This is a genomic window from Burkholderia arboris, assembly GCF_038723655.1.
Taxonomy (GTDB): domain Bacteria; phylum Pseudomonadota; class Gammaproteobacteria; order Burkholderiales; family Burkholderiaceae; genus Burkholderia; species Burkholderia arboris.
Window position 1 is genome coordinate 1,090,840 of record NZ_CP109823.1, and the last position, 56,097, is coordinate 1,146,936.

A 56,097-nucleotide genomic window follows, 5' to 3' on the forward strand; every position below is an offset into this window, starting at 1 on the left:
TGTTCAGACCGCCGCTCGACATCCGCGTGATGTTGCCGCCCGGGCCCGACGAAATCAGGTGCTCGATGTTCAGGTCCATGTAACCCGACAGCCAGATGCGCGACTGCGCATGCGCACCGGCGCAGGCGAGCAGCATGACACTGGACGCGATCAGCTTCTTTTTCATTCGGTCTCCAAATAGTCGTCGTTGTTTTCCGGGGCGAAGCGGCTTGCGCCGGACGGGCATCGTGCGAGGCGATCCCGCGGGCGGCGGCCGGTTCGCATGACGCGAGCGGGACGCGGGCCGTGCCGGTTCATGAATCGCGTTTGTGTATACATGAACTGAGAAAAATTATACGCACGGACGTTGTTGAATCCGAAGCACTTCTTTTTTATACAAAACAGCGGTTTGGTTATAGCGGGTAGACCCGGATACGCGATGCGCGCGGCATCAGAACAGGTGCCGGATGCCGAGCGCCCAGGTCGCGGCGGCGCCGCTGCCGCCGAGGCGGTCGTACACGGCGAGCGCATAGACGTCGGTGCGCCGCGACAGCGTGTAGTCGAGCCCGGCCGCGCCGGTGTTGCGCGATACGGCCGTCCGTAACGCGGTGCGGCGCGTGTATGCCCATTCGGCGAGTGCGGCCAGCCGCGACGTGACGGGCACCGACAGGCCGGCCTCGAACGTGTGCGAACCCGTGTCGGTTGCAGACGTCCGCGTGCCCTGTAGCGCGCCGTACAGCGTGATGCGCGGGAATGCGTACGCGAAACCGGCGAGGTACGCGTTCTGCGTCGGCGCGGCCGCGCCCGCGACGATCCGCGTGCGCTGTGCGGTCGCGACGGCCGTGAGCGGGCCGCTCGCATAGCGCAGCGACAGGCCCGCGTTGGCCGCGCCGCTGGCACCCGCGAGCCCGCCGGGCGCGAAGACGGCGCTCGCGGTCAGCCCGCCGGCGGTCGGGCTCGTGTACTGGATCGCGTTGTTCCAGACCGTGTCGCCTGCGATCGCGCCGCCGTATGATGCGACGAAGGTCTGCATCACCAGCGGCGAAAACAGGATCGAAGCGCGAAACGGATTGACGGCCTGTTCGGCGAGATAGAGCAGGTTGGTCTGCCGCCCCAGCGTCACGGTGCCGAACGGGCCCTCGATGCCCGCATACGCGTTGCGCCCCCAGTACGGGTCGGCCGACGTGCGGCCGATGCCGCCGTTGACGGGCTGGAAGAAGCTTTCGAGCACGGCGAGCGCGCGGTAGCCGCCGCCGAGATCCTCGGCCACGCGCAGCCCCCAGTAGGGTGCGGTGAGCCCGGGGCTCTGCATCGCGATCGCGGCCGGCGGGCCGCCGCTGCGCTTTGCGCTGGCGACGTCGAGCCCGATCAGGCCGTACAGCGTCGCGGACGATTGCGCGTGGGAGGAACGGCCGGCCAGCAGGCCGGCGGCCGCGCAGTACAGCGCGGCGAGGCACAACGATCGGACCTTCATGGTGGCGATCTCCGGGGCGGCGCGCGGGGCGCGCGGGGCGTGCGGCGAGCGAAACGGCGCGGGTACGCGCCGCTCGCGCCTACGCGGCGCGTACCGCGAATTCGACGGGCAGGCGGGAGAAGTGCTGCGCGAGACTCGCGAGCAGCGCGTCGCGCTGGGCGAGCCATGCGGCGGGCGAGCGGCCCGCGACATGCGGCGTGACGAGTACGTCGGGATGGTCGAACAGCGCGGCCGGCACGTCGGGTTCGTGCTCGAGGACGTCGAGCCCGGCGCCCGCGAGCTCGCCCGCGTCGAGTGCGTCGAGCAGCGCGGCCGTGTCGAGCACCGAGCCGCGCGCGACGTTGACGACGTAGCCGTAGGGCCCGAGCGCGAGCAGCACCGCGCGATCCACCAGGTGCCGGGTGGCCGGGCCGCCGTGGCACGCGATCACGAGAAAGTCGCTGTCGGCCGCGAGCTGCACGAGGTCGGCGTAGTAACGGCCGGGCGCGTCGTCGTGCGGGCCGCGCGCGTGATAGCCGAGCGTCATGTCGAAGCCCTGCGCGCGCGCGGCGATCAGCCGGCCGATGCGGCCCATCCCGATCACGCCGAGCGCGGCGCCGGTGAGCGTGGGCCGGGCGGCGCGCGACGCGTGCCAGCGGCCGGCCCGCACCGCGCCGGTGAGCGGCGCGTAGCCGCGCGCGAGCGCGAGCAGCATGCCGAGCGCGTGGTCGGCGACGGTCGCCGCATTGGCGCCGGGTGCATGCGTGACGACGATGCCGCGCCGCGCGGCGGCCGCGACGTCGACGTTCTCGTAGCCGGCGCCGAATGCGCAGACGATTTCGAGCGCGGGCAGGCGCGCCATGCGCGCGTCGTCGAGCCCGCAGGTGCCGTTGGTCACGACCGCGCGGATCGCGCCGGCGTCGGCCAGGTCGGCCGGCATCCCGTCCGGGTGGTAATGCACCACGTAGTCGCGCCGCAGCGCATCGAGCGTCGTGTCCGGCAACGGCACCAGCGCGAGCACCGCCAGCCGCGCGGTCACGGTTGCGTGCCCGCTGCACCGGCCGGCACGACTTCCTTCACCGCGCCTTTCCAGCCGTTCGACGTGATGTCGAACACGGTGCCGTCGGGCATCCGGTATTTCACTTCATAGAACACGTTCGGGTCCTGCTCGTGCCGGCCGGTCAGGTAGGTGCCGCCGGCCGCGACGACGCGCTCGGCCGTCGCGTCGACGTTGTCCACCCACATCCCGAAGTGGATCACGCCGCGCACGTCCTTCAGCCCCGCATAACCGGGCACCGTCTCGTCCTTGAAATTCAGCAGCGCGACGTTGATCGTGCCGTCCGTCATGTAGATCCCGCGCATCGCGTTGCCCGCGCGACGCATGCCGAATGCGCGCTCGAAGAATTGCGCGGCCGCTTCCGGGTCGTCGACCGAAAGCGCGATGTGGCGAAGCTTGTCCATGGGTGTCCTTGAAGAATGTCGGCGTGCGACGGATGAATGCATGGGCGTGACTGTCGCGCAAAAATGCCTCGATTCTCATTGGGTATACTACGTAGTGATTGTGTATACACAAAACTAGATTTATATACCAGAATGGTCCCCGTCGCCGTTCGAACGGCGGAACACCGGCACGCGCCGGCCGCTAGCCGTCATGCAGGGAGGCAGGGGATGCACGCTTGGCAGGAACCGCTGGGTAATCTGTCGGAAGCGCTGAGGGCGCGCTTCGCGGAGATCGGCGCCGTCTGGGCGCAGGACATCGATGCGCACCGCGACTGGGTGATCGACACGTACACGCCGCTCGTCGCCGCGCGCGCGGCGACGGATCTCGGCTGCGAGATCGAGCGCGACATTCCGTACGGGCCCGATGCGCGCCAGCGTCTCGACGTGTTCGTGCAGCACGCGACCCTCCAGGGTGCGCCGGCCGACGTCGTGCTGTTCGTGCACGGCGGCGCGTTCGTGCGCGGCCGCAAGAGCATCAACGGGTTGATCTACGACAACGTGCCGCGCTGGTTCGCGCGTCACGGCCATGTCGCGGTCAACGTCGAATACCGGCTGGCGCCCGACGCGCCGTATCCGGCCGGCGCGCAGGACATCGCGGCGGCGCTCGACTGGACCCGCGCGCATATCGCGTCCTACGGCGGCCACCCGGGGCGGATTTTCATCGTCGGGCATTCGGCGGGCGGCGCGCATGTCGCGACGTATCTCGGCGATCCGCTGCTCGATGCGCGGCGCGGCGAACGCGTCGCGGGCGCGGTGCTGATCAGCGCGCGGCTCGCGGCCGACACGCTGCCCGACAACCCGAACGCGGCCGGCGTGCGTGCGTATTTCGGCGACGATCCGTCGCGCCATGCCGCGCGCTCGCCGCTCGCCCATGCGGCGCGCATCGACGCGCCGCTGATGATCGTCGTCGCCGAATACGAGAACCCTTACCTCGACGCGTACGGCGCGGCGTTCTTCGAGCGCGTCGCGAGCGCGCGGCAGCGCGAACGCCGTCCGGGGCGCGCGCCGCGTTTCATGCAGATGCCGCGCCACAACCATACGTCGGTGGTCGCCCATTTCGATTCGGGCGAAACGCTGCTGGGCGACGCGATGCTGGATTTCTTCAGCGCATGCGCATGACTGCCCGCCGATCGGCTCATCCAACCGGAGACTCCCGCATGTCCGCCTTTGCCGCGCCGCGCGTGTTCGCGCCCGTCCTCACGCCGTTTCGCGCCGACCTGTCGATCGACGCGCCGCGCTTCGTCGCGTTCTGCCGCTGGCTCGTCGGGCAGGGCGCGGGCCTCGCACCGTTCGGCACGAACAGCGAGGCGAACTCGTTGAGCGTTGCGGAGCGCTGCACGCTGCTCGACGAGATCGCGGCCGCCGACATCGATCCCGCGCAAGTGCTGCCCGGCACGGGCGCGTGCGCGCTGCCGGACGCGATCGCGCTGACGCGCCATGCGGTGGCGACCGGCTGCGCGGGCGTGCTGATGCTGCCGCCGTTCTTCTACCAGGGCGTGAGCGATGAAGGCTTGTTCGCCTACTACGCGGGCGTGATCGACGCGGTCGGCTCGGAGCGGCTGCGCGTGCTGCTGTATCACATCCCGCAGCTGACGGGCGTGCCGATCACGCACACGCTGATCGAGCGGCTGGTCGCCGCGTATCCGCGCACGGTGGTCGGCATCAAGGACAGTTCGGGCGACTGGGCGAACACGGTGACGATGCTCGAACGCTTTCCGGGTTTCGCGGTGTTCCCGGCGTCGGAGGCGCTGCTCGGCCGCGCGCTGCCGCTCGGCGCGGCCGGCTGCATCTCGGCGACTGCGAACCTGCAGCCGCACGCGATCGCGCAACTGCTTGCGGCGCCGACGGCCGTCGCACGCGCGACGTGGGAAGGGCGCGTGTCGACCGTGCGCACCGCGCTGCAATCGCCGTCGATGATTCCCGCGTTGAAGGCCGTGGTCGCGCATTTCACGCGGCACGGCGACTGGGCGCGCGTGCGCGCGCCGCTTGCGTCGCATGCAGCGGCCGATACGCGCGCGCTGCTCGCGCAGCTCGACGCGCTCGGCTTCACGATGCCGTCGATCGACGAGGCGCGCGCATGACGCGGCTCAACGCGCCGCGCGGCCGCGCCGGCTTGCCGTCAGATCGATTCGCGCTCGTTGCGCTGGCGCTTGAGCCGGCCGAGCACGACGATCGACAGGCGCGCGGTGTGGTCGCGCATCGCGTTGTACGCGCGTTCGGGCTCGGCGGCGAGGATCGCGTCGACGATCTCGCGGTGCTCGTCGGTGGCCGCCTCGAAGCGCTTCGGCGACGCGGGCTGGGCCGCGCGAAAGCCCGCGAGACGCTGCCGCTGCACCGCGATGATCGACGCGAGCGACTTGCTTTGCGCGCCCTTGCAGATCAGTTCGTGGAATTCGCGGTTGAGCTGGAAGTAGTCGGCCTCGTCGCCGCGCGCGATCGCCTCGTTCATCTCGATCTGCAGCTCCTCGAGCTGCTTCTTCTCGACGACGCTCATCCGCTGCGCGCTGAGCCGGCAGCACAGCGCCTCGAGTTCGCACATCGCTTCGAGCATGTCGGCGAGTTCGTCGAGGCTGAACTGCGCGACGACCACGCCCTTGCGCGGCGTCAGCTCGACCATCCCGCGCGCGGCCAGCTCGCGCAGCGCTTCGCGAATCGGCGTGCGCGACGCGTTGAACCGCTCGGCAAGCGCGATTTCCTCGAGCTTCTGGCCCGGTTCGAGCGTGCCGTCGATGATCTCGTCGAACAGCAGGCGATAGATCTTGGAAGAGAGCGTGGTCATCGTGTCGTGTGTGGTGTGGACATCGCCGTCGGCAGCCCCTGCCGGCCGGAACCCGCGCGGGACGCCTCGGCCGTCGGGCCGGCCCATTATGCGCCCGCCGCCGGAGCCGCTCAATTTGCGGCGCGCGGCGCCGGACCGGACCCGCCGCGCAGTGTACGCGGAATTCGTTTCCGACCCGATAGGAGTATACGAGAAATATCAAATGAATACACGAGTGATCTATTGTATACGCGTCACTCGTCCCCTCCTGACGACGACAAAAGAGGACAACCGTGATCTGGTTCGGTATCGCAACGTATGAACTGAATGGCCGCGTCGCGGCGGGGCTCGCGATGGAAGGCGCGCTGTACGACGCGCAGGCCGTGCTGCAGCGGGCGGGCGGAGGCGACGCGCCGCTCGACGTCGACACGCTGGTCGCGAACTGGCCGCTGCGCGGCGCGCAGACCGTCGCGCGCCTCGAGGCGGCCGCGCGCGAGATCGCCGCCGGCCGGCTCGACGCGCAGCCGCTGGCAGGCTACCGGCTGCACGTGCCGTATGCGCCGCGGCGGATTTTCGCGGCTGCGTCGAACTACTACGAGCATGCGCGCGAGATGGGCACCGAGCTTGCCCCGCGCGAGGAAAGCTCGCCGTACATGTTCATGAAGGCCGAGACGAGCGTGGTGCCGACGCTCGCCGACGTCGTGATGCCGCCGCAGGCCGAGCGCGTCGACTGGGAGGTCGAGCTGGCCGTCGTGATCGGCCGGCCGGGCCGCCACATCGCGCTGGAAGACGCGTTCGACTACGTCGCGGGCTACACGATCCTGAACGACGTGAGCGCACGCGACCTGAATCGCCGCACCGACTATCCGTTCAAGCACGACTGGTTTCGCGGCAAGAGTTTCGATACCTTCGGTCCGCTCGGGCCCTGGCTCGTGCCGCGCGCGTGCATCGCCGAACCGCAGAACCTGCGGATGCGGCTGGCCGTGAACGGCGAAACGATGCAGGACGGCAATACCGGCGAGATGATCTTCAGTATTGCGGAGCAGATCCATTACCTGTCGTCGATCCTGACGCTGCAGCCCGGCGACCTGATCGCGACCGGCACGCCGACGGGCGTCGGCATGGGGCGTGGCATCTATCTGCAGCCGGGCGACGTGATGGTCGCATCGATCGACGGCATCGGCTCGATCGAAAACCCGCTGGTGCGCGGGTAAGCCGCGCGTGCCGCGCCGGCCCGGCCCCGAACTCGACAAGACAGGAGGAGGACATGTTTGAGCGCATCCAAGCGCTGGCGCGCGGCGCGGTGCTGGCCGCGGGCCTGTGGGCCGCGGCCCCGGCCGCGCAGGCGGCCGACGCGGTACGCGTCAATCTCGCGTGGCTGCCGCAGGGCAGCACCGGCGGGATCCTGGTCGCGCAGGCGAAGGGCTTCTACCAGGACGCCGGCCTCGCCGTGACGGTGCAGCGCGGCTACGGCGGCCAGCGGACCGTCAATGAAGTCGACGAAGGGCTGTTCGAGTTTGGCTACGGCGACCCGGTCAGCGTGATCCTGAATCGCGCGCACGGCGGCCATGCGGTGCTGGTCGGCGCGATCAACACGCGCTGGCCGGGCGCGATGTGCTATCTCGAGCGGCCCGGCTTCAAGCCTTCGTCGCTGAAGGATCTCGCGGGGCTGTCGCTCGGCGGCGGCAATGCGTCGGCGGTGCAGAACATCGTCCCGGCGTGGCTGAAGCAGAACGGGATGGCGCCCGACGCGATCCGCCTCGTGCGGCTCGATCCGGCCGTGATCAATACCGCGCTGCTGCAGAAGCGCATCGACCTGTCGGAATGCTGGGAAGGCGCGAGCCTGCCGGTGCAGGCCGCGTTCGCGCGGCGCGCGGGGCAGACGCTTGGCAAGGTCACGTATCGCGACCTCGGCCTCGACATGACCGGCAGCGGGATCGTGACGACCGATGCGTACGTCGCGCAGCATCCGGACATCGTGAAGCGCTTCGTCGATGCGACGTATCGCGGCTACGCGCTGATGCGCGACCGGCCGCAGGACGCGGTCGACGCGATCGTGTCGCGCAATCCGCTGCTCGACCGCACGATCCTGCGCGAGCAGATCGACGAGACCAATGCGTTGATCGCCGACGACGCGGCCGGCCACCGGCTCGGCTGGCTGCGGCCCGAGCGCATCGACACGACGCTCGGTTTCGTGTCGCGTGCGTTCGCGCTCGGCGCGAAGGTCAAGGCCGGCAGTCTCTATACCAATCGTTTCGTCGAGTAACGCGATCGGGATCGCGGTGGCGGCAGCGCGCCGCTGCCGGCGGTCCAACCCGGCCTGCGCGGCGCGCGGGCACACAGGAGAACGGTAATGAACAGCTTGCGTCCCAGGCGGCTCGGACACATGGTGCTGATGGTGCGGGATATCCATCGGTCTGCGAAGTTCTATACGGAAGTGATGGGCCTGAAGGTGTCCGACTGGATCGGCGACCAGATGGTGTTCCTGCGCGCGGGCACCGATCACCACGATCTCGCGCTCGCGCAGCTGCCGAAGGATTCGCCCGATTTCGACGACCTGCCGCGCTATTCGCGCCCGGGCCTCGAACACTTCTCGTACCTGGTCGACAGCGTCGAGGAGATGGAGCGCTCGGTGAAGGTGCTGCAGTCGCATGGCGTCGAGATCGTGCGCGGGATCGGGCGGCACGGGCCCGGCAACAACCTGTTCCTGGTGTTCAAGGATCCGGATGGCAACAACGTCGAGGTCTACTGCGAGATGGAGCAGATCGGCGAACGCGATCCGCGCGAGCCGCAGGTGTGGGAGCGCACGATCGAATCGTTCGACCAGTACCGCTTCGCGCGCTTTGTCGTGCCGCCGCCGCCGCATCTCGTCGCCGAGAAGTCGCGCGGCAACGCGCCGGCCGCATCGGCCGCGCCTGCCGGCGACGATGCGGATGCCTCGCGCGATGCGCCGAAAGGAGGCCCGGCATGAAGCGGCTGATCGAAACGGTCGCGTTCTGGGCGATCGTCGGCCTCGCATGGGAATTCGGCGTGCGCTGGACCGGCACGCGCGAATACGTGCTGCCGTCGTTGTCGTCGGTGCTCGTGGCCGGCTGGGAGATGCGCGCACAACTGCTGGCCGACACGCTGACGACTGCCTGGGAAGTGTTCGCGGGCTTTGCGCTGGCGGTGGCCGGCGGCCTCGCGATCGGGCTGCTCGCCAGCGTGTCGAACCTCGTGCGGCGTACGCTGCTGCCGTTCGTGACCGCGCTGCAGAGCATGCCGAAGATCGCGCTCGCGCCGTTGCTGATCGTCTGGTTCGGCTACGGTTTCGCGTCGAAGCTCGCGGCGGCCGTGCTGTTCGCGTTCTTCCCGATCGTCGTCGCGACGATGGGCGGCCTCGCGGGCGTGCCGCGCCATCTCGACGAGCATTTCCGCGCGCTCGGCGCGTCGGCCGCGCACACGTTCTGGCACCTGCGCCTGCCCGCCGCGCTGCCGGCGCTGATGGATGGCCTGAAGATCGCGATGCCGCTCGCGGTGATCGGCGCGATCGTCGGCGAGTTCATCGGCGCGGAAGCGGGGCTCGGGCATCTGATCGTGTTCGCGACGTCGAATGCGCAAACGCCGCTGTGCTTCGCGGCGATCCTGATGGTGACCGCGCTCGCGATGCTGTTCTACGGCGCGGTCGAGCTGGTTTCGCGTGCAGTCTGGTGGAGAGGAGTCACGGCCTGATGACGATCGTCAATCTCGCGCGCCCGGTGCGGCGCGCTTCCGTTTCCGAAGGCGCGACAGCGGCGCCCGCGCAGGATGGCGCCCGCGCGGATGCGCTGATCGCCGTCGAGCAGGCCGGCAAGCGCTTCGCCGCGCGCGGCGGCGCCGATGCGTTCAGCGCGCTGGAACAGGTATCGATGCGCGTGCAACCGCGCGAGTTCGTGTCGATTCTCGGGCCGAGCGGCTGCGGCAAGAGCACGCTGCTGCGGATGGTCGCGGGGCTCGTGCCGTGCGATGCCGGGTCGATTCGCGTCGGCGGCACGCCGGTGGCCGGCCCGCATCCCGATATCGGCGTCGTGTTCCAGACCAGCAACATGCTGCCGTGGCTGAGCGTCGGCGCGAACATCCGGCTCGGCGCGAAGCTGCGCAACCTGCCGCGTGCGCACGTCGACGCACGGCTGCCGGCGCTGCTCGACACGCTCGGCCTCGCGCAGTTCGTCGACCGCTATCCGCACGAGCTGTCGGGCGGGATGCGGCAGCGTGCGGCGATCGGCCAGATCCTGCTGCTGGAGCCGCGCGTGATGCTGATGGACGAGCCGTTCGGCGCGCTCGACGCACTCACGCGCGACCGGCTCAACGTCGAGCTGCTGCGCATCTGGCAGCAGAGCACGCTGACGGTGCTGCTCGTCACGCACAGCATTCACGAGGCCGTGTTCCTGTCGGATCGTGTACTGGTGATGTCCGCGCGCCCGGGCCGCGTGCTGCACGACGTGAAGATCGACCTGCCGCGGCCGCGCCAGCCGGACGAGATCAAGCGCGACCCGCGTTATGGCGAGTATGTGGCGGAGTTGTCCGCGATGATGGGCGTCTACTGATACAAGGGGGAGGCGCGTGCCGTGCATCTCCCGATGCGCGCCGGACGTAAAGTTGTTAGGGTCTGTTTACCTGTGGAACGCGTGTGCGAAGGCCCGAAATCGCTCGTCCCCCAAAGGAGACTGCCTCCGGGGCGTAGGGCAAGGAGCGAGGCGCGCCGTTTGGCGAGCCGAACAAGCGACGAGTGAAGCCGCCATGCGGGCGATTCCGTGCCTTCCCGTGACCTGGCGTTTTCAATTTCGGGTTGCCGCGAGAGCGGCCGCTCGCCGCGTTGCGCGCCTTGCGAATACGTGAGTATTCGCGGCGTCGCGCGCCTCGCGAGCGGCCGTTCTCGCGGCAACGCATGCGCGTTTCACAGGTAAACAGACCCTAAGTCCGGCCACCCCCTTTTTCGACGACAAAGCAGACATGGACGCGAATCCGCTCAGCGAGATCTCCCTGATCCGCCGGCTCAAGCTGAACCAGTTGATGATTTTCGAGCGTGTGCTGGAAACGCGCTCGGTGGTACGCGCGGCCAACGAGATGCGCCTCACGCAGCCGGCCGTGACGAAAGTGATCCACGAACTCGAATCGTGCTTCGACGGCGCGCTGTTCTCGCGCTCGAACCGCGGCGTGGTGCCGACCGACCTCGGCCTGCTGCTCGGGCGGCGCGTGAAGTCGCTGATGGCCGAGCTGCGCTACATGACCGACGAGCTGAACGATTTCCGGCTCGGCACGAGCGGCCACGTGATCGTCGGCACGCTGATCTCGGCGTCCGCGCGGCTGCTGCCGCGCGCGATCGCGATGCTGAAGGCGCGCACGCCGCACGTGCTGGTGACCGTGCGCGAAGGCACGACCGCGCACCTGTTCCCGGCGCTCGCGACCGGTGACCTCGACATCGTCGTCGGCCGGCTGCCGGAGCGCGAGCTGCCGATCGCGAGCGCGTTCCCGCTCACGCACGAAGCGCTGTTCGACGAATCGATGTGCGCGGTGGTCGGCAACGGCTACGGCCCCGTGCCCGATCCGGCGCCGTCGCTGCGCGAACTGGTCGATGCGCCGTGGATCCTGCCGACGCCCGACTCGCCGTCGCGGCTCGCGGCCGAGCACCTGTTCCGTGCGGCCGGGCTGCCGCTGCCGACCGACATCGTCGAATCGCTGTCGTTGCTCACCAATATCGGGCTGTTGCTCGATACGCCGCGCATCGCGTTGATGCCGCGTGTTGCCGCGCGGCAGTTCGCGCAGGCCGGGCTGTTGCGCGTGCTCGATCTGCCAGAAACGGGCGCGTTCGGCACGGTCGGATTCTCGGTGCGCTCGAACAAGGAGCAGAGCGCCGCGTGCCGCGCGTTCATCGAATGCCTGAAGGAAGCGGTGCAGGAGTGCCCGGAGGGAACCTGAGCGTCGGGCTGGAACCGTTGCGGCGCAAGGCTCGCACGGGTATTCCCGTTTAGCATAGCCAGCGCCGAATGTTTGATTGTCGCTTCTCGCGCGGCTTCCCTAGACTCCTGCTGACAGTCCATACGAGCAGGAGACGTTGTGAATCGAGAAACGACTGACGCCGCGCGCCCGCCGCGGCTGTTGCGACACTACATCGACGGCGCATTCGTCGAGACCGCACGGACCTTCGCGGATACGAGCCCGGTCGACGGCCGCGAAATCGCCCGCGTATGCGAGGCCGACGCCGCGCAGGTCGACGCCGCCGTGCGCGCGGCCCGCGCCGCGCAGGCGGCCGGCTGGCGCGACACGACATCCGTGCAGCGGGCCGACTGGCTGCACCGGATTGCCGACGGCATCCAGGCGCGCTTCGACGATTTCGTCGCGGCCGAAGTGGCCGACACCGGCCGCCCGCTCGCGCAGGCCCGCTCGCTCGACATCGCCCGCGGCATCGCGAACTTCCGCACGTTCGCCGACCTGGTCCGCACGGCCGGCGACGACTGCTTCGAATCGCAGACGGCGGACGGCGCGCAATACCTCAACTACGTGACGCGCAAGCCGCTCGGCGTGGTCGGCATCATCTCGCCGTGGAACCTGCCGCTGCTGCTGTTCACGTGGAAAGTCGCGCCGGCGCTCGCAATGGGTAACTGCGTCGTGGCCAAGCCGTCGGAAGAGACACCGGGCTCCGCGACGTTGCTGGCCGAAGTGATCGACGCGGCCGGCCTGCCGCGCGGCGTGTTCAACCTCGTGCACGGGCACGGGCCGGCTGCCGCTGGCGAATTCCTCACGCGCCACCCCGGCATCGACGCGATCACGTTCACCGGCGAATCGCGCACGGGCAGCGCGATCATGAAGGCCGTTGCCGACGGCGTGAAGGACATCTCGTTCGAACTCGGCGGCAAGAACGCGGCCGTCGTGTTCGCCGATGCCGACTTCGACGCGGCGGTGGACGGCATCGTCAAGTCGAGCTTCACCAACGCCGGGCAGGTGTGCCTGTGCAGCGAGCGCGTGTACGTCGAGCGGCCGATCTTCGAGCGCTTCGTCGCCGCGCTGAAATCGCGCACCGAAGCGCTGCGCGTCGGCGCGCCCGACGATCCTGCGACGACGATGGGGCCGCTGATCTCGCGCGGCCATCGCGACAAGGTGCTGTCGTATTTCCGGCTGGCCGTCGACGAAGGCGCGACGGTCGTCACGGGCGGCGGCGTGCCGGCGTTCGGCGACGCACGCGACGACGGCGCGTTCGTGCAGCCGACGATCTGGACCGGGCTGCCCGACACCGCGCGTTGCGTGACGGAGGAGATTTTCGGGCCGGTGTGTCACGTCGCGCCGTTCGACAGCGAGGACGAAGTGATCGGCCGCGTGAACGACAGCGCGTACGGTCTGGCCGCGAGCGTGTGGACGACGCACCTGGCACGCGGCCACCGCGTCGCGAAGCAGATCGAGACCGGCATCGTGTGGCTGAATGCCTGGTTCGTGCGCGACCTGCGCACGCCGTTCGGCGGCACCAAGCTGTCGGGCATCGGCCGCGAGGGCGGTCGCCACTCGCTCGATTTCTACTCCGAAACCACCAACGTCTGCGTGAGGGTTGCATGAGCGAATTCGACCGGAATGCGGTGCAGGCGATTGCCGACACGTTGCGGGCGGCCGAGCGCGACGGCGTGCCGTGCGCGCCGGTACGCGACGCGATCGCGGCGCTCGGCGGCGATGCGCTCGACGCCGCGTATGCGGTGCAACGCGCGAACACCGCACGCAAGTGCGCAGCGGGGCGCCGGCTCGTCGGCCGAAAGATCGGCCTGACGTCGGCGGCCGTGCAGAAGCAGCTCGGCGTCGGTCAGCCCGACTTCGGGATGCTGTTCGATGACATGGCGGTGGCCGACGGCGAGGAGATCGCGCTGGCGCGCACGCAGCAGCCGAAGGTCGAGGCCGAGATCGCGCTGGTGCTCGAACGCGACCTGCCGCACGAACGGCACACGATGGCCGACCTGATCGGCGCGACCGCGTATGCGCTGCCAGCGATCGAGATCGTCGGCAGCCGGATCGCGAACTGGGACATCCGCCTGACCGACACGGTCGCGGACAACGCGTCGAGCGGCCTGTTCGTGCTCGGCAGCCGGCCGGTGACGCTCGGCGCGTTCGATGCGATCCAGTGCGGGATGGCGATGGAGCGGCGCGGCGAGCCGGTGAGCGTCGGCGCGGGCGCCGCGTGCCTCGGCAATCCGCTGCATGCGGCGCTGTGGCTCGCGAACACGATGGCGCGTGCCGGTGCGCCGCTGCAGGCCGGCGACATCGTGCTGACGGGCGCGCTCGGGCCGATGGTCGGCGTGCAGCCGGGCGACGTGTTCACCGCGCGGATCGAAGGACTCGGCAGCGTGAGCGCGTATTTCTCCACCCAACCGGAGCGTGAATGATGAAAGACCTCGACAAGCTCGCCGTGGCCATCATCGGCTCCGGCAATATCGGCACCGACCTGATGATCAAGGTGCTGCGTAATTCGAAGCATCTGGAAATGGCCGCGATGGTCGGCATCGATGCGGCCTCCGACGGCCTCGCGCGCGCCGCGCGGCTCGGTGTGGCGACCACCGCCGGCGGAATCGACGGCCTCGTCGCGATGCCCGGATTCGCGAACGTGCGGATCGCGTTCGACGCGACGTCGGCCGGCGCGCATGCGCGCCACGCCGACGTGCTCGGCCGTCACGGCGTACAGGTGATCGACCTGACGCCGGCCGCGATCGGCCCGTTCGTCGTGCCCGTCGTCAACCTGTTCGAACATCTCGACGCGCCGAACCTGAACATGGTGACCTGCGGCGGCCAGGCGACGATCCCGATCGTGCATGCGGTGTCGCGCGTCGCGCCCGTGCATTACGCGGAGATCGTCGCGTCGATCTCGAGCCGCTCGGCCGGCCCCGGCACGCGCGCGAACATCGACGAGTTCACCGAAACGACGTCGAAGGCGATCGAGACGGTCGGCGGCGCCGCGCGCGGCAAGGCGATCATCGTGCTGAACCCGGCCGAGCCGCCGCTGATGATGCGCGACACCGTGTACTGCCTGACCGACGAACACGCCGATACGGCCGCGATCGAGCGTTCGATCCGCACGATGGTCGATGCGGTCGCGAGCTACGTGCCCGGCTACCGGCTCAAGCAGGCCGTCCAGTTCGACCGCTACACGGTCGCGCAGCCGCTCGCGTTCGACGCGGGCGAGCGCCGCGCGGGGCTGAAGGTCAGCGTGTTCCTCGAAGTCGAAGGCGCCGCGCATTACCTGCCGTCGTATGCGGGGAACCTGGACATCATGACGTCGGCCGCGCTTGCCGCCGCCGAACAGATCGCGGCCAGCCGCGTCGCAGCCTGACGGGAGATCGGCGATGACCGACCACACGAAAAAAATCTATCTGTCCGACGTGACGCTGCGTGACGGCATGCATGCGATCCGTCATCGGTATTCGCTCGACAGCGCTGTCACGATCGCACGCGCGCTCGACGACGCGGGCGTCGACAGCATCGAGGTCGCGCACGGCGACGGGCTGTCCGGATCGAGCTTCAACTACGGGTTCGGCGCGCATACCGACCTGCAGTGGATCGAGGCGGTGGCCGGCACGGTCAAGCGTGCCCGAGTCGCGACGCTGCTGCTGCCGGGCATCGGCACCGTACACGACCTGCGTGCCGCGTACGACGCCGGCGCGCGCATCGTGCGGATCGCGACGCACTGCACGGAAGCCGACATCTCGAAGCAGCACATCGCGTATGCACGCGAACTCGGGATGGACACCGTCGGCTTCCTGATGATGTCGCACATGACGTCGCCCGACGCGCTCGCGCAACAGGCGAAGCAGATGGAACGCTACGGCGCGCAGTGCGTGTACGTGGTCGATTCCGGCGGCGCGCTCGGCATGCGCGACGTGGCGGCGCGCTTCGATGCGCTCAAGGCCGTGCTCGACCCGGCCACGCAGACGGGCATGCACGCGCACCACAACCTGTCGCTCGGCGTCGCGAATTCGATCGTCGCGCTCGAACACGGTTGCGACCGTATCGATGCGTCGTTGACCGGGATGGGCGCGGGCGCCGGCAACGCACCGCTCGAAGTGTTCGTCGCGGCGGTCGACCGGCTCGGGCTGAATCACGGTTGCGACGTGAAGCAACTGATCGACGCGGCGGAAGACATCGTGCGGCCGCTGCAGGAGCGCCCGGTGCGGGTCGACCGCGAGACGCTCGCACTCGGCTATGCGGGCGTGTATTCGAGCTTCCTGCGCCACACGGAAGCGGCGGCCGCGAAATACGGGCTGTCCGCGTTCGACATCATGGTCGAGCTCGGCCGGCGGCGCATGGTCGGCGGGCAGGAGGACATGATCGTCGACGTCGCGCTCGACATGCTGAAGGCACGGGAGGCCGCATGACCGATCTCGACAGGCTGGCGGCCCGTGTCGACGACGCCGCGCGCCACGTGGAGGCGATCGCGCAACTGACGGCCGGCGCCGCGTTCTCGCTCGACGAGGCATACGTGATCCAGCGCGCGTCGATCGAACGCCGCATCGATCGCGGCGAGACGATGGTCGGCGTGAAGCTCGGCTTCACGAGCCGCGCGAAGATGATCCAGATGGGCGTCGACAGCCTGATCTGGGGCTGGCTCACCGACACGATGCTGGAAGAAGACGGCGGGCACGTCGCGCTCGATCGCTTCATCCATCCGCGCGTGGAGCCGGAAGTGTGCTTCCTCACGCGCCGCGACATCGACCGCCCGCTGACGCTGCTGGAAACGGCCGGCTACCTGGAAGCCGTCGCGCCCGCGATGGAGATCATCGATTCGCGCTACCGCGACTTCCGCTTCACGCTGGAGGACGTGGTGGCCGACAACTGCTCGTCGGCGGGCCTGACGCTCGGCCCGTGGAGTACGCGTTTCGACGGGCTGCGCAACGCAGGCGTCGTGATGCGGATCGACGGCCGCGTGGTCCAGACCGGCTCGACCGCCGCGATCCTCGGCGATCCGCTGCGCTCGGTCGTGCAGGCGTCGCGGCTGATCGCGGCGAGCGGGCTCGTGCTGCCGGCCGGCTCGCTGATCATGGCCGGCGCCGCGACGGCCGCCGACGCATTACCTGCCGGCGCGCACGTGCACTGCACAGTGCACGGGCTCGGCAGCACCGAATTCACCACCACTCGACCATCATGAGCCAAGACCATTCGATCCAGGGCCGCGTCGTGCCCGGCAAGGCCACGCCGCGCGGCCGCTTCCCGCACATCACGCGCGCCGGCGACTTCCTGTTCGTGTCGGGCACGAGTTCGCGGCGGCCCGACAACACGATCGCCGGCGCGTCGGCCGATGCGCTCGGCACCGTGCAGCTCGACATCCGCGAGCAGACCCGCACGGTGATCGAGAACATCCGCGACATCCTGCGCAGCGAAGGCGCCGACCTGTCGTCGCTCGTCGAGATCTCGTCGTTTCTCGTGAACATGAACGATTTCGGCGGCTATAACGCAGTGTACGGCGAGTATTTCGACGAGACCGGCCCGACGCGCACGACGGTCGCGGTGCACCAGCTGCCGCATCCGCATCTGCTGATCGAGATGAAGGCGATCGCGTACGCGCCGAAGCGATGACACGCATGGCGGGTTGGCGTGTTGCGTCACCCGCCCGGAGGAGACAACCATGCTGAAGTACGGCACCCCGTTCAATTTTTCGCGCTGGATCGACGAGCATGCGCACCTGCTGAAGCCGCCGGTCGGCAACCAGCAGGTGTGGCAGGACAGCGATTTCATCGTGACCGTCGTCGGCGGCCCGAATCGGCGCACCGACTATCACGACGATCCGTTCGAGGAATTCTTTTACCAGCTGCGCGGCAACGCGTATCTGCACCTGTGGATCGACGGCAAGCGCGAACGCGTCGACCTGAAGGAAGGCGACATGTTCCTGTTGCCGCCGCACGTGCGGCATTCGCCGCAGCGCCCCGAAGCCGGCAGCGCGTGCCTCGTGATCGAGCGCCAGCGCCCCGCGGGCATCGTCGACGGCTTCGAGTGGTACTGCGACGCATGCGGGCATCTCGTCCATCGCGTCGAGGTGCAGCTCAAGAGCATCGTCGCCGACCTGCCGCCGCTGTTCGACGCGTTCTATGCGTCGGACACGCTGCGCCGCTGCGCGCATTGCGGCCACGTGCATTCCGGCAAGGCGGCCTGAGCCCGCCACGCCTTTTCACCGACAGAACGACGATGACACTTCGAATCGACATGCATTCGCACTTCTTCCCGCCGATTTCGCGGGAAGCGGCCGCGCGCCTCGACGCGCAGCGCGCGCCGTGGCTGCGCATCGACGCGGACGGCCAGAACGGGATGATCATGACGGGCGAGCGCGCGTTCCGCCCGGTCTACCGTGCGCTGTGGGACCCTGCCGCGCGCATCGCGGAGATGGACGCGCTCGGCATCGACATCCAGCTGATGTGCGCGACGCCCGTGATGTTCGGCTACGACAGCGCGCCGCACGACGCGCACGACTGGGCGATGCGGATGAACGACCGCGCGCTCGAGCTATGCGCGCATGCCCCCGGCCGGATGTTCGCGCTCGCGCAGGTGCCGCTGCAGGACGTCGAGCTCGCGTGCCGCGAAGCGACGCGCGCGCACCGCGCCGGCCATCGCGGCGTGCAGATCGGCAACCATCTCGGGCCGCTCGATCTCGACGACGCGCACCTCGTCGCGTTCCTTGCTCATTGCGCGAACGATGGCATTCCGGTGCTCGTGCATCCGTGGGACATGATGACCGACGGCCGGATGAAGAAATGGATGCTGCCGTGGCTGGTTGCGATGCCGGCCGAGACGCAGCTCAGCATGGTGTCGCTGATCCTGTCCGGCGCGTTCGAGCGGATTCCGCGGTCGCTGAAGCTGTGTTTCGCGCACGGCGGCGGCAGCTTCGCGTTCCTGCTCGGCCGCGTGCAGAACGCGTGGGAGCAGCGCGACATCGTGCGCGAGGACTGCCCGCATCCGCCCGTCAGCTATCTCGACCGCTTCCACGTGGACAGCGCGGTGTTCGATCGCGGCGCGCTGCGCCTCCTGGTCGACACGATGGGCGAGGACCGCGTGATGCTCGGCTCCGACTATCCGTTCCCGCTCGGCGAGCAGCAGATCGGCTCGCTCGTCGAGCAGCATCCCGGTCTGTCCGATACCGCGAAAGCCAAGATCCTCGGCGGCAATGCGTTGCGCTTCTTCGACCTGCCGCCCGCGGCGGCGTCGCGCGCGGCCTGACGCCTTTCACGACCACCGTCATTCCATAAGGAACATGCATTTCATGACCACCCGCGAACACTGCGCCGCGCTCGATGCGGCCGACCCGCTCGCCCACTGCCGCGCGCGCTTCGACCTGCCCGCCGACACGATCTATCTCGACGGCAACTCGCTCGGCGCGATGCCCGCGAACGTGCCGGCGCGCATGCAGCGCGCGCTCGAACAGGAATGGGCGCACGGCCTGATCCGCTCGTGGAACGACGCCGACTGGTACCCGGCGCCGCAGCGCACCGGCAACAAGATCGCCCGGCTGATCGGCGCGGGCGACGGCGAGGTGATCGTCGCCGATTCGACCTCGGTGAACCTGTTCAAGGTGCTCGTCGCGGCCACGCGCATGCGCCCCGGGCGCCGCGTGATCGTCGCCGAGCGCACCAATTTCCCGACCGACGTCTATATCGCGGCGAGCGTCGCCGAGATGACCGGCTGCGAACTGCGCTGCGTCGATCCGGACGACATCGCCGCGGCGATCGACGATACCGTCGCGGTCGTGTCGCTGACGCACGTGAACTACAAGAGCGGCAAGCGCTACGACATGGCGGCCGTCACGCGCCACGCGCACGAGGCCGGCGCGCTGAGCGTGTGGGACCTGTGCCACTCGGCCGGCGCGATGCCGATCGGGCTGAACGCGTGCGAAGCGGACTTCGCGGTCGGCTGCGGCTACAAGTACCTGAACGGCGGGCCCGGCGCGCCGGCCTACGTGTTCGTCGCGTCGCGGCATCTTGCCGACGTGCGGCAGCCGCTGACGGGCTGGCATGGCCATGCGAAGCCGTTCGACTTCACGCACGACTACGCGCCGCACCCGGCGATCGACCGGATGCTGACGGGCACCGCGCCGCAGCTCGGCGTGATCGCGCTCGAAGCGGCGCTCGAAGCGTTCGACGGCGTCGATCTCCATGTGCTGCGCGACAAGAGCGTCGCGCTCGGCGATCTGTTCATCGCGCTCGTCGACCAGGAGCTCGCGGGTCTCGGCTTCACGCTCGCGTCGCCGCGCGACGCCGCGCAGCGCGGAAGCCAGGTGTCGCTCGCGCACGCGGAAGGCTATGCGATCGTGCAGGCGCTGATCGCGCGCAACATGATCGGCGACTTCCGCGCGCCCGATATCCTGCGCTTCGGCTTCGCGCCGCTGTACGTGCGCTACGTCGACGTGTGGGACACGATCGCCGCATTGAAGGACGTCGTGACGACCGGTGCATGGAACACCGATGCATTCCTCGCGCGCAAGTCGGTGACCTGACGGCCGGCGTGCTATGCACTACGACGCAACAGAACGAGACCGGACGACGTCCCGCACGACGCGGGGCGCGTTCGACGAAGGAGACACGGCATGAACCAGCGGCAAGGATTCGACACGATCGTCGAACGTGAGAAGGGGTTGCATCGCGGGCTGTCGACCGCGCAGTTGTCGATGATCGCGATCGGCGGCGCGATCGGCACGGGGCTGTTCCTCGGCAGCGGTTTCGCGATCGGCTTTGCGGGGCCGAGCGTGCTCGTCAGCTATGCGATCGGCGCGCTGATCGCGCTGCTGCTGATGGGCTGCCTCGCCGAGATGACGGTCGCACACCCGACGTCGGGTTCGTTCGGCGCGTATGCCGAGCACTATGTGAGCCCGTGGGCCGGCTTCCTCGTGCGCTATGCGTACTGGGCGTCGATCGTGTTCGCGGTCGGCACCGAGGTGACGGCGATCGCCGTGTACATGAAGTACTGGTTTCCGGCCGTGCCGGGCTGGTACTGGATCGTCGGCTTCTCGGCCGCGCTGATTGGCGTCAACCTGGTCAGCGTGAAGGTGTTCGGCGCGGTCGAGTACGTGTTCTCGATGCTGAAGATTGCCGCGATCGTCGCGTTCATCGCGCTCGGCGCGGTGGTCGTGTTCGGTGCGCCGGCAGGTTCGGGCATCGGCTTCTCGAACTACACGGCGCACGGCGGCTTCTTCCCGAAAGGCGTGGGGGGGATGTGGGTCGCGGTGATCGTGTCGATCTTCAGCTACCTGAGCATCGAGATGATCGCGGTCGCGGCCGGCGAGGCGCGCGATCCGCACAAGGCGATCACCCGCGCATTCCGCGCGACGATGCTGCGCCTCGTGTTCTTCTACCTGCTGACGCTCGCGCTGATGCTCGCGATCGTGCCGTGGACGGCCGCGGGTTCCGACGAAAGCCCGTTCGTGAAGGTGATGGCCGCGACGCACGTGCCGGGCGCGGCCGGCGTGATCAACTTCGTGATCCTGGTGGCCGCGCTGTCCGCGATGAACAGCCAGCTCTACATCACGACGCGGATGATGTTCAGCCTGTCGCGCGCGGGCTACGCGCCGAAGGCGCTCGGCCGGCTGACGGGGCACGGCGTGCCGGCGGCCGCGCTCGGGTTGTCGGCGATCGGGATCGCGCTCGCGACCGTGCTGAACGTGCTGTATCCGGACACGTCGTTCGTGATGATGATGTCGGTGTCGATGTTCGGCGCGATGTTCACGTGGCTGATGATCTTCGTCACGCACCTGTTCTTCCGCCGGCACCATCGCGGCCAGGCGCTCGCGTTCCGGATGTGGGGCTTTCCGGTTACGTCGCTGCTCGGCGCGGCGCTGATGCTCGCGGCGCTGGTCACGACGTACTTCACGCGCGAATTCCGGATGACGCTGTTCTGCGGCGTGCCGTTCGTGATCGTGCTGTCGGTCGTCTATGCGGTGTGGTATCGCGGCAAGGGCGATGCGCCGGCGGGCGGACGCGAGGGCGTTCACGCGCCGGGGCAGTGACGGCGTGCGTCAGTCGATCGCATAGGCCTCGCGCACCGGCTCGATGATGTCCCGGCGGCCGGTCCGGCCCGGCGGCGGGGTCACGAGGCCGCCTGCGCCGATCTCGACGACTTCGCCGCTCGCGTCGTCGGGCAGGTTCGCGCGGCCCGCGGCGCGACGACCAGCGCGCACGCATGCGTCTGTGCGATGCGTTCGGGCCACGCCGCCGGCTCCCGGGGCGTACGCGGCAAGCCGACGCCCGTCGTCATCACCGGGTTGCCCGCGCTGACCCAGCGCCACGGCTCGGGAAGATCGAGCGCGTGCGCCCACGTGCTCGGCCGGTGCGTACCGGCGACGCCGGCCACGCGCTGCAATCCGGGCGACGGGGCATCCAGCAGCTCCTGCACCGTCATCATCGGCAAACCCCGGGGTGCGCGGGCCGGCCAGCCGGTACCCGAAAGTGCATGACGATAGTGGCAGTGGGCGGGCAGGGCCGATTGCGCAGGCGCGCGTCGCGGGCATTGTTGGTACGATCGCGCGTATCGTTTACGCCGGCGCCGCAGGCCGCCGGCCCACCGGCCGCGCGGCTCCACGGTCGCGCCGCCACGTTCGGGAGAAGCCGTTCATGTTGCAGGCGTTCGCGGTCTTGCTGACCTTCCAGTGTCTCGGGGAAGGCGTGTCCTATCTGTTCGGCCTGCCGGTGCCGGGCCCCGTGATCGGCATGCTGCTGCTGTTCGGCTTCGTGATGCTGCGCCCGCAGGTGGCCGATGCGATCGAGCCGACCGCGCTCGAACTGCTGCGTCACCTGTCGCTGCTGTTCGTGCCGGCCGGCGTCGGCATCATGGTGTCGGCCGACCGCGTGCGCGGCGATGCGGTTGCGGTCGTCGTCGCGCTGGCCGTCAGCACCACGCTGGCGATCGCGGTGACGGCGCTCGTCACGCGCGCGCTGCTGCGGCGCCAGCGCCGCGCGGGCGGCACCGCGGAGGGCGCGCAATGACGGCCTTTCCGAAACTCGGCGCGATCTGGGTCTATCTCGCCGCGAGCCCGTTGCTCGGCCTGACCATCACGCTGGTCGCGTATCTGTTCGCGCAGGCCGTCTATGCGCGGGCGCGCTTCAACCCGCTCGCGAATCCGGTGCTGATCGCGGTCGCGCTGATCGTCGTACTGCTGACGATCACGCATACGCCGTATCCGACCTATTTCGAAGGCGCGCAGTTCGTCCACTTCCTGCTCGGCCCCGCGACCGTCGCGCTCGCGCTGCCGCTGTATCGCCAGTGGTCGAAACTGCGGCGCACCGCGCTGCCGCTGCTCGTCGGCCTGCTCGCGGGTTCGCTGACCGCGATCGTGTCGGCGGTCGGCATCGCCGCGCTGTTTGGTGCGTCGCACCAGACGATCGCGTCGCTCGCGCCGAAATCGGCGACGACGCCGATCGCGATGGCGGTGGCCGCCGAGATCGGCGGCATTCCGTCGCTCACGGCCGTGCTCGTGATCTCGACCGGGATCTTCGGCGCGGTGTGCGCGCGCGGGATCCTGAATCTGCTGCGGGTCGACGAGCCGGCCGTGCGCGGCTTCGCGCTCGGCGTCGCGTCGCACGGGATCGGCACGGCGCGCGCGTTCCAGGTCAGCGAGGAGACCGGCGCGTTCGCGGGGCTCGGGATGGGGCTGAACGGCGTGCTGACCGCATTCGTCGTGCCGATCCTGCTGCCGATGCTGTCGCGCTGGATCTGAGCGGGCCCCGTCGGGCGCCGGGGTATCGGTTTCCCTGATGGCGCGGACGATTTGCCGAAAACACGGCGCACACGGCGCGCATGTATCGCGGCTGTTATCAGGAGAATTCAGGAACGCACACGGACATTTGTGCAGTGATCGGCTAACGTTGCATCGGCGCCGTTGTCGCAAGCCGTCGCGTGCGCGCAGGTGTTCGATCCACAATCAACAATCGACAAGGAGATCCGGCCATGAAGCAGTCTCGCGTGGTTTCGGTGGCAGTAGCAGTAACGGCGTCGTTCGGTCTGTTGTTGACCGCCGTGCCGGCGGCATACGCGCAGGATCCGGCGTCCGCGCCGACGCAGAAGCAGCTCGACAAGGCGCAGAAGAAGGCGGCGCGCAAGGCGGCGCGTGCGCGGCACGCGTCGGACCTGAAGGCGATCGGCACCGGCAGCGGCTACCGGCTGACCAACGACCAGAGCAACTATCCGCAGAACGCTGCGCAGAAGGCGCCCGCGACGAAGGCGGCGCCGGCTGCACCGGCTTCGGGCCAGTAACGGCTGAAAGCCTTGCACAGGACGAACGGCGCCGGTTGATCCGGCGCCGTTCGTCCTGTGCGGGACAGCGGGGGCGCGAGGCCGCCGCGTTACGACGCGAGCTTGCTCGCGATTTCCGCGACGTGCTTGCCCTGGTAGCGCGCGATGTCGAGCTCGTTCGCGCTCGGCTGGCGGCTGCCGTCCGCGCCCGCGAGCGTCGTCGCGCCGTACGGCGTGCCGCCGGTGATTTCGCTCATGTTGACGAGCCCGCTGCATGCATACGGCACGCCCACTATCACCATGCCGTGGTGCAGCAGCGTCGTGTGGAACGACGTGATCGTCGTTTCCTGGCCGCCGTGCTGCGTGCCGGTCGACGCGAACACGCTGCCGATCTTGCCGACGAGCGAACCCTTCATCCACAGGCCGCCGGTCTGGTCGAGGAACGTGCGCATCTGGCCGGCCATGTTGCCGAAGCGGGTCGGCGTGCCGAAGATGATCGCATCGTAATCGGCGAGTTCGTCCACCGTGGCGACCGGCGCGGCCTGGTCGACCTTCACGCCGATCGCGCGGGCCTGATCGACGGGGATCGTTTCCGGCACGCGCTTGAGCGTGACCTCGACGCCCGCCACCGATTTCGCGCCTTCCGCGATGTGTTGCGCCATCGTTTCGACGTGCCCGTAGGACGAGTAGTACAGAACGAGAACCTTGGCCATGTTGCGAATCTCCGATTAAAAGGGCCCCGCGTTCAGCGGGGCCCGGTTTCCCGAACGGGCGTTATGCCCACTCGGCCGTCACTTCGACCGGACGCAGGTCGAACACCAGCACTTCGGCATCCTTGCCGTCGGCGATCGTCAGGGCGTGTTCGCTGCGGATGCGTGCGCCGTCGCCTTCGCCGAGCGTCACGCCGTTGACCGTCACGCTGCCGCGTGCCACGTGCACGTAAGCAAAGCGGCTCGGGTCAAGTTCCAGCGTAGTGCTTTCGTCGCCGTCGAACAGGCCCGCGTAAATCCGGGTGTCCTGCCGGATCTTCAGCGAACCGGCATCGCCGTTCGGCGACACGACGAGTGCGAGCTTGCCGCGCTTGTCGTCGGCCGTGACATTCGTCTGCTGATAACGCGGCTCGGCACCCTTTTCGGCCGGCCCGACCCAGATCTGCAGGAAGTGGACCGGCGTTTCCGGCGAGTGGTTGAACTCGCTGTGGCGCACGCCCGTGCCCGCGCTCATCAGCTGCACGTCGCCCGGCACGATCACCGAACCGGTGCCCATCGAGTCCTTGTGTTCCAGTGCGCCGTCGAGCACGTACGACAGGATTTCCATGTCGCGGTGCGGGTGCGTACCGAAGCCGCGGCCCGGGGCGACGCGGTCGTCGTTGATCACGAGCAGGTCGGAGAAGCCGACTTGCTTCGGATCGTAGTAATTCGCGAACGAAAACGTATGACGGGAGCTGAGCCAGCCATGCTCCGCACGGCCACGTTGGTTTGCTGCACGGATTTCGATCATGATTTTTTTCCTTGAAGTCGCCGAACCTCGGAAGTGGGCCCGGCCGTTCGTTGAGATGCATCTTAGGTCAATCGATTTGACAAATAAATGGCTGTAGAGATAATGACTGTCGCTATGGAGTGGACAATATGGAACTCAACGATCTGAGGATCTTCGTCGCGACCGTCGACGCGGGCAGCTTTACGGCGGCGGCCGACCAGCTGATGCTGTCCAAGCAGTTCGTCAGCCGGCGCACGATGGCGCTGGAGGCGTCGCTCGGCGTGCGGCTTCTGCACCGCAATACGCGCAATCTCGCGGTGACCGAATCCGGGCAGGAGTTTTATGTGCGCGCGCAGCGCATCCTTGCCGAGATCGCGGACGCCGAGCAGGCGATGTCGGTGCGCAGCACCGAGCTGCACGGCTCGCTGAAGATCAGCGCACCGCTGTCGTTCGGGATCACGCACGTGTCGCCGCTGATCGCCGAATTCCTGTCCGCGCACCCGGCCGTGCGGCTGAACCTCGACCTGACCGACCGTCGGGTCGACCTGATCGGCGAAGGCTTCGACCTCGTGCTGCGGATCGGCTCGCTCGAGGATTCGACGCTGATCGCGCGCGCGCTCGGCGCGTGGCCGATGATCGCGTGCGCGAGCCCCGCGTACCTGAAGCGGCAGGGCACGCCGCAGACGCCGGCCGAGCTCGCCGGCCATACGTGCCTGCTGTACGGGCGCGAGCGGCGCGTCGGCTGGGAATTCCGCGTCGACGGCGCGGCGCGCACGTTCGACGTGCAGGGGCCGCTCGTCGCGAACAACGGCGAAGTGGTGCGCGACGCGGCGATCGCGGGGCTCGGCATCGCGCTGCTGCCGCGCTTCATCGTCGGCGCGGCGCTCGACAGCGGCGCGCTCGTGCCGGTGCTCGACGCGTACGCGCCGTCGCCGATCACGCTCAATGCGGTGTTTCCGCAGCACCGGGAAGGGTTCGTCACGCTGCGCACGTTCATCGGGTTTCTCGCGGAGCGGCTCGGCGAGCCGGCGCCGGCGCGGGCGAGCGGTGCAGGCCGGAACCGGTAGCGGGCGGGTTTGCGGTGAATGCGGTGGTTAATCTCCGCATTTTTTGCGGAGATTATGGGTACTTGCGGCGAATCGGTGCGATAATCTCCGCATCATGAGCGGAGATTACACCTTCATCTGGGAGTCGGCCGACTGGCCTGCGTGGCGCTTCGACCTGCCGGCCCTCGCCACGTCGCTGGCCGACGTCAGCCGTGCGCAAGGCATGCTCGCGGGGCGGCTGGCGGACATCGGCCTGGCGCTGCGCGACGAGGCCAGCCTCGCCGCGCTGACGGAGGACGTCGTCAAGACCAGCGCCATCGAGGGCGAAAACCTGAACGTCGCATCGGTCCGCTCGTCGATTGCACGCCGGCTCGGGGTCGATATCGGCGCGCTGGCGCCGGTCGACCGCCACGTCGAGGGCGTCGTCGACATGGTGCTCGACGCGACGACCCATGCGGCGGCGCCGGTCACTGAAGCCCGCCTGTTCGGATGGCACGCCGCGCTGTTTCCGACCGGCTATTCGGGTCTGTCGCGGATCACGGTCGGCGGCTGGCGCACGGATGCCAGCGGGCCGATGCAGGTGGTGTCCGGGCCGATCGGCCGGCAGCGCGTGCATTTCGAGGCGCCGCCGGCCGCGCGCCTGGCGCACGAGATCGCGCGCTTTCTCGCGTGGCTCAATGCCGCGCCGGCCGAGCCGTTGCTGATCCGGGCCGGCCTGGCCCACCTGTGGTTCGTCACGCTGCACCCGTTCGACGACGGCAACGGCCGGATCGCGCGCGCGCTCGGCGATCTGGTCCTGGCGCGCGCCGACCGGAGTCCGCAGCGTTTCTACAGCCTGTCGGCGCAGATCCAGCGCGAGCGCAACGCGTATTACGACGTGCTGGAGCGCACGCAGCGCGGCTCGCCCGACGTCACGGAATGGCTTGCGTGGTTTCTGAATACGCTCGGCAGGGCGATCGACCATGCGCACACGACGCTCGACGCGGTGTTGATCAAGGCGCGCTTCTGGCAGCGTTGCGCGGGTTTCGCGATGAACGCACGCCAGATCAAGGTGATGAATCGCCTGCTCGACGGCTTCGAAGGCAAGCTGACGACGACCAAGTGGGCGGCCCTCGCGAAGTGCTCGCAGGACACGGCGCTGCGCGACATCACCGAGCTCGTCGAGCATCGCGTGCTGCGCCGTTCGTCGTCCGGCGGCCGGAGCACGAGTTACGAGCTGGCGCCGTTCGACGGCTGACATCCGTTCGCGCGATCGCCGGCACCGGCCGCCCGCGACGGATTGCCGTCGCGGCTTCCGCGCAAATCTTCCCGTCTCGTCCGGGCCGCCCGCCGCTGGCCCAAGCGATTGCCGGCGTCTGGCACTATCCCGCGTCTTTTTGTCTTCGAATACTGGACTCACCGCCGGATGCCGCACAGGCGCTGCCTGCCGCACCCGTGCCGGGTCATTCCCGTACACACCCGCTTTCGAGGAGACGCGCATGCTCAGGTACCTGATCGGCATCGGTATTCCGTATCTCGGCGTGCTGGGCGTGCTGCCCTGGGTCGCCGCGCAGGACCGCTACGTGCTGGGCGTGCCGTTCATCTTCATGTGGATCTTTGCGTGGTTCGTGCTGACGTCCGGCTGCCTGTTCGCGTGCTGGATGCTGTTCGACCGCCGCGCGGGCGACGCCGCGTAGCGCGCCGTCGCTTCCTGGCGGGCCGCCGGCCGCCCGCGCTTTCCGGCGAACCCTACGCTTTCCGTCCCTTCGCAGAGGTGTGCATGTCAACGGTCGTCTTCGCCGCGCTGATCGCGCTGTCGCTCTATCTCGCCGTTCGATCCGGCCGCGGCCGCGGCAAGCAGAGCGTGCATGACTTCTTCGTCGCGTCGCGCCAGTTCGGCACGGCGCTCGTGTTCTTCCTGACCGCCGGCGAGATCTACAGCATCGGCACGATGGTCGGCTTTCCCGGCGGCATCTACGCGAAAGGGCCGACCTACGGCGTGTGGTTCCTCGGCTACATCCTGCTGGCCTACCCGATCGGCTATTTCATCGGCCCGAAGATCTGGGAGGCCGGCAAGCGCCACAACGCGATCACGCTGCCCGACCTGTTCAAGGGGCACTACCGCAGCCGCGGGCTCGAGCTCGTGGTTGCGTGCGCATCGATCCTGTTCCTGATCCCGTGGGGGCAACTGCAGTTCACGGGGCTCGTCGCGGCGCTCAAGGGGCTCGGCTGGCATGTCGAGCCGCTGTACCTGATCCTCGTGTGTGCGGCGCTCGCGTTCACCTACATCGCGATCTCCGGCGTGCGCGCATCGGCCTATATCGCCATCCTGAAGGACATCCTGATGCTGCTCGCGATCGTCGTGACGGGCATCGCCGTCGCGTGGCAGGCCGGCGGCGTGCATCCGGTGTTCGATGCCGCGAGCCGGCAGGTCAGCAACACGATGAGCGGATCGCAATTGCGCTTCTCGATGAGCACGATGCTGTTCCAGTCGCTCGGCTTCTTCCTGATGCCGTTCGCCGCGCAGAATTTCTTCACCGCGCGTGGGCCGAACGCGATCCGGCGCACGCAGGTCGCGATGCCGCTGTACATGCTGATGTATCCGTTCCTCGTGATTGCGTCGTATTACGCGATTACCGCGAACCTGACACTCGCATCGCCGAACGACGCGTTCTTCGCGGCCGTCACGCACCTGCTGCCCGGCTGGCTGATCGGCCTCGTCGCGGCCGGCGCCGCGCTGTCGGGGCTGCTCGTGCTGGCCGGCATCTGCCTCGCGATCGGGCCGATCGTCACGCGCAACCTGATGCCGAACCTGCCCGAGTCGCGCCAGAAGCGCGCGGCGAAATACGTGATCGTCGGCTACCTGCTGCTGTCGATCGTGACCACGCTGCTCACGCCGAACCTGATGCTCACGCTGATCAACACCACCTACTACGGCGTCACGCAGTTCCTGCCGGGCGTGCTGATCCTGCTCGCACGGCGCCAGGTGCGGCCGGTCGCGGTGGGCGCCGGGATGATCTGCGGCCAGGTGCTCGCGATGATCTTCTACGTGCTCCATGTCGACTTCGGCGGCATCAACCTCGGCCTCGTGTGCCTCGTCGTCAACGTACTCGTCGTCGCGGCCGTGCATGCGATGCTGCACGGCCGTCCCGTCAAGCAATACGCCGTATCCTGACGCAAAGGAGAACCGCCCCCCATGCAAGCATCCGCCACTCCGGCCGCACCCGTGACGGTCTTCACCGCGCGCCGCATCCTGACGATGAACCCGGCGCAGCCGTCGGCCACTCACGTCGCCGTGCGCGACGGTCGCATCCTCGCGGTCGGCGACGCCACCGATGCGGCTGCGTGGCCCGCGCGGTTCGGGGCGTGCGGGGCCGACGACACGCTGCGCGACAAGGTGTTGATGCCGGGGCTCGTCGAAGGGCATTGCCACCTGATGGAAGGTGCGATGTGGGATGCCGTGTACGTCGGCTACTACGACCGGCGCGGCCCCGACGGCACGCTGTGGCCGGGCCTGCGCTCGCTCGACGCGATGCTCGACCGGCTCGCCGACGCCGAGCGCGCGATGACCGACGACGGGCCGCTGCTCGCGTGGGGCTTCGATCCGATCTTCTTCGGCACCGCGCGGCTGACGGTGCGCGAACTCGATCGCGTGTCGGCGCGGCGGCCGATCGCGATCCTGCATGCGAGCGTGCACCTGATGAACGTGAACGGCGCGATGCTGGCGCGTGCGGGCATCGACGAGGACACCGACATCGACGGCGTGTCGCGCGACGCCGACGGCCGCCCGACCGGCGAGCTGCAGGAGTTCGCGGCGATGCTGCCGGTGTATCAGACGATCGGCGGCAAGCTGGCGATTTCCGCGAGCGAGAAGCCGCACGCGGTCTGGAATTTCGGGCGCGTCGCGCAGCTCGCGGGCGTGACGACGGCCACCGATCTCGTCAACGACCTGTCGGCCGACGGCAACCGCACGCTGCACGAGGTGACCGCCGATCCGGATTACCCGGTGCGGATCGTGCCGGCATTCGCGCCGCAGCGCAATCCGGCGCGGTCGGCCGACAGCGTGCTTGGCGAAATCGAACGCAACACCGACAAGCTGCATTTCGGGCCGGTGAAGTTCATCGTCGACGGCTCGATCCAGGGCTTCACCGCACGCGTGCGCTGGCCCGGCTATGCGGGCGGGCAGCCGAACGGGCTGTGGCTGATCCCACCCGCGCAACTTGTCGACGTGTTCGAGCCGTTCCATCGCGCGGGGCTGCAACTGCACGTGCATACCAACGGCGACGAAGCGACCGATGTCGTGCTCGATGCGATGACGACGCTGCTCGCGCGCCATCCGCGTCCCGATCATCGCCATACGCTGCAGCATTGCCAGATGGCGGACGCCGCGCAGCTCCAGCGCGTTCGCGCGCTCGGGATGTGCGTGAACTTCTTCGCGAATCATCTGTACTACTGGGGCGATGCGCATTACAGCCAGACGATCGGCCCCGATCGCGCGAACCGGATGGACGCGGCCGGCTCCGCGCGGCGGCTCGGTATTCCGTTCGCACTGCATTCGGATGCGCCGATCACGCCGCTGAATCCGCTGTTTACCGCATGGTGCGCGGTGCAGCGCGAGACGGCGTCCGGGCGTGTGCTCGGCGAGGGCGAGCGGTTGACGGTGGACGATGCGCTGCATGCAATCACGCTGGGTGCGGCCTACACGTTGCGGATGGACCATCTCGTCGGCAGCATCGAAGTCGGCAAGTATGCGGATTTCGCGGTGCTCGACGACGATCCGTCGGTGTGCGCGCCCGCGCGTTTGAAGGCATTCGCCGTGTGGGGCACCGTGCTCGGCGGGCGCGTGTTCCGGTCGCCGCGATGAGCGCGCGCGCTGCAATGGCCGCGCCCGCGCCTGCACCGATCGACCTCGCGGTGATCGGCGGCTATCTCGGCGCGGGCAAGACGACGCTCGTCAACGCGATCCTGCAGGCGCCGCATGGCCGGCGCATCGCGGTGCTCGTCAACGATTTCGGTGCGGTGAACATCGACGCGCGGCTCGTACGCGCGCGCGGCGACGACGTGATCGAACTCGACAACGGCTGCATCTGCTGCACGATCGGCGGCGCACTTGTCGATGCGCTGACGCGCGTCGCGACGCGCGACGTGCGGCCCGAACTGCTGCTCGTCGAAGCGAGCGGCGTGGCCGATCCCGCGAAGATCGCGCAGATCGGACTGCTGAACGGGGCGTTCCGGCTGACGTCGGTGCTCGTCGTCGCCGACGCGCTCGCGTGGCGCGACACGCTGGCCGATCCGCTCGTCGGTGCGATGGCGCAGCGCCAGCTCGACGGCGCCGGCGCGATCGTCGTGACCAAGCTCGACCTGGTCGCACCGGAACGGCGCGATGCGGTGCTCGACGACGTGCGCGCGTGCGCGCCGACCGATGTCGTCGTTGCGGCACGGGCGGGCGAGATTCCGCTCGCGCTGCTGTTCGACACGGCCGTGCCAGATCGCTGCGCGTTGCCGGGCGGTATCGCGCGCTTGCACCGGCCGATCGGTCATGACGCGATGCCGGCGTTCGCAAGCCTCGCCGTCGCCGTGCCGGACGTACTCGACAAGGCGCGGTTGCGTGCATGGCTGAAAGCATTGCCGCGCACGATCCTGCGCGCGAAAGGCATTGTGCGCGTGGCCGACGCGGCCGGTGCGGTCGCCACGCGCGTGTGCCAGGTCGCCGCGCGGCGCATCCGGTTCTCGTCGATGGAAGACGAAGGGCTGGCGCCGCACGAAGGGGATGGCGCGATGGTGTTCATCGGGATCTTCGATCATGCGACGGAAGCCGAGTTACGCGACGGTATCGTGCAATGCAGCGTGGCTGCGGAAGCGGTTGCAATGACATCGAACGTCGATTGATCGGCGTCGCGCATTCGGGTTACGCTTCGGCGGGCAGTGGCATGCGCTGCATGCCGGGCCGGGCGTTTTTACCTCGACTGTCGCGCGCAGGTAGCTTCTACAGGTGCGCGACCCTGCGACGATCAAGCCGATGACCATCCAGAACCGATCGAATACGCGCGAACACGCCACGATTTCCGCATCCGACAAGCGACGCACGCGCCTGCCATCTGTCGCGGCGGCTGCGCTGCTGGCGCTGCTGCCGGTTGCCGCGCACGCGGCCGGTTTCGACTGCGCGAAGGCCGCTTCGCCGACCGAGAAGACGATCTGCGCGGATGCCGCGCTGTCGAAGCTCGACGGCGACCTGTCGGCCGCGTGGAAGAGGGCGCTCGCAAAGGGCGGCGATACGGCCGCGCTGAAGGCCGCGCAGGTGAAGTGGCTCAAGCAGCGCGACCAGTGCGGCAGCGACGCGTCGTGTCTCGGCGATCGCTACCGCGAACGGCTCGCCAGCCTGAACGGTACGCCGCTGGCCGCCGACCGCTGGCAGCAGACGTGGTACATGACGAGCGACAACCCGTCGTTCGGCGGCGTGCTGACGTTGACCGGCACGGCGCCGCGCCTGCATTTCGAGCTGGGGGCCAATAACGGCGCGAATACCGGCGGGCTTGACGGCGACATCGTGCTGCACGGCGACAGCGGTACCTACCGCAAGGACAAGTGCCGGCTCGATTTCGAACGGAAGGGCGGGCGCATCCGCGTCACGCAACAAGGCGCCGATTTCGACTGCGGCGCCGGCGCGGGCGTCATGTACGCAGGCGACTACGTGAGCGCCGCGCAGTCCCGGGCCAGGCCGCCTGCCGACCTGCTGAGCCTCAAGGTCGTCGCCGATGCGCAGCAGAACGCGACCGCGCACAAGCTGCTCGGCGCCGATTATCAGACGCTCGTCGACATGGTGAACGACAGCGCCGACGAGAAGGATCTCGATGGGCTCAACGCACACGTGACGTCGTACTGGGTGCGCGGCATTGCGACGACGAACGCGGCGATCGTGATGCGCCGCGGCGCCGATCTGTGGATCGGGCTGCTCGTGTTCGATGCAAAGAACAACGTCCGGATGCGCTACTACTCGAACGTGCCGGCGTGGAAGAAAACCGTGCCGAAGACGATCAACGCGTGGCGCGACACGCTCGACAAGACGCTGCCGGTCGACGTGATGCAGTAAGCAGGCGCCGCCGCCCGGCACTTCTTCACGTCTTGCGCGTTGCACGCACCTGCGCCGGCGGCGCGGCCGATTCCCGCATGCGCAACTCGGGCAGGACGGCACAGCCGGGCCCCGTGGCGCCGTTCTCGAGCGCGTCGAGCAACGCACGCGCGGCCTGGCGCCCGATCGCGTCGGTGTCGACCCACATCGTCGTCAGCGGCGGCTGGATCTCGCGTGCGAGCGCGATGTCGTCGAACCCGGTGATCGACAATTGCGCGGGCACGTCGATGCCGAGCGCCTGCGCTTCGAGCAACGCACCGAGAGCGAGTGCGTCATTGCCGCAGATCACGGCGGTCGGCCGCGTCGCCGCATCGCGCGCCGCGATCGCGCGCAGGCTCGCCCGCCCGAACGCGATCGTGGCCGCCCCTTCGTGCTGATGCACGGGGCGCACCGCGAGCCCGTGCGCGGCCAGCGTGTCGTGAATGCCGCGCAGGCGGGCCTGCACGCGGTCGTTGTCCGCCGACGGCTGCATGATGATCGCGAAATCGCGGTGACCGAGATCGAGCAGGTGCGTGGTGAGCCGTGCGAACGCCGCGCGGTTGTCGAAGCCGATGCAGCAGTGCGGGCTGTCGTCGCGATACGCATAGGTGACGACGTACGGCACGCGATGCAACGCAAGGAGTTCGAACAGTTCCGGCGGATACGCTTCGCCGACCAGCGACACGGCCTCCACGCCGCGCGACAGCATCGCGCGCACCTGCGCGAGTGCCTGCGCGGGATCGTAGTTCGAGCAGCCGAGGAACAGCGTGATGCCGTGCTCGGCCATGACCGTCTGCATGCCCGCGACCTGCGATGCGAACACCTGGTCGTCGAGCGTCGGAATGATCGCGCCGGTGATGTGCGTGCGCGTGGACGCGAGCGCGCGGCCGGCTGCATTCGGAATCCAGTTCAGTGCGCGCGCCGCGTCGCGTACGCGCTGCTGCACGTCGGCCGATACCTTGCCGGGATCGTTGTACACGCGCGAGACGGTCGCGGTCGACACGCCGGCCAGTTTCGCGACATCGCCGAGCACCGAGCGGCCGCTGCCGCGGCGTGCCCGCGACGCGCCACCGCGGGACGGAGGCGTGCTCATCGGCTGTCTCCCGGCGGGGTGGGCCTGCCGGCGGCGTGCGTGGCCAGTCGCGTCATTGTTTACCCTCGATTCATGGTGGTCCCGCTTGCATCCGCATTCGATCCTGTGAGAATGTAAGCGCTATCTTCTTGCTGCTTCGTATTATGTCAGACATGGATTCCACCCGCATCGCGAAATTTTCAGAGACGACGGCCTCTTCGGGCATTTTGTCGGTCTCGAATGTAAGCGGTTACATTCAAGCATGAACGACACCACGTCACCGCGTATCGCTGTCGTCGGCAGCGTCAACATCGACCTCGTCACGCGCGCGCCGCGCCTGCCGGTGCCGGGCGAGACGCTGCTCGGCACGGCATTCCAGACCGTTCACGGCGGCAAGGGGGCGAACCAGGCCGTCGCGGCCGCGCGCCTGGGCGCATCGGTCGCGATGATCGGCTGCGTCGGCGACGACGCGTTCGGGGCACGCCTGCACGGCGCGCTCGCGGCGGAGCGCATCGACGTGACGCACCTGCACCGGATCGACGGTACGGCGACCGGCGTGGCGACGATCACGGTCGACGAAGGCGGTGCGAACAGCATCGTCGTCGTGCCCGGTGCGAATGCGCGTCTCGATGCCGGCCGGATCGACGCGGCGCGCGACGCGATCGCCGCGGCCGCGCTGCTCGTGTGCCAGCTCGAAGTGCCGGTCGCGACAGTCGCGCGCGCGATTGCCTGTGCCAGTGCGCACCGCACGCCCGTGCTGCTCAACCCCGCGCCCGCTCAGCCGCTGTTCGACGCGTTGCTGGCGCGGGTCGACTACCTCGTCGTCAACGAAACCGAAGCCGAATCGCTGACCGGCATCGCCGTCGGCGACGATGCGTCGGCCGTGCGCGCCGCCGATGCGCTGTGCGCGAAGGGCGTCGGCAACGTGCTGGTCACGCTCGGCGCGCGCGGCGTCTGCTGGCGCGGCAGCGCGGGGAACGGCCGCCATCGGGCGATGGCGGTGGTGGCCGTCGATACGACCGCGGCCGGCGACACGTTCGTCGGCGGGTTCGCGGCCGCGCGCGCCGACGGCGCATCGATGGACGACGCGATCGGCTTCGGCCAGCGTGCGGCCGCGATCAGCGTCACGCGCCACGGCGCGCAAAGCTCGATCCCGACGCGCGACGAAGTGATTCGTCTGGATACCTGAATTCCGCAGACGACGGAACGGCCGGAACCGGCCGATGCCAGTGACATGGAGACAACCGACATGAACGAAAACCAACCTGTTCCGCCCGCGCCGCCACGCATCCGGCGCGGACAACGCATCGCGCTCGCGCTGTTGATGGCGAGCGGGATCGTCAACTATCTCGATCGCGGCACGCTGGCCGTCGCGAGTTCGGCGATCCGCGGCGATCTCGGCCTGTCGCTCGCGCAGATGGGGCTGCTGCTGTCCGCGTTTTCGTGGAGCTATGCGCTGTGCCAGTTTCCGGTCGGCGGGCTCGTCGACCGCATCGGCCCGCGCCGGCTGCTCGGCATCGGGCTGATCGTCTGGTCGTTCGCGCAGGCGGCGGGCGGTATCGTGTCGACGTTCGGCTGGTTCATCGTCGCGCGCATCGTGCTCGGCATCGGCGAGGCGCCGCAGTTCCCGTCGGCCGCGCGCGTGGTGAGCAACTGGTTTCCGCTGCGCGCGCGCGGCACGCCGACCGGCATTTTCAACGCGGCGTCGCCGCTGGGCACCGCGCTTGCGCCGCTGCTGCTGTCGATTCTCGTCGCATCGTTCGACTGGCGCTGGGCGTTCGTCGCGACCGGCGCACTCGGCCTCGTCGTCGCCGTCGTGTGGTTCGCGCTGTATCGCGATCCGGTGCGCGCGCAACTGTCCGCCGCCGAACGCGGCTATCTCGATGCCGACGCGCAAAGCGTCGTCGCGGCGCCGAAACTGACCTTCGCCGAATGGCGCAGCCTGTTCTCGCACGGCACGACCTGGGGGATGCTGATCGGCTTCTTCGGCTCCGTGTACCTGAACTGGGTCTACCTGACCTGGCTGCCCGGCTACCTGACGATGGAACGGCACATGAGCCTGATCCGCACCGGATTCGCCGCGTCGGTGCCGTTCCTGTGCGGGTTCGTCGGCTCGCTGGTCGCCGGCTGGCTGTCGGATCTGGTGACCCGCCGCAGCCGGTCGCCGGTCGTGAGCCGGCGCAACGCGGTGGTGGTCGCGATGCTCGGGATGGTCGCCTTCACGATCCCGGCCGCGCTCGTGCAGAGCAACACGGTCGCGCTCGCCTGCATTTCGGTCGTGATCTTTCTCGCGAACGCGGCGTCGGCCTGCTCGTGGGCGCTCGCGACGGCGGCCGCGCCGCCGAGCCGTGTCGCGTCGCTCGGCGCGATCCAGAATTTCGGCGGCTTCATCGGCGGCGCGCTTGCGCCGATCCTGACAGGCATCATTGCGCAGAAGTGGTCGTTCGTGCCTGCGCTGCTGACGGCCGCGGCGATCGCGTTCGCCGGCGCGATGGCCTACCTGCTGCTGGTGCGCAAGCCGATTCCCGAACACGCCGCGAACGCCGCGCCCGGACCGTTGCCGGCTTGAGCGCGCAGCCCGCATCCGCATTCACTGAAGGAAGGAGAAACAGATGCAACACCCGCAGCAATCGAACGTGACCATCGAGGGGATCGTGCCGGTGATGCTGACGCCGTTCGACGACGCCGGCGCGATCGACTACGCCGGGCTCGAGCGGCTCATCGAATGGTATCTGGCGCATGGCTCGGATGCGTTGTTCGCGGTCGCGCAATCGAGCGAGATGCAGTTCCTGAGTCTGGCCGAACGCGCGGAACTCGCACGCTTCGTGGTCGAGCGGGTGGCCGGCCGCGTGCCGGTCGTCGCGTCCGGGCACATCAGCGACGATCTCGACGCGCAAGCCGCCGAGCTGTGCGCGGCGGCCGAATCGGGTGCGCAGGGTGTCGTGCTCGTGACCAACCGGCTCGATCCGCAACGCAAGGGCAGCGCCGCGTTGCTCGACCATCTGCACCGGCTGCTCGCGCGACTGCCGTCGGATCTCCCGCTCGGCCTGTACGAGTGTCCGGCGCCTTACCGGCGGCTGCTGTCGGACGACGAACTGCGCGCGTGCATCGACACGGGCCGGTTCGTGATGCTCAAGGACGTGAGCTGCGACCTGGCGACGGTGAAGCGGCGGGTTGCGCTTGCCGCGGGATCGCCGCTGAAGATCCTGAACGCGAACGCCGCGATTGCATGGGACGCGATGAAAGCCGGTTCCGCCGGTTTCAACGGCGTGTTCACCAACTTCCACCCGGATCTCTACCGGTGGCTGCGCACGCAGGGCGAATCGAATCCGGCGCTGGCCGACGAGCTGTCCACGTTCCTGGTGGTGTCGGCCGTGTCGGAAGCGCTGGGCTACCCGGCGCTCGCGAAGCTTTACCATCAGCGGATCGGCACCTTCGCGTCGATCAAGTGCCGAGCGATCGACTACGACGTGCGTGAGCGATTCTGGGCGCTCGATGCGGTGCTCGACAAGATCGTGGCCGGAACCGAACATTTCCGCCGGCGGATCGCCGGGGCATAATGCGCGCCGCGCGGGTGCCGCGGCGCGTGATCGCAGGGTGTGCATGCGGCCGCCCGTTGGCCGCGAGAAAAACCGGCGTCGCGCATGCGACCCGACCGCCGCGATGCCCGATTGAGGCGATGGCGACGCCACCCGCCGGCGCCGCGTCGTCGTGCCGCCCGGCTTTCATCTTCCGCATCCCGACTCGAGCCGCCCGCGAGCGTGGCGCCGATGCCCGGTTGTTCGATTCGCCGCGCCGCGCGTTTCGCCGCGTCCGCCGGCCGCCCCGCGCAAGTTTCTGCGTCGCACGACAAAAGCGCACAAATCTGTGCAATCGCTTCTTCGCTTCCCGTAACGATTCGTAATATTATGCCGCGGAGTGTTTTTTACCGATGAACCGCTGAATCCGCATTCGCCCCCTCATGCAACACGTGACGACGACAAGCCAGCCACCGATCCTGGCGGCACCGGTTGATGCCATGCTGCACGCCGTGATCGACGAGGCCGTCCACCGGAGCGTGTCGGAGGCGACGACGCGCAGCGGCTACATGCGCTGTGCCGACTATGCGATCGTCGGCGCGCAGGTGCTGACGCTATTGACCGGCAAATCCTACCGGCCGTTCGCGGGCGGCGAAGTGATGGATTTTGGCGCCGGCAACCTGTATGCGCTGTGCACGACGCGCGAGCGGCGCCGCACCGCACGGCATCTGTCGCAGCTTGCGCGATATCACTGCTGGATCGAAGCGCGCCACGACGCCGACGGTCACACGCGCAAGGAGATCGTCGACTTCACGCTGCGCCACGACGAGACCGTCGCGGACCAACTGGGCATGCCGTTCGCCCGGACCTACCAGGCCTATTTCTGGGGCTGGGAGGACGAGCACGCGGTCCCGGCCGAGCTGCAGGATCATCCGGTATTCGCGAAGCAGGGCCCTGTGTGGCGCTGGGCCGAGCGCGAATGCACGTCGCTGCTGCGCGCCTACGAGCGCGAGCGGCCAGGCTATTTCGGGCGTCAGGTGTCGCGCGCCATCGATCTGTTCGCCGACCGCGTCGAAGGTCTGGGCTGACGCCTGCCTGTTTCAGGCAACCCGCACACGGCCAGGCGGCCGCGACGACGCGAACCCGGCAAGCGCTTGCGCACGGCCGGGCATGAACCACTTCCTTTCCATGCAGGACGCTGCCCGCGACGGCTCGAACCGTCGCGCGCAACGTGCTGCCCGGCCGCTTACTTGTTCGACAGCGCGCCGCTGCTGTTCGCGCCGCCGAACAGCCGGGTCAGGTACTGCGTGTTGGAGTTCATCTTGGCCATCAGCGTGTTGAGCGACGTGAACTGCGCCTGATACTGCTTGGTCAGTTGCGTGGCGTAGTCGGACAGATCCGACTGCTGCTGCGTCACGCGCTTCAGATCGGCGGTCAGCGCGTTCGTGCGCACGTCGATCATCCCGTTCTTCTTCGTGAACTGCGTGATCTGGTCGGCCAGCCGCGTGCCGATCCCGTTCTCCGGATTGAACAGGCGCGCGACGCCCGCCGGGTTCGCGGACAGCGCGCCGTCGAGCTTCGCGGCGTCGACGCTCAGCGTGCCGTCCTTCTCGAGCTTGATGCCGATCGACAGCAGGTTCACGTGCCCGTTGCCCTTCTCGGTGGCGGCGCCGGTCTCGACGCCGCGCGCAACGATCGACGCGAGCGAGTTGCGGATCGTGTTCAGCGTCGAATCGCCGATCAGCGCGCCCTGCGTGCTCGCGCCTGCCGTGTAGCTCGACAGTGCGCCCATCGTCTTGACGGCCGTGTTGTACAGGTTCACGAAATTCGTGATCGTGGCTGCCTGCGACTTCGTGTCGGTGCTGACCGTCAGCGTCTGCGTATCGGTCGCGCTGACCGCGGCCGTCGACAGGTTCAGCGTGATGCCCGTCAACACGCCCGACACCGCGTTGCTCGCGCTGGTCGATGCGATCCCGTTGATCGTGAATTTCGCGTCCTGTGCGACGGCGCTCTGCCGCCATGCGGCCGCGCTGTTCGCCGAGTCGATCTTCGATGCGCCGCCGGCCGTGTCGGGCGTCGACGTAACGCCGAGGCTCGACAGGCCGCTGTCGTTGGCCACGTTGCCGACCGCAACGCTGATCGCGTTCGCGGAGCCCGTCTTCGACGACGCGAGCACGAGGTGTGCGCCGTCCGTGCCGTTGATGACCGTCGCGCTGATCCCCGGGTTGCCCGACGCGGAGTTGATCGCCGCCGCGATGCCCGACAGCGTGTTGTTCGTGCTGCCGACCTCGACCTTGAACGACTGGCTGCCGAGCGACAGCGTCAGCGTGCCGGTGCCGAGCGCCTTGCTGCCGTTGAAGCCCGCCGAGGACAGCGCCTGGGCGGTCGCGATCTGCGTGACGCCCACCGTGTAGGTGCCGGCGACCGCGCCGGCACCCGCCGTCGCGGTCAGGCCCTTGCCGCTCGCGACGGCATTGAACGTCGACTGCAGCGCGCCGTTCTTCAGCGACGTCAGGCCTGCGTCGAGCGCGCTCAGCGCCGCCGACAGCGCGCCGAATGCGGAAATCCGAGTATTGCCGGTCGTTTGTGCGGCGGCAAGCGTCGCGACCCGGCCGGCCGTCTTCGCGTTCACCAGCGTCTTGACGAGCGAGCCGACATCCATCGCCGGGTTGCCGGTGGAACCGTTGATGATCGATTGCGCGGCCTGCTGCAACAGGCCGTTCGCGTTCGCGCTGCTGTTGACGGGCGAGTTCGTTGCCATGGGTGACTCCGGTTGAAAGGCGATCCTGTGACGAACGGCTGCCGAGCCTGCCTGCGGCGATCCGCGCGGGCTCGTGGCGATTCGCCTGCATGCCGCTTCCCGCACAACGCACACCGCGGTTCGCGGGGGCTGTCGGGAAAACGTAAGAAGGAATCGGTGCGCTATCGTATATTTAAATCGGTATTAATTGGTAATTTTTTTGTAATTATTCTTGTGAAAACTGTGACGAGGGGAAGGTAAGTGCGGGGTGCGGCGAAGGCATGCGAAGTTTCAGCACAAGACCATGATTTTAATTGCATTTATTGAGGGATTTTCGACGGCATTGAAAACATTCTGAAAGCATGGATGTTTGATGACATGTTTTTCGTTCATCGCACTAAACATCAAGCGGATGAACGGTGTGGCGAGCGTGTCCGTGCTCGCGGATATCGGGCGGTGAGCCTTGTCTGGTGGGCGTTGCACTGCCACGTGCGACACCAGGCCGCATGCATGCGAGATGTTTTTCTTCGACGCAGCGCATTTCCGGGCCATGTGTGGTCGCTCGAAACAGGATGCGGCGTCGATTGCAAATCCGGCCTGGTAGCCGGGACGAAGCGAGCGCCGGTGAATCACACATCGAGCGCATGACTGAATAACGGATGGGATGCACGGCACTGGACGGTGCATGTCAATTCGAGAGCGCAATATCGATTGAATCCCGTCACGACAAAGATGTGGCGACGTTTCACATTCCTGAAACAGGAGGGAAGGGGGCTGAACGGCGGTCAGGACGCCGCGTGACGAGCCGGTTTCCTCCGATTGTCCACTGATTCGAGACAGCGAATCATGTTTCGGCGGATTGATGATTTTCAGTGAGACAGTAGACTGCATCCGTGCTTCGCCAGAACCGATCCGGAGCGCGCCGGCAAGCGCGGCGCACCGGACGGATTCTTCGGCGGCGGGCCCGGTGGCTTGCCGTCCGATTGCGCGAGGAATGGTCCGTTGCCGGCCTGGCGCACCGATGCGGCGCGCATCGGCACCGGATGCATCAAACCGTCAATTCAAGGGTGATTGCTATGCGTTACGTTTCGCTGGAGTCGAAGAAGGACGAGCTGCTGCTGGCGGCTCGCGTACTGATGATGATCCTGTTCGTGCTGTTCGGCTGGCAGAAGCTGAACGGCTTTTCGGGCACGGTCGCCTACATGGCGTCGACGGGTAACCCGGCGCCCGAGCTGGCGGCCGCGATCGCGGTGGCGGTCGAACTGGTGGGCGGCGTGCTGATCGCGATCGGCTTCTATACGCGTCCGCTCGCACTGGCGTTTGCCGCCTATACGCTTGCGACCGCGCTGATCGGCCATCGCTACTGGGCGCTGCAGGGGATGGAGCAGTACATGGCGATGATCAACTTCTACAAGAACGTGAGCATCATCGGCGGGCTGCTGTTGCTCGCGCTGAGCGGGCCGGGACGGTATTCGGTCGACCGGAAGTAACGCGACGGACGGTCCTGTCCGGGGAAGCGGGCCCGGTGCGCGAAAGCGTGCCGGGCCTGGTTCTTTGGGGATGGAAAGACGGTGGCCGGTCGCGAAGTTGTCGCTGGCGGGCTCGGCGTCGTGCCCGATGCGTCGGCCGCCAGCAGTCGCAACCGGGCCCGCCGCGTGTCGACGCCGGCCGGGTTCGGCGCAAGGCCGTGCGGCGAAGACCGGCGCCGCGCCGCCAGTGTGCGCGTGGCCGGGCGGGCAGGGAACGGCAGCGCGATGCGGCGCGCAGCAGCGTCACGCGGCCGGCAAGACGGTCGTTCCCGGACGACGCAGTCTGGCCGGTTGGCGCGAGGTGGGCGCGTCGGCGTCGAGACGAACCCGTCCCTGAGTCCCGGCGCCCGCAATCCCGATGACGTGGTCGCGCCATTGCCGGGACCGCCGGCCGTGCCGCTTTTTCCGCTATCCTCGGCACGACTGCCGCAGGAACGCCTGACGCGATCCCGCGCCCCTCCATTCAACTCGCCTTGCCGCCCGTGCCCAATCCAGCCTCGTCGACCGATGTCCCCACCATCCTCCTCATCGGCGCGTCCGGCCTCCTCGGCCGCGCGGTTGCCGCAACCCTGGCTCGCGAATCGTCGCTGACGCTGCTGGCGACCCTCCGGAACCCGCAAAGCGCCGGCGCAAGACGGCTCGCGCTGCCACCGGAAAACATCGCGGAACTCGACGTCCTCGACCAGCCGTCCCTCGAACACCTGTTCGAAACCCGCAAGCCGGCGGCCGTCATCCTCTGCGCAGCCGAGCGCCGTCCCGACGTCTGCGAACGCGATCCCGCTGCCGCACGCGCGATCAACGTCACGGCCCCGGCCCGCATCGGCGCGCTCGCCGCGCGACACGGCGCATGGACGCTTGGCATTTCGACCGACTATGTCTTCGACGGCAAAGCGGCACCGTACAGCGAAGACGCCACCCCGAACCCGCTGAACATCTACGGCCGCACCAAACTGGAAGGCGAGGCGGCACTTCTCGCCGCGTCGCCACTGTCCTGCGTGCTGCGCCTGCCGTTGCTGTTCGGCCCGATTGCCGACTGGAGCGAATCGGCCGTCACGAGCCTGGTCCCGGCGATCGTCGCGTCCGCGCGGCCGGGCGCCGGCGCGGTCGGCATGGACGCATGGGCGATCCGCTACCCGACCTATACGCCCGACGTCGCGGAAGTCATCCGGGCCCTGACGCTGCGTCACCTCGCGGGTGAAACCGTGACGGGCATCCGCCATTGGTCGGGCGAGGAGCCGATGACGAAGCACGACATCGCGCAACGAATCGCGGCCGCGCTCGGCATCGACGCATCGCTCAAGCCGATCGACCAGCCGACCGACGCGACACCGCGCCCGTACGATTGCCATCTGGACGCATCGCGCGTGCGGGCACTCGGGATCGATTGCGCGACGCCGTTCGACACTGCGTTGCGCACCGTGCTGCGCGATGCGCCGCAGGCGCTGTAGGATCAGTCGGCACGCGCGGTTCGCGCCACACCGCCGGTACCGGCCGGCCCGTTCGCCCCGCATGCGGGCGTGCGCACCGTGCAGCCCCTCACCGCCCACCCAGGAGCCAGGCCATGCAACTGAAATGGCTCGAAGACTTCGTCGAACTCGCCCGCACGCGCAGCTTCACGCGTGCGGCCGAAAACCGCTTCGTCACGCATCCGGCGTTCGGCCGGCGTATCCGTTCGCTGGAGGAATGGGTTGGCGCCCGGCTGATCGCGCGCACGAAGCCGCTTGAACTGACGGCGGCCGGCACCGTCTTCCTCGACGCCGCGTCGAACGCGCTCGACATCCTGCACGGCGCGCGCACGCAACTGCAGGAAGCGTCGCCGGTGCTGGAGAACAACCTGCGGATCGCGACCGGCCGCACGCTGTCGGCCACCTTTTTCCCCGACTGGTACGACGAGACGGTTGCGCGCGCAGGCTTTTTCACGGCGACCGTGTCGACCGGCAGCGCCGAGGAAGCGATCCTGCAGCTCACGGCCGGCGAAGCCGACATGCTGATCGTCTATTCGAGCCCGCACACGCGGCTGCTGATCGATCGCGACCGCTTCGACTGGCTGTCCGTCGCGCGCGAGGTGCTGGTGCCCGTCAGCGCGCTGGATGCGCGCGGCAGCGCGCGCTACCGGCTGCCGGCCGGGCAGGCGCCGGTGCCGTGGCTCGCGTTCGCCCGCACGCTGACGTTGCGCGCGGTGCTCGCCCGCCATCTCGCCGAAATGCCGAACCGTCCGACGCTGCGGCCCGTCTACCAGGCCGACTCCTACGAAGCGATCCTCGCGATGGCGCGGCGCGGGCTGGGCCTCGCGTGGCTGCCGCAACGGCTCGTCGCGGACGATGTGCGGCGCGGCGAGCTCGCGATCGTCGGCGGCGCCGACTGGCAGATCGGCTTCGACATCGCGCTGTACCGGCGCCGGAACGAATCGCATCCGGTACTCGACGCGATCTGGCGCACCGCGCCGTCCCGCGACGACGGCGAGGCGCCGGGCGGCTGAACCCGCCGCCCGCGCCGCCCGGCGCGGGCGATGCGCCGATCAGCACGATTGCGTGCCGAAACGGCACGAACGCTCGCCCCGCGGTGCCTACACTCCGCGCTTGACTGGCCCGAACGGCCGCCGGCAACCGCCGCGCGCCGTCTTTCAAAATCCTGACGGCCAGCATGAATGGAGGAGCACAGGCATGACCCGCAACCCGCACGCCGCGCAGCCGGCCCCGCACAATCCGTGGCGCGAGATCTGCGCCGCCAGCATCGGCAACGCGCTGGAGTTCTATGATCTGCTGATCTACGGTTACTTCGCGATTCAGATCGGCCAGCTGTTTTTCCCGACGCACGACGCGGCGACTTCGCTGCTGCTGTCGGTCGGCACGTTCGGCATCTCGTTCGTCACGCGTCCGCTCGGCTCGATCGTGCTCGGCAGCTACGCCGACCGTGCGGGCCGCAAGGCGTCGCTCACGGTGTCGATCGGGCTGATGATGGTCGGCACCGCGATGATCGCGTTCGCGCCGACGTATGCGCAGATCGGCATCGCGTCGCCGCTCGTGATCGTCGTCGCGCGGATGCTGCAGGGCTTCTCGACGGGTGGCGAATTCGGCGCGGCGACCGCGTTCATGGTCGAGCAGGCCGACGCGAAGCGCCGCGGCTTCTTCGCGAGCTGGCAGATGTCGACGCAGGGGCTCGCGACGGTGCTCGCGGCCGGCGTGTCCGCGCTGCTGAGCCTGCTGCTGACCGCCGACCAGCTGCATGCCTGGGGCTGGCGCGTCGCGTTCTCGGTCGGGCTGCTGATCGGCCCGGTCGGCCTGTACATCCGCCGCAACATCGACGAACCGGCCGATTTCCGCCGGCTCGGCGAGCAGGGGCGCGCGAAGTCGCCGCTGCGCGACGTGTTCGTCCGCGATCGCGCGAACATGCTGCTCGGCGCGGGCGTCGTCGCGACGGCCACGGCGTTCAACTACGTGCACAAGCTGTACATGCCGACGTATGCGGTGAAACAGCTGCACATCCCGGCCACGTCGTCGTATCTCGGCGCGGTCGTCACGGGGGCGATGCTGATGGTCGCGGCGCCGGTCGTCGGACACCTGTCGGATCGCTTCGGCCGCATCCGCGTGATGCTGATCGCGCTGATCCTGGTCGGCGTCACGACGTGGCCGCTGTTCGTGATGCTGAACCGCTATCCGACCGTCCAGACGCTGCTCGCGGTGCAGGCGCTCGTCGGGCTGCTGATCGCGGTGAGCCTTGCGCCGCTGCCGGCGCTGCTCGCCGACATCTTCCCGACCAGCACGCGCGGCACGGGCCTCGCGCTGTCGTACAACTTCTCGGTGACGCTGTTCGGCGGCTTCGCGCCGCTGATCGTGACCTGGCTGATCGACGCAACGCACAACAAGCTGGCGCCGAGTTTCTACGTGATGGCGACGGCCGTACTCGGCATCACGTCGGTGATCTCGCTCGGCCGCCGGATGCGCGGTGCGGCGGCAAGCTCCGCGCCGTCGACGCGCGCGACCGAGGCGTGACCGGCCTCACGCGAACCCGATTCGGGCGTAACCGGCACGCGCCGGCTGCGCCTTTTCCGAACCCTGACGAATCCTTCCGACATGACTACGCTTGAAGCCATCCGCGCCGCGCTGCCGGCCTATCCGATCGAAGTGGCCTTTCCCGACATCTCGCGCTGGCGCGCAGGCAATACGGGCATCGACTATCTGCATACGTTCGACAGCGGCAAGCCCGGCAAGCACGTGATGATCCTGGCGCTCACGCACGGCAACGAAGTCAGCGGCGCGATCGCGGTGGACGCGCTGCTGGCCGCCGGCCTGCGCCCGGTCGCGGGCCGCCTGTCGCTCGGGTTCGGCAACGTCGGCGCGTACGAGCGCTTCAGCACGGAGAACGCCGATGCGACGCGCTATCTCGACGAGGACATGAACCGCGTGTGGACGCCGGCCGCGCTCGACGGCACGCGCGACAGCCGCGAGCTTGTGCGTGCGCGCGCGATGCGGCCGCTGCTCGATACGGTCGACCTGCTGCTCGACATTCATTCGATGCACGAAGCATCCGCGCCGCTGATGATGACGGGGCCGCTCGACAAGGCGATTGCGCTGGCGGCCGCGATCGGCACGCCCGAACACGTGATCGTCGATCGCGGTCATGCGAACGGCACGCGGCTGCGCGACTACGGCGGCTTCGGCGATCCGGCGAGCGCGAAGAATGCGCTGCTGATCGAGACGGGCCAGCACTTCGCCGCGAGCGCGCGCGACGTCGCGCTCGACAGCGCCGCGCGCTTCCTGCTGCATGCGGGCGTTGTCGCGCGCGACGACGTCGCGGCGTTCCTCACGCAAACCGCGCCGGTGCGGCAGACGTTCATCGAGATCACGGAGCCGGTGGTCGCCCGCTCGATGGCTTTCCGGTTCTCGCAGCCGTTCACGGGGCTCGAGGTGATCGACAAGGCCGGTACCGAGATCGCGCGCGACGGCGACGACGTGATCGTCACACCGTATGACAATTGCGTGATCGTGCAGCCGTCGATGCGCCATCTCGGCCTGAACGTCACGATGATGCGGCTGGGGCGGCTGCTCGAGCGCTGAGCCGGACTGCCCGGCGCCCGGCCCGTGCAGGCATGCTGCATTGCAACCGTCGCGTTCATCGGACCGGCACGGAAAGGCGATACACTGCGCCGGTTCCCGATTCAGTCGGGAGCGTCAGGGCGCCGGGTGTCTGCATCGCGGTGCCGGCACGCCGTGCATTGCCGGCCGCTGCCACGGCGGCGCGGCTCGCTCCACGGGCCCTGACTCATTCCAAAAGACCGAGAGAAAGAGAGGGCCCATGCTGACACGTCTTCACAACGGAATCCTGCGCGCGCGTGACTTGCGCGAATCCGAATCCGCCTCATCGATCCGGCTCCGGCCGATGGCCTGCGAACTGGTCGACCTGAGCGCGAAGCGCGCAACGTGGCGCGTTCCGGTGCCCAATCAGGCGGACTGCTATCTGATGGCGCAGCCGGGCGGGCCGGAGCATTTCATCGTCCATGTCGACGCCGACACGTTCTATCGCCGCTGGCTCGAGACGAGCCCCGCGTTCCCGAAGCGGAATTCGCAGGATTGCGTACCGCGCCAGGCCATGCCGCTCGACAGAAAGTTCGCGACGGCCGCCGCCGGGTTCAAGGGCGGCCGCGATGCACCGGTGCCGATGCCGTCGGTCGGCTACTGGACGGTAGCAAGCGGTTACGAGGTCGCGATGAGCGACGGCATGACGCGCACCTTCTGGCTGCTCGCCAATCGCGTGCGGTCGTTTCCCGTCGGCGTGAGCGACGCGAGTTGGGCGACGGTACTGAACAGCATGGTGGGCATCGGCGTAGCGCCGATCGCGTCCAGCGATCTGTTTTCCCGGCGCGCATGAGCGCGGCGCCCAGCCCGATTTGACACCTGGCGTCACCGCCCATTACAGTCGCGACGCGGGGCGGTGGGTCAAGCACACCCCCGGAACAGGCAGCCGATGTTCCAGGACTACGGGGCTACCCCGTGGATCGGATCGATACGCCGATGCGTCGCAAGTGCCCGAGTTGCGCGTTGCGCAACGACTGCGCTCGCAGCACCAGCCACGTTGACTCATCGTCCCGCCCCTCTCTGTCCATGCACTCATCCCTGCACGACACCACCCGTACGATTGCCGAGGCGATGCTCGCCGGTTCGCCCGAGCGCGGCAGCGTCATCGCGCGGATGACGGCCGTCCTCGGCGACGCGCAGCCGTGGGTCCAGGAGTGCGCGGATGCCGCGCTCGCGCGCTTCGGTGCGAGCTGGGCCGGCGTCGAGATCGACGCGCTTGCGGCGGTCCTGGCCGATGCGCCAGCGTTCGTGCGCGCCTGGCATGGCGATCGTCGGCCGACGGTGATCCGTATCGTGCGGCGGCCGCTCGCCCAGCAGCCGCTGCCGGCGCCGCTCGCCGGCTGCGACGTGCCGCAATGGGCGACGCCCGGCGATCTCGCCGGCTGGCTCGGCGTGAGCGCGCCGGCGCTCGACTGGCTGTCCGATCACTGGCGCGTCGACGCGCGCAGCAGCGCCACGCCGCTGCATCACTACACGTATGTCGCGGTCGACAAGCGCAGCGGCGGGTGCCGCCTCGTCGAAATCCCGAAGGGCCGGTTGCGCGAAGCACAGCGCCGCATCCTGCACGGGCTGCTCGATCGCATTGCGCCGCACGGTGCGGTACACGGTTTTCGCAAGGGGCGCGGGATCGTGTCGTTCGCGGCGCCGCATGCGGATCGCGATGTCGTCGTGCGCTTCGATCTCGCGGATTTTTTCGTGTCGGTGCGCGCCGCGCGCGTGCATGCGCTGTTCGTGACGCTCGGGTATCCGGCCGAAGTCGCGCGTACGCTCACCGGGCTGTGCACCAATCGCGTGCCGTCGGCGCGGCTGCTCGCGCCGGACCTGCGCGACCGGTTCGACTGGATCGGCCGCCAGCGCTATCGGGAACGGCATCTGCCGCAGGGTGCGCCGACGTCGCCGGCGCTCGCGAACCTGTGCGCGTTCCGGCTCGACCTGCGGCTCGCCGCGCTCGCGCGAGCGCTCGACGCAACCTACACGCGCTATGCGGACGATCTCGCGTTTTCCGGCGGCAATGCGCTCGCGCGCAACCTCGAGCGGCTGCAGGTGAGGGTTGCCGCGATTGCGCTCGAAGAAGGCTTCGCGCTGCAACTGCGCAAGACGCGCGTGATGCGGCGCGGGTCGCGGCAGCAACTGGCCGGCGTGGTCGTCAATCGTCATCCGAACCTGGCGCGCGACGAGTTCGATCTCCTGAAGGCCATCCTGACCAATTGCATCCGGCACGGCCCGGCGTCGCAGAATCGTGACGCGCATCCGGATTTCCGCGCGCATCTGGCCGGACGCGTCGCGCATGCCACTGCGCTCAATGCGGCGCGTGGCGCGAAGCTGCGCGCGCGGTTCGACCGGATCGTGTGGGATGCCCACGGCGCGGACCGCTGAACGATCGCATCCGCACCGGCTGCGTTCTGCGACTTCTGCAACGCGCCGCCCCGCACTGCTATCATTCGCGCCATGCCGCGCCAGTGCCATGGTGCGGCGAATCACTTGCCGCTGCCGTTCGCTCCGTGCATTCGTACGCGGCGTGCCGTGCGTTGCCGGCCTGGTCCTGCCTGTCAATGACGCACGACGTCGTTTAGTGCGCATCGCGCAAACCATGCCGGCTCAGGCAAACGATTCACTTATTTGACAGCCCCGATCGGCGGAACTTCGTGGTAGGTTCGGCCGTCGGAGCTTTTTGCAAAAACATGCCCAAAGAGGATGAATACATGACCCAGGCCCTGCAGGAACTCGAAGCACAACTTCGGGACCTGAACATCAAGCTGTCGGATGCGAAGCAGAAGGAGAAGCAGGCCGCGCTTGCGGCATTCAAGGAACAGGTCGAGCTTTTGGGAATTTCACAGCAGGAAGTGCTGAGCGCGCTCGGCTACATCGTCCAGCGAAAACGCAAGGCGCCTGCGAAGTACTACGATCCGACGACCGGCCGCTCATGGTCGGGGCGCGGCCCGCGGCCGAAATGGCTCGAAGGCAAGGATCTCGACACGCTCGCCGTCGACCGCGAGGCCAAGGCCTGGTGGCCCGGCGACGATCAGGGCTGAAGCCCGCCGCGCCGCCAGGCCGCGCGGCGCCGTACGGTTCGCGCAGGCGGGCCGGCCGGCAACTCCCCGCCAGCATGCTGTTTTTCATCCGGTGTCCGGCCTGACCGCGACATCGCCGGCCTCGCCGCCGACACCGGATCGACGTTTTCCCCCGACCGTTCATCGCCCGCCGTTTCCCGGTTGCCGCCGGCCAAGCGGGGGCCGACGCGCGCCCGCGCCCGTCGTTCGTGGGCACAGGCCTTAGAATGTCGCCGGACATTCGTGGCAGGACACCATGGCAGCAAACATGAAATCTTCGACGCTCGGCGGCCCGTCGGCCCCGCGCGTGGAGCAGGTCGGGTCGTACGCGTGGAAAGCGCTGGCCGGATCGGCGATCGGCTATGCGATGGACGGCTTCGACCTGCTGATCCTCGGCTTCATGCTGCCGGCGATCACGGCGGCGCTGCAGCTGACGCCCGGGCAGGGCGGCGCGCTGGTGACGTGGACACTGATCGGCGCGGTCGCGGGCGGCATCGTGTTCGGTGCGCTGAGCGACCGCTACGGGCGTGTGCGCGTGCTGACCTGGACGATCCTGCTGTTCGCGATCTTCACCGGCCTGTGTGCATTCGCGCGCGGCTTCTGGGATCTGCTCGTCTACCGCACCATCGCGGGCATCGGCCTCGGCGGCGAGTTCGGAATCGGCATGGCGCTCGCGGCGGAAGCGTGGCCGGCCAGCAAGCGCGCCCGCGTGTCGTGCTACGTCGCGCTCGGCTGGCAGGTCGGCGTGCTGCTGGCCGCGCTGCTGACGCCGTGGCTGCTGCTTCACATCGGCTGGCGCGGCATGTTCGTGGTCGGCGTGCTGCCCGCGCTGCTCGCATGGGTGATGCGCAACAAGCTCCACGAGCCGGAAGCGTTCGTGCAGCGTGCGACGCAGCCGCCATCCAACGCGTTCCGCATGCTCGTCGCCGATAGCCGCACCGCGCGCACGAGTCTCGGCATCGTGATCCTGTGTTCGGTCCAGAACTTCGGCTACTACGGGATCATGATCTGGCTGCCGACCTTCCTGTCGAAGCAGATGGGCTTTTCGCTGACGAAGTCCGGGCTGTGGACGGCGGCGACCGTCGTCGGGATGATGGTCGGCGTCTGGGTATTCGGACAACTGGCCGACCGTATCGGGCGCAAGCCGACGTTCCTGCTGTACCAGCTCGGATCGGTCGTGACGGTCATCGCGTATGCGCGGCTGTCGGACCCGGCGGCGATGCTGTGGGCCGGCGCGCTGATGGGCATGTTCGTCAACGGGATGGTCGGCGGTTACGGGACGCTGATGTCGGAAGGCTATCCGACGGCCGCACGCGCCACCGCGCAGAACGTGCTGTGGAATATCGGCCGCGCGGTCGGCGGCTTCGGCCCGGTCGCGGTCGGTGCGCTCGCCGCGCACTACTCGTTCCAGACCGCCATCGCGCTGCTCGCCGGCCTCTACGTGCTCGACATGATCGCGACGGTGTTCCTGATTCCCGAACTCAAGGGCGTCGAGCTCGAATGAGCGCGGTGCGTCCGCGCGCCGCCACGATTTCACCGGAAACCACGATGCAACAGCAAAACAAGACGATCGGCGTGATGGGCTCGGGCAAGGAACCGTGGCTCGCGTTTGCGGAGCCGCTCGGCGCGTGGCTCGCGCAGGCCGGGTTCAACCTGCTGACGGGCGGCGGGCAGGGGGTGATGCTGGCGGTCGCGCGCGCGTTCGCCAGTGTGCCCGGCCGGGCCGGCCGATCGATCGGCATCGTGCCGACGCAGGCCGATCCGCTCGCGGGCTTCGTGCCGCTCGACGGTTATCCGCATCCGTTCGTCGACATTCCGATCCTCACGCCGCTGCCGCGCCGCGAACCGGGTGCCGATCCGCACACGATCAACCGCAACTACGTGAACGTGCTGAGCAGCGATCTGATCGTCGCGTTGCCGGGCGGGCACGGTACGGCCCAGGAAATTTCTCTGGCGCAACGCTGGCGCAAGCCGCTCGTCTGCTTCGGGCCGGACGGTGCGTTCGAGTCGCTGGCGCCGGATGCCGCGTGCACGTCGTCGCTCGACGACGTGATCCGGTTCGTCGACGATGCGCTGGCGATGGCGCATGCACCGGGCGCGCGATAGTTCGAGCGATCGCTTCGACGGCTGCCGATGCGGGCGCGCCTGCGGCGCGAGCCGCCGCAGGCACGGTTCAGTCGCGCGGCGCCCCGCTCAACGCCCCGTCTTCAGCTGCGCCCACAGCCGGTTCTGCAGCCGGCGGATCTCGGGCGGCATCGGCTTGAGCAGCGTCATCTTGCTCAAGATCTCGTCGGCCGGATACACCGACGGATCGCGCGCGATGGCCGGCTTCACGTACTGGCGCGCGGCCTTGTTCGCGGTTGGATAGAACACCGCGTTGGTGATGCCCGCGTTGACCTTCGGGTCCTGCAGGTAGTTGATCCACTTCAGCGCGGCGTCGCGGTTCGGCGCGTCCTTCGGGATCACCATCATGTCGAACCACAGCAGGCCGCCTTCCTTCGGGTTCGCGAAGCGGATCTCGTACGGCCGTTTCGCCTCGGCCGCGCGGCGATGCGCGATGCCGACGTCGCCGGAATAGCCGAACGACACGCACAGGTCGTTGTTCGCGAGATCGTTGATATAGCCCGACGAATTGAACTGCGTGATGTACGGGCGCACCTTCTTCAGCACCTCGTACGCGGCACGGTAGTCGGCCGGGTTCGTGCTGTTCGGGTCCTTGCCCATGTATTGCAGCGTGGCGGCGAACACGTCGACGGCCTGGTCGAGGAACGACACGCCGCAGCTCTTCAGCTTCGCCATGTTGGCCGGATCGAACACCAGCGCCCAGCTGTCGACCGGCGCCTTGTCGCCGAGCGCCTTCTTCACGGCCTGCACGTTGTAGCCGATGCCGTCGGTGCCGTAGGCCCACGGCACGCCGTACTGGTTACCCGGATCGGCGTCGGCGACCATCTTCATCAGCAGCGGATCGAGGTTCGACAGGTTCGGCAGCTTCGACTTGTCGAGCGGCTGGTAGACGCTCGCCTGAATCTGCTTGGCCATGTAGTTCGACGTCGGCACGACGATGTCGTAGCCTGAATTCCCGGACAGCAGCTTCGCCTGCAGCGTGTCGTCGCTGTCGTAGTTGTCGTAGCGGACGTGCAGGCCCGTCTGCTTCTGGAAGTTCGGGATCGTGTCCGGCGCGATGTAGTCGGACCAGTTGTAGATGTTCAGCTCGCCGGCTGCGTGGGCGGTCGTGCCGGCGACGGCGATCGACAGGAGGGCGGCGGCTGAAATGGCGCGGCGAAGCGTGCGGATTCGCATGACGAAGTTTTCCCTGGCGGTGCGCGCGCCGAGCCGCAATGGGCGGGGTGGCGCGCGACGGTTCATCGGATGGAACAGGCGTGCGTGACCGGTGCTCTCGACGAGCACGGGCGACGCAATGAAATCAGGAGTCCGTGCGATATTGCGCATGGCTCGCGTGCAAACGCAGCGTGAGCCGGTCCCGTCGCCGGTCAGGCGACACGGTACGCAGGTCGAACGGATACGGGGAAAGGGGCGGAGCGCTAAGGCAGCAGCGACGCCACGTCGTCGGTATGGATCGCGACGGACGCGCGGGCGGCGACGGCGTTGTGACGGCGAACGGAACGGCGGGACAGGATGGTGTAGATCGACAGCGGCAGGCGAGGACTTCGCCAGCCGTCACGGTCGTCGGGGGACGCGATCGCGGCGCGCCAATTGCGCGCATCGCCTCGTCTCCACCGCACCAGCGGGCCACGGATTCTCACGATTACTCTCGACCGGGTTGTTGAAAGTATTGAACACCCGGCGATTCGCCCACGGCTGCCGTTTCAAGTTTCGATCGTCGCGTTTGCCGCATGGCGGCATCTGCTGCACGACACGAACTGAAAGCCTGGCATTCAGCGAAATCGCCGAAATATGACGCTCTCGTGAATCATCGGGCAAATCGCTGTAAGGATGTCTCCGGATTTTCCCCTAGGGATTCGCGGGCCGGCGACGTGGTTGGGCCGGTCGCGTATTGCGCTCGCAAGCGCATGGAGGGCGGCCGAAATGTGGTCGAAGTGATGAGAATATTAGACGGCGCGGGGGCCCGCGCCGCGAAATCGCGTTCAGGCGGGGCGACCCCTTACGCGACCCGGATCCCGAAATTCTCGATCATCATGGCCGCCTGATCGTAGGAGACGGTCGCGCCGCGCAGCACGCCTGACGAGAGCAGCTTGGGCATGGCGCCCAGATCCACGTCGCGCAGGTCGGCGCCCTCGAACCGGGCATCGCTCAGATGTGCGTTGCGCAGGCTGCCGCCTTCGAACACGGCGTCGCGGAAGTCCGCGCCGGCGAGGTCGGCGTCCGAGAAATCGAGTGCCACGAGCCGGGTCTTCCGGAACGAAAAGCGCCGCAGGCTCGCGCCAACCAGCAGCGTGCTGGCGAATTCGAGGCCAAGCGATCTGGATTCCTCAAAATCGGCGCCGGTCAGCCTGCATTCGGTGTACCGGACCGAGCCGAGCTTGCTGCGCCGCCAGCTCGTATTGTTGAGGTCGCATGACTGGAACGCGGCGTCCTCGAGGTCGCACGACGCAAAATCGGCCTGACGGGCCCGGCAGCGGATCCACGACGTGTGCGCGAGCGTCGCGCCGACGAACGACGCTTCCGCGAGCGCGCATCGCTCGAAGCGCGCGCCGCGCAAATCCAGGCGCGACAGGTCTGCTCCTTCGAGGTCGCAGTCCTCCAGGCGAAGGGGCGCCGGCGAGCCTTCGACGAGTTGCATCAATTCGGCGCGATCCAGCGTGCGGCCGGTCACGGAGACACCGTGGGTCATGAGGTGATCCATCGTCATGTGAATGGGCGGGGCAAACATTATCCGGATTTCGGACGCCTCGTGCGCCCGGTATCGCTTACTGCACGGCCTTCCTTTTGGCCGCAACCGGTTTGCCGGCCGGTTCGGCGCGCGCCGGCCACAGAATCCGCATCTGCGCGCGCATCGCGGGCTCGTCCGCCGGAACCAGGCAGTACGCGAGACCGATGCGGCTGACCAGCGCGATGATGTCGTCGAGCGCGGGCGCCGACGCGCCGCGCACCGCGACGTACGCGCGGTAAGGCTTGTCCAGCACACGCTGCCACATCGGCGCGATGTTCTCGACGATGAAGCCGAACACGTCGGTCGACAGGTTCGTGGCCAGGTAGTTGTGGTGAAAGCCGCCGTGATGGCGATCGCGGTAGCGCACCGCGAAGCACACGCTCTCCTCGCAGTAGGCATCGAAATCGTGCTCGAAGCCGGTGAGCGCGCGCTGCATCTCGTCGAAGAATTCGGCGTTCTGGACGCTGATCACACCCTGGATCAGCGCCTTCTTCGTGCCGAAATACCGGTACAGCGTACGCCGCGAAATATTGGCGCGCCGCGCGACGTCGTCGATCGACAGGCTGTCGATCCCGTGTTCGATCATCGCGTCGAGCGCCGCGCGCAGGATCGCGTTTCGCCCATCATTGACGCTGTCCATCCTGCTGGCGTCGCCCCAGCGCAGTTGCCGATCCATGCCTTTCCTCGATGCCGCATGCCGCGCGGCGTGTGTCGATCCACCGACCGAACCCGTCGGAACGGCATTTTCGCACACGTTGTCACAT

General features: G+C 68.3%; 55 protein-coding genes (1 of these 55 only partly in view). 42 read left to right on the forward strand and 13 right to left on the reverse strand.

The window, feature by feature from the left end; all coding sequences use genetic code 11:
- From OHZ10_RS37410 to OHZ10_RS37425, 4 genes are all read right to left on the reverse strand, one after another.
- On the reverse strand, nt 1–166 hold the start of the coding sequence (locus tag OHZ10_RS37410; protein WP_059241169.1) for a porin. It extends 875 nt beyond the left edge of the window; only the first 166 of its 1,041 coding nucleotides appear in the window; its start codon is at nt 164–166; its stop codon lies off the left edge, out of view.
- Between the two features lie 264 nt (nt 167–430).
- A complete protein-coding gene (locus tag OHZ10_RS37415; protein WP_342706194.1) occupies nt 431–1,453 on the reverse strand; it encodes a porin in 1,023 nt (340 codons plus the stop codon).
- A 79-nt stretch (nt 1,454–1,532) separates the two neighbouring features.
- On the reverse strand, nt 1,533–2,471 hold the full coding sequence (locus OHZ10_RS37420) for a 2-hydroxyacid dehydrogenase (protein WP_059241171.1): 939 nt from the start codon (nt 2,469–2,471) through the stop codon (nt 1,533–1,535).
- The gene (locus tag OHZ10_RS37425; RefSeq protein WP_059241172.1) at nt 2,468–2,893 is read right to left on the reverse strand and encodes a VOC family protein; all 426 of its coding nucleotides are present in this window, start codon (nt 2,891–2,893) and stop codon (nt 2,468–2,470) included. The genes OHZ10_RS37420 and OHZ10_RS37425 overlap by 4 nt, the downstream gene beginning before the upstream one ends.
- Nucleotides 2,894–3,100: 207 nt before the next feature.
- Here OHZ10_RS37425 and OHZ10_RS37430 point away from each other — a divergent pair, with 207 nt between their 5' ends.
- The gene (locus tag OHZ10_RS37430) at nt 3,101–4,051 is read left to right on the forward strand and encodes an alpha/beta hydrolase (protein ID WP_059241173.1); all 951 of its coding nucleotides are present in this window, start codon (nt 3,101–3,103) and stop codon (nt 4,049–4,051) included.
- Nucleotides 4,052–4,089: 38 nt separating this feature from the next.
- Nucleotides 4,090–5,013 (forward strand): dihydrodipicolinate synthase family protein, encoded by a 924-nt coding sequence (locus tag OHZ10_RS37435; protein ID WP_174993590.1) that lies wholly within the window; start codon nt 4,090–4,092, stop codon nt 5,011–5,013.
- 38 nt (nt 5,014–5,051) lie between these two features.
- On the opposite strand, the gene OHZ10_RS37440 is transcribed toward OHZ10_RS37435, so the two are convergent.
- The gene (locus tag OHZ10_RS37440; protein WP_059242390.1) at nt 5,052–5,711 is read right to left on the reverse strand and encodes a GntR family transcriptional regulator; all 660 of its coding nucleotides are present in this window, start codon (nt 5,709–5,711) and stop codon (nt 5,052–5,054) included.
- Between the two features lie 272 nt (nt 5,712–5,983).
- On the opposite strand from OHZ10_RS37440, the gene OHZ10_RS37445 reads away from it, so the two are divergent.
- The 16 genes from OHZ10_RS37445 (at nt 5,984) to OHZ10_RS37520 (ending at nt 21,663) form a co-directional block, all read left to right on the forward strand.
- Nucleotides 5,984–6,904, forward strand: coding sequence for a fumarylacetoacetate hydrolase family protein (locus tag OHZ10_RS37445; protein ID WP_059241175.1), 921 nt, complete (start codon nt 5,984–5,986; stop codon nt 6,902–6,904).
- Between the two features lie 53 nt (nt 6,905–6,957).
- Entirely contained in the window at nt 6,958–7,956 is a 999-nt protein-coding gene (locus OHZ10_RS37450; RefSeq protein ID WP_174993588.1) for an ABC transporter substrate-binding protein, read from the forward strand.
- An 87-nt stretch (nt 7,957–8,043) separates the two neighbouring features.
- Nucleotides 8,044–8,661: a VOC family protein gene (locus tag OHZ10_RS37455; protein ID WP_059241177.1), complete on the forward strand. Its 618-nt coding sequence runs from the start codon at nt 8,044–8,046 to the stop codon at nt 8,659–8,661.
- Nucleotides 8,658–9,401: an ABC transporter permease gene (locus OHZ10_RS37460; RefSeq protein WP_059241178.1), complete on the forward strand. Its 744-nt coding sequence runs from the start codon at nt 8,658–8,660 to the stop codon at nt 9,399–9,401. Before OHZ10_RS37455 ends, OHZ10_RS37460 begins: the two co-directional genes overlap by 4 nt.
- A complete protein-coding gene (locus OHZ10_RS37465) occupies nt 9,401–10,255 on the forward strand; it encodes an ABC transporter ATP-binding protein (protein WP_059241179.1) in 855 nt (284 codons plus the stop codon). The genes OHZ10_RS37460 and OHZ10_RS37465 overlap by 1 nt, the downstream gene beginning before the upstream one ends.
- A gap of 406 nt (nt 10,256–10,661) precedes the next feature.
- Nucleotides 10,662–11,627 carry a LysR substrate-binding domain-containing protein gene (locus OHZ10_RS37470; protein WP_059241180.1) on the forward strand — a complete coding sequence of 322 codons (966 nt, stop codon included), beginning with the start codon at nt 10,662–10,664 and terminating at the stop codon, nt 11,625–11,627.
- A 138-nt stretch (nt 11,628–11,765) separates the two neighbouring features.
- Entirely contained in the window at nt 11,766–13,256 is a 1,491-nt protein-coding gene (locus OHZ10_RS37475; protein ID WP_340625820.1) for a 2-hydroxymuconic semialdehyde dehydrogenase, read from the forward strand.
- Complete coding sequence (locus tag OHZ10_RS37480; protein ID WP_059241182.1) at nt 13,253–14,071, forward strand: 2-keto-4-pentenoate hydratase; 819 nt, start codon at nt 13,253–13,255, stop codon at nt 14,069–14,071. The genes OHZ10_RS37475 and OHZ10_RS37480 overlap by 4 nt, the downstream gene beginning before the upstream one ends.
- The gene (locus OHZ10_RS37485) at nt 14,068–15,012 is read left to right on the forward strand and encodes an acetaldehyde dehydrogenase (acetylating) (RefSeq protein ID WP_059241183.1); all 945 of its coding nucleotides are present in this window, start codon (nt 14,068–14,070) and stop codon (nt 15,010–15,012) included. The genes OHZ10_RS37480 and OHZ10_RS37485 overlap by 4 nt, the downstream gene beginning before the upstream one ends.
- Nucleotides 15,013–15,025: 13 nt before the next feature.
- Complete coding sequence (gene dmpG, locus OHZ10_RS37490; protein WP_340625823.1) at nt 15,026–16,054, forward strand: 4-hydroxy-2-oxovalerate aldolase; 1,029 nt, start codon at nt 15,026–15,028, stop codon at nt 16,052–16,054.
- Nucleotides 16,051–16,824: a 2-keto-4-pentenoate hydratase gene (locus OHZ10_RS37495; RefSeq protein ID WP_342706195.1), complete on the forward strand. Its 774-nt coding sequence runs from the start codon at nt 16,051–16,053 to the stop codon at nt 16,822–16,824. The genes dmpG and OHZ10_RS37495 overlap by 4 nt, the downstream gene beginning before the upstream one ends.
- Complete coding sequence (locus OHZ10_RS37500) at nt 16,821–17,252, forward strand: RidA family protein (RefSeq protein WP_059241186.1); 432 nt, start codon at nt 16,821–16,823, stop codon at nt 17,250–17,252. Before OHZ10_RS37495 ends, OHZ10_RS37500 begins: the two co-directional genes overlap by 4 nt.
- Before the next feature lie 49 nt (nt 17,253–17,301).
- Nucleotides 17,302–17,826, forward strand: a complete 525-nt coding sequence (locus tag OHZ10_RS37505) for a 3-hydroxyanthranilate 3,4-dioxygenase (protein WP_059241187.1) — start codon at nt 17,302–17,304, stop codon at nt 17,824–17,826.
- 32 nt (nt 17,827–17,858) lie between these two features.
- Nucleotides 17,859–18,884: an amidohydrolase family protein gene (locus OHZ10_RS37510; RefSeq protein ID WP_059241188.1), complete on the forward strand. Its 1,026-nt coding sequence runs from the start codon at nt 17,859–17,861 to the stop codon at nt 18,882–18,884.
- A 43-nt stretch (nt 18,885–18,927) separates the two neighbouring features.
- Nucleotides 18,928–20,157 carry a kynureninase gene (kynU, locus tag OHZ10_RS37515; RefSeq protein WP_059242392.1) on the forward strand — a complete coding sequence of 410 codons (1,230 nt, stop codon included), beginning with the start codon at nt 18,928–18,930 and terminating at the stop codon, nt 20,155–20,157.
- A gap of 90 nt (nt 20,158–20,247) precedes the next feature.
- On the forward strand, nt 20,248–21,663 hold the full coding sequence (locus OHZ10_RS37520; protein ID WP_059241189.1) for an amino acid permease: 1,416 nt from the start codon (nt 20,248–20,250) through the stop codon (nt 21,661–21,663).
- An 80-nt stretch (nt 21,664–21,743) separates the two neighbouring features.
- Here OHZ10_RS37520 and OHZ10_RS37525 read toward each other — a convergent pair whose 3' ends face one another.
- Nucleotides 21,744–22,058 carry a PucR family transcriptional regulator ligand-binding domain-containing protein gene (locus OHZ10_RS37525; protein ID WP_059241190.1) on the reverse strand — a complete coding sequence of 105 codons (315 nt, stop codon included), beginning with the start codon at nt 22,056–22,058 and terminating at the stop codon, nt 21,744–21,746.
- Between the two features lie 209 nt (nt 22,059–22,267).
- Between OHZ10_RS37525 and OHZ10_RS37530 the strand changes: the two genes are divergently transcribed.
- The 3 genes from OHZ10_RS37530 to OHZ10_RS37540 all read left to right on the forward strand — a co-directional run bounded on the left by OHZ10_RS37530 (nt 22,268) and on the right by OHZ10_RS37540 (nt 23,906).
- Nucleotides 22,268–22,639, forward strand: coding sequence for a CidA/LrgA family protein (locus OHZ10_RS37530; protein WP_059241191.1), 372 nt, complete (start codon nt 22,268–22,270; stop codon nt 22,637–22,639).
- Entirely contained in the window at nt 22,636–23,370 is a 735-nt protein-coding gene (locus tag OHZ10_RS37535; protein WP_059241192.1) for an LrgB family protein, read from the forward strand. The genes OHZ10_RS37530 and OHZ10_RS37535 overlap by 4 nt, the downstream gene beginning before the upstream one ends.
- A 230-nt stretch (nt 23,371–23,600) precedes the next feature.
- Entirely contained in the window at nt 23,601–23,906 is a 306-nt protein-coding gene (locus OHZ10_RS37540) for a hypothetical protein (protein ID WP_059241193.1), read from the forward strand.
- 89 nt (nt 23,907–23,995) lie between these two features.
- On the opposite strand, the gene wrbA is transcribed toward OHZ10_RS37540, so the two are convergent.
- Nucleotides 23,996–24,598, reverse strand: a complete 603-nt coding sequence (wrbA, locus tag OHZ10_RS37545; protein WP_059241194.1) for an NAD(P)H:quinone oxidoreductase — start codon at nt 24,596–24,598, stop codon at nt 23,996–23,998.
- A 61-nt stretch (nt 24,599–24,659) separates the two neighbouring features.
- Nucleotides 24,660–25,385 carry a pirin family protein gene (locus tag OHZ10_RS37550; RefSeq protein ID WP_059241195.1) on the reverse strand — a complete coding sequence of 242 codons (726 nt, stop codon included), beginning with the start codon at nt 25,383–25,385 and terminating at the stop codon, nt 24,660–24,662.
- 128 nt (nt 25,386–25,513) lie between these two features.
- Here OHZ10_RS37550 and OHZ10_RS37555 point away from each other — a divergent pair, with 128 nt between their 5' ends.
- The 7 genes from OHZ10_RS37555 to OHZ10_RS37585 all read left to right on the forward strand — a co-directional run bounded on the left by OHZ10_RS37555 (nt 25,514) and on the right by OHZ10_RS37585 (nt 33,479).
- Nucleotides 25,514–26,431, forward strand: coding sequence for a LysR family transcriptional regulator (locus OHZ10_RS37555; RefSeq protein ID WP_342706196.1), 918 nt, complete (start codon nt 25,514–25,516; stop codon nt 26,429–26,431).
- A gap of 94 nt (nt 26,432–26,525) precedes the next feature.
- Complete coding sequence (locus OHZ10_RS37560) at nt 26,526–27,647, forward strand: Fic family protein (RefSeq protein WP_217468166.1); 1,122 nt, start codon at nt 26,526–26,528, stop codon at nt 27,645–27,647.
- Nucleotides 27,648–27,888: 241 nt separating this feature from the next.
- A complete protein-coding gene (locus tag OHZ10_RS37565; RefSeq protein WP_059241197.1) occupies nt 27,889–28,086 on the forward strand; it encodes a DUF3311 domain-containing protein in 198 nt (65 codons plus the stop codon).
- A gap of 83 nt (nt 28,087–28,169) precedes the next feature.
- The gene (locus tag OHZ10_RS37570) at nt 28,170–29,564 is read left to right on the forward strand and encodes a sodium:solute symporter family protein (RefSeq protein ID WP_059241198.1); all 1,395 of its coding nucleotides are present in this window, start codon (nt 28,170–28,172) and stop codon (nt 29,562–29,564) included.
- Between the two features lie 21 nt (nt 29,565–29,585).
- On the forward strand, nt 29,586–31,253 hold the full coding sequence (locus tag OHZ10_RS37575) for an amidohydrolase (RefSeq protein WP_342706197.1): 1,668 nt from the start codon (nt 29,586–29,588) through the stop codon (nt 31,251–31,253).
- Complete coding sequence (locus OHZ10_RS37580) at nt 31,250–32,278, forward strand: CobW family GTP-binding protein (RefSeq protein ID WP_404823524.1); 1,029 nt, start codon at nt 31,250–31,252, stop codon at nt 32,276–32,278. Before OHZ10_RS37575 ends, OHZ10_RS37580 begins: the two co-directional genes overlap by 4 nt.
- Before the next feature lie 130 nt (nt 32,279–32,408).
- On the forward strand, nt 32,409–33,479 hold the full coding sequence (locus OHZ10_RS37585; protein WP_342706198.1) for a lysozyme inhibitor LprI family protein: 1,071 nt from the start codon (nt 32,409–32,411) through the stop codon (nt 33,477–33,479).
- Between the two features lie 25 nt (nt 33,480–33,504).
- On the opposite strand, the gene OHZ10_RS37590 is transcribed toward OHZ10_RS37585, so the two are convergent.
- Complete coding sequence (locus OHZ10_RS37590) at nt 33,505–34,590, reverse strand: LacI family DNA-binding transcriptional regulator (protein ID WP_059241201.1); 1,086 nt, start codon at nt 34,588–34,590, stop codon at nt 33,505–33,507.
- A gap of 241 nt (nt 34,591–34,831) precedes the next feature.
- Here OHZ10_RS37590 and rbsK point away from each other — a divergent pair, with 241 nt between their 5' ends.
- The 4 genes from rbsK to OHZ10_RS37610 all read left to right on the forward strand — a co-directional run bounded on the left by rbsK (nt 34,832) and on the right by OHZ10_RS37610 (nt 39,175).
- Nucleotides 34,832–35,758, forward strand: coding sequence for a ribokinase (gene rbsK, locus OHZ10_RS37595; RefSeq protein WP_342706199.1), 927 nt, complete (start codon nt 34,832–34,834; stop codon nt 35,756–35,758).
- 60 nt (nt 35,759–35,818) lie between these two features.
- Complete coding sequence (locus OHZ10_RS37600; RefSeq protein WP_059242397.1) at nt 35,819–37,138, forward strand: MFS transporter; 1,320 nt, start codon at nt 35,819–35,821, stop codon at nt 37,136–37,138.
- A 43-nt stretch (nt 37,139–37,181) separates the two neighbouring features.
- Nucleotides 37,182–38,129 carry a dihydrodipicolinate synthase family protein gene (locus OHZ10_RS37605; protein ID WP_174993576.1) on the forward strand — a complete coding sequence of 316 codons (948 nt, stop codon included), beginning with the start codon at nt 37,182–37,184 and terminating at the stop codon, nt 38,127–38,129.
- Nucleotides 38,130–38,530: 401 nt separating this feature from the next.
- Nucleotides 38,531–39,175 (forward strand): hypothetical protein, encoded by a 645-nt coding sequence (locus tag OHZ10_RS37610; protein WP_256087673.1) that lies wholly within the window; start codon nt 38,531–38,533, stop codon nt 39,173–39,175.
- Nucleotides 39,176–39,333: 158 nt separating this feature from the next.
- On the opposite strand, the gene fliD is transcribed toward OHZ10_RS37610, so the two are convergent.
- A complete protein-coding gene (fliD, locus tag OHZ10_RS37615) occupies nt 39,334–40,848 on the reverse strand; it encodes a flagellar filament capping protein FliD (protein ID WP_342706200.1) in 1,515 nt (504 codons plus the stop codon).
- Between the two features lie 1,055 nt (nt 40,849–41,903).
- Between fliD and OHZ10_RS37620 the strand changes: the two genes are divergently transcribed.
- The 10 genes from OHZ10_RS37620 to OHZ10_RS37665 all read left to right on the forward strand — a co-directional run bounded on the left by OHZ10_RS37620 (nt 41,904) and on the right by OHZ10_RS37665 (nt 52,587).
- The gene (locus tag OHZ10_RS37620) at nt 41,904–42,317 is read left to right on the forward strand and encodes a DoxX family protein (protein WP_059241206.1); all 414 of its coding nucleotides are present in this window, start codon (nt 41,904–41,906) and stop codon (nt 42,315–42,317) included.
- A gap of 521 nt (nt 42,318–42,838) precedes the next feature.
- Nucleotides 42,839–43,804 carry a dTDP-4-dehydrorhamnose reductase family protein gene (locus OHZ10_RS37625; protein WP_174993574.1) on the forward strand — a complete coding sequence of 322 codons (966 nt, stop codon included), beginning with the start codon at nt 42,839–42,841 and terminating at the stop codon, nt 43,802–43,804.
- A 113-nt stretch (nt 43,805–43,917) separates the two neighbouring features.
- Entirely contained in the window at nt 43,918–44,835 is a 918-nt protein-coding gene (locus OHZ10_RS37630) for a LysR family transcriptional regulator (protein WP_059241207.1), read from the forward strand.
- 184 nt (nt 44,836–45,019) lie between these two features.
- Nucleotides 45,020–46,348: an MFS transporter gene (locus OHZ10_RS37635; protein ID WP_059241208.1), complete on the forward strand. Its 1,329-nt coding sequence runs from the start codon at nt 45,020–45,022 to the stop codon at nt 46,346–46,348.
- An 81-nt stretch (nt 46,349–46,429) separates the two neighbouring features.
- Nucleotides 46,430–47,413 carry a succinylglutamate desuccinylase/aspartoacylase domain-containing protein gene (locus tag OHZ10_RS37640; protein ID WP_059241209.1) on the forward strand — a complete coding sequence of 328 codons (984 nt, stop codon included), beginning with the start codon at nt 46,430–46,432 and terminating at the stop codon, nt 47,411–47,413.
- A 238-nt stretch (nt 47,414–47,651) separates the two neighbouring features.
- On the forward strand, nt 47,652–48,224 hold the full coding sequence (locus OHZ10_RS37645; RefSeq protein WP_342706201.1) for a plasmid fertility inhibition factor family protein: 573 nt from the start codon (nt 47,652–47,654) through the stop codon (nt 48,222–48,224).
- Nucleotides 48,225–48,457: 233 nt separating this feature from the next.
- Entirely contained in the window at nt 48,458–49,807 is a 1,350-nt protein-coding gene (locus OHZ10_RS37650; RefSeq protein ID WP_342706202.1) for a reverse transcriptase family protein, read from the forward strand.
- A gap of 326 nt (nt 49,808–50,133) precedes the next feature.
- Complete coding sequence (locus OHZ10_RS37655; protein WP_059241212.1) at nt 50,134–50,463, forward strand: H-NS family nucleoid-associated regulatory protein; 330 nt, start codon at nt 50,134–50,136, stop codon at nt 50,461–50,463.
- 274 nt (nt 50,464–50,737) lie between these two features.
- Nucleotides 50,738–51,985 carry an MFS transporter gene (locus OHZ10_RS37660; protein ID WP_342706203.1) on the forward strand — a complete coding sequence of 416 codons (1,248 nt, stop codon included), beginning with the start codon at nt 50,738–50,740 and terminating at the stop codon, nt 51,983–51,985.
- 44 nt (nt 51,986–52,029) lie between these two features.
- Entirely contained in the window at nt 52,030–52,587 is a 558-nt protein-coding gene (locus OHZ10_RS37665; protein ID WP_420874429.1) for a DNA-binding protein, read from the forward strand.
- Nucleotides 52,588–52,674: 87 nt separating this feature from the next.
- Here OHZ10_RS37665 and OHZ10_RS37670 read toward each other — a convergent pair whose 3' ends face one another.
- The 3 genes from OHZ10_RS37670 to OHZ10_RS37685 all read right to left on the reverse strand — a co-directional run bounded on the left by OHZ10_RS37670 (nt 52,675) and on the right by OHZ10_RS37685 (nt 56,009).
- Nucleotides 52,675–53,781 carry a polyamine ABC transporter substrate-binding protein gene (locus OHZ10_RS37670; protein ID WP_059242401.1) on the reverse strand — a complete coding sequence of 369 codons (1,107 nt, stop codon included), beginning with the start codon at nt 53,779–53,781 and terminating at the stop codon, nt 52,675–52,677.
- A gap of 823 nt (nt 53,782–54,604) precedes the next feature.
- On the reverse strand, nt 54,605–55,294 hold the full coding sequence (locus OHZ10_RS37680) for a pentapeptide repeat-containing protein (RefSeq protein WP_342706204.1): 690 nt from the start codon (nt 55,292–55,294) through the stop codon (nt 54,605–54,607).
- A gap of 76 nt (nt 55,295–55,370) precedes the next feature.
- Nucleotides 55,371–56,009, reverse strand: coding sequence for a TetR/AcrR family transcriptional regulator (locus OHZ10_RS37685; protein WP_342706205.1), 639 nt, complete (start codon nt 56,007–56,009; stop codon nt 55,371–55,373).
- Nucleotides 56,010–56,097: the final 88 nt, after the last annotated feature.

Coding starts and splice junctions, on each gene's coding strand:
- OHZ10_RS37415 (WP_342706194.1), bottom strand. CDS start 1,453: ATGAAGGTCCGATCGTTGTGCCTCGCCGCGCTGTACTGCGCGGCCGCC.
- OHZ10_RS37425 (WP_059241172.1), bottom strand. CDS start 2,893: ATGGACAAGCTTCGCCACATCGCGCTTTCGGTCGACGACCCGGAAGCG.
- OHZ10_RS37430 (WP_059241173.1), top strand. CDS start 3,101: ATGCACGCTTGGCAGGAACCGCTGGGTAATCTGTCGGAAGCGCTGAGG.
- OHZ10_RS37435 (WP_174993590.1), top strand. CDS start 4,090: ATGTCCGCCTTTGCCGCGCCGCGCGTGTTCGCGCCCGTCCTCACGCCG.
- OHZ10_RS37440 (WP_059242390.1), bottom strand. CDS start 5,711: ATGACCACGCTCTCTTCCAAGATCTATCGCCTGCTGTTCGACGAGATC.
- OHZ10_RS37450 (WP_174993588.1), top strand. CDS start 6,958: ATGTTTGAGCGCATCCAAGCGCTGGCGCGCGGCGCGGTGCTGGCCGCG.
- OHZ10_RS37455 (WP_059241177.1), top strand. CDS start 8,044: ATGAACAGCTTGCGTCCCAGGCGGCTCGGACACATGGTGCTGATGGTG.
- OHZ10_RS37460 (WP_059241178.1), top strand. CDS start 8,658: ATGAAGCGGCTGATCGAAACGGTCGCGTTCTGGGCGATCGTCGGCCTC.
- OHZ10_RS37465 (WP_059241179.1), top strand. CDS start 9,401: ATGACGATCGTCAATCTCGCGCGCCCGGTGCGGCGCGCTTCCGTTTCC.
- OHZ10_RS37470 (WP_059241180.1), top strand. CDS start 10,662: ATGGACGCGAATCCGCTCAGCGAGATCTCCCTGATCCGCCGGCTCAAG.
- OHZ10_RS37480 (WP_059241182.1), top strand. CDS start 13,253: ATGAGCGAATTCGACCGGAATGCGGTGCAGGCGATTGCCGACACGTTG.
- OHZ10_RS37485 (WP_059241183.1), top strand. CDS start 14,068: ATGATGAAAGACCTCGACAAGCTCGCCGTGGCCATCATCGGCTCCGGC.
- dmpG (WP_340625823.1), top strand. CDS start 15,026: ATGACCGACCACACGAAAAAAATCTATCTGTCCGACGTGACGCTGCGT.
- OHZ10_RS37495 (WP_342706195.1), top strand. CDS start 16,051: ATGACCGATCTCGACAGGCTGGCGGCCCGTGTCGACGACGCCGCGCGC.
- OHZ10_RS37500 (WP_059241186.1), top strand. CDS start 16,821: ATGAGCCAAGACCATTCGATCCAGGGCCGCGTCGTGCCCGGCAAGGCC.
- OHZ10_RS37505 (WP_059241187.1), top strand. CDS start 17,302: ATGCTGAAGTACGGCACCCCGTTCAATTTTTCGCGCTGGATCGACGAG.
- OHZ10_RS37510 (WP_059241188.1), top strand. CDS start 17,859: ATGACACTTCGAATCGACATGCATTCGCACTTCTTCCCGCCGATTTCG.
- kynU (WP_059242392.1), top strand. CDS start 18,928: ATGACCACCCGCGAACACTGCGCCGCGCTCGATGCGGCCGACCCGCTC.
- OHZ10_RS37520 (WP_059241189.1), top strand. CDS start 20,248: ATGAACCAGCGGCAAGGATTCGACACGATCGTCGAACGTGAGAAGGGG.
- OHZ10_RS37525 (WP_059241190.1), bottom strand. CDS start 22,058: ATGATGACGGTGCAGGAGCTGCTGGATGCCCCGTCGCCCGGATTGCAG.
- OHZ10_RS37530 (WP_059241191.1), top strand. CDS start 22,268: ATGTTGCAGGCGTTCGCGGTCTTGCTGACCTTCCAGTGTCTCGGGGAA.
- OHZ10_RS37535 (WP_059241192.1), top strand. CDS start 22,636: ATGACGGCCTTTCCGAAACTCGGCGCGATCTGGGTCTATCTCGCCGCG.
- OHZ10_RS37540 (WP_059241193.1), top strand. CDS start 23,601: ATGAAGCAGTCTCGCGTGGTTTCGGTGGCAGTAGCAGTAACGGCGTCG.
- wrbA (WP_059241194.1), bottom strand. CDS start 24,598: ATGGCCAAGGTTCTCGTTCTGTACTACTCGTCCTACGGGCACGTCGAA.
- OHZ10_RS37550 (WP_059241195.1), bottom strand. CDS start 25,385: ATGATCGAAATCCGTGCAGCAAACCAACGTGGCCGTGCGGAGCATGGC.
- OHZ10_RS37555 (WP_342706196.1), top strand. CDS start 25,514: ATGGAACTCAACGATCTGAGGATCTTCGTCGCGACCGTCGACGCGGGC.
- OHZ10_RS37560 (WP_217468166.1), top strand. CDS start 26,526: ATGAGCGGAGATTACACCTTCATCTGGGAGTCGGCCGACTGGCCTGCG.
- OHZ10_RS37565 (WP_059241197.1), top strand. CDS start 27,889: ATGCTCAGGTACCTGATCGGCATCGGTATTCCGTATCTCGGCGTGCTG.
- OHZ10_RS37570 (WP_059241198.1), top strand. CDS start 28,170: ATGTCAACGGTCGTCTTCGCCGCGCTGATCGCGCTGTCGCTCTATCTC.
- OHZ10_RS37575 (WP_342706197.1), top strand. CDS start 29,586: ATGCAAGCATCCGCCACTCCGGCCGCACCCGTGACGGTCTTCACCGCG.
- OHZ10_RS37580 (WP_404823524.1), top strand. CDS start 31,250: ATGAGCGCGCGCGCTGCAATGGCCGCGCCCGCGCCTGCACCGATCGAC.
- OHZ10_RS37585 (WP_342706198.1), top strand. CDS start 32,409: ATGACCATCCAGAACCGATCGAATACGCGCGAACACGCCACGATTTCC.
- OHZ10_RS37590 (WP_059241201.1), bottom strand. CDS start 34,590: ATGAGCACGCCTCCGTCCCGCGGTGGCGCGTCGCGGGCACGCCGCGGC.
- rbsK (WP_342706199.1), top strand. CDS start 34,832: ATGAACGACACCACGTCACCGCGTATCGCTGTCGTCGGCAGCGTCAAC.
- OHZ10_RS37600 (WP_059242397.1), top strand. CDS start 35,819: ATGAACGAAAACCAACCTGTTCCGCCCGCGCCGCCACGCATCCGGCGC.
- OHZ10_RS37605 (WP_174993576.1), top strand. CDS start 37,182: ATGCAACACCCGCAGCAATCGAACGTGACCATCGAGGGGATCGTGCCG.
- OHZ10_RS37610 (WP_256087673.1), top strand. CDS start 38,531: ATGCAACACGTGACGACGACAAGCCAGCCACCGATCCTGGCGGCACCG.
- fliD (WP_342706200.1), bottom strand. CDS start 40,848: ATGGCAACGAACTCGCCCGTCAACAGCAGCGCGAACGCGAACGGCCTG.
- OHZ10_RS37620 (WP_059241206.1), top strand. CDS start 41,904: ATGCGTTACGTTTCGCTGGAGTCGAAGAAGGACGAGCTGCTGCTGGCG.
- OHZ10_RS37630 (WP_059241207.1), top strand. CDS start 43,918: ATGCAACTGAAATGGCTCGAAGACTTCGTCGAACTCGCCCGCACGCGC.
- OHZ10_RS37635 (WP_059241208.1), top strand. CDS start 45,020: ATGACCCGCAACCCGCACGCCGCGCAGCCGGCCCCGCACAATCCGTGG.
- OHZ10_RS37640 (WP_059241209.1), top strand. CDS start 46,430: ATGACTACGCTTGAAGCCATCCGCGCCGCGCTGCCGGCCTATCCGATC.
- OHZ10_RS37645 (WP_342706201.1), top strand. CDS start 47,652: ATGCTGACACGTCTTCACAACGGAATCCTGCGCGCGCGTGACTTGCGC.
- OHZ10_RS37650 (WP_342706202.1), top strand. CDS start 48,458: ATGCACTCATCCCTGCACGACACCACCCGTACGATTGCCGAGGCGATG.
- OHZ10_RS37655 (WP_059241212.1), top strand. CDS start 50,134: ATGACCCAGGCCCTGCAGGAACTCGAAGCACAACTTCGGGACCTGAAC.
- OHZ10_RS37660 (WP_342706203.1), top strand. CDS start 50,738: ATGGCAGCAAACATGAAATCTTCGACGCTCGGCGGCCCGTCGGCCCCG.
- OHZ10_RS37665 (WP_420874429.1), top strand. CDS start 52,030: ATGCAACAGCAAAACAAGACGATCGGCGTGATGGGCTCGGGCAAGGAA.
- OHZ10_RS37670 (WP_059242401.1), bottom strand. CDS start 53,781: ATGCGAATCCGCACGCTTCGCCGCGCCATTTCAGCCGCCGCCCTCCTG.
- OHZ10_RS37680 (WP_342706204.1), bottom strand. CDS start 55,294: ATGACCCACGGTGTCTCCGTGACCGGCCGCACGCTGGATCGCGCCGAA.
- OHZ10_RS37685 (WP_342706205.1), bottom strand. CDS start 56,009: ATGGATCGGCAACTGCGCTGGGGCGACGCCAGCAGGATGGACAGCGTC.